The sequence below is a fragment of the Kitasatospora sp. NPDC048407 genome (assembly GCF_043200475.1).
Lineage (GTDB): Bacteria > Actinomycetota > Actinomycetes > Streptomycetales > Streptomycetaceae > Kitasatospora.
In genome coordinates this window covers 1-55,172 of the sequence record NZ_JBICXW010000029.1, presented here as the reverse complement: position 1 = coordinate 55,172, position 55,172 = coordinate 1, and the positions used below count along the sequence as shown (strand labels likewise).

The 55,172-nt window shown below is 72.6% G+C and carries 52 protein-coding genes and 1 tRNA gene (1 of these 53 running past the window's edge); 21 read left to right on the top strand and 32 right to left on the bottom strand.

Annotation, left to right across the window (positions count from 1 at the left end):
• Positions 1 to 678, bottom strand: the 5' portion of a protein-coding gene (locus ACGFWJ_RS33060; protein WP_387642637.1) for a metallophosphoesterase family protein. It extends 195 nt beyond the left edge of the window; only the first 678 of its 873 coding nucleotides appear in the window; its start codon is at positions 676 to 678; its stop codon lies beyond the left edge, outside the window.
• A 300-nt stretch (positions 679 to 978) separates the two neighbouring features.
• Here ACGFWJ_RS33060 and ACGFWJ_RS33055 point away from each other — a divergent pair, with 300 nt between their 5' ends.
• Positions 979 to 1,833: a lysozyme gene (locus ACGFWJ_RS33055; RefSeq protein WP_392956072.1), complete on the top strand. Its 855-nt coding sequence runs from the start codon at positions 979 to 981 to the stop codon at positions 1,831 to 1,833.
• A gap of 67 nt (positions 1,834 to 1,900) precedes the next feature.
• Here ACGFWJ_RS33055 and ACGFWJ_RS33050 read toward each other — a convergent pair whose 3' ends face one another.
• From ACGFWJ_RS33050 to ACGFWJ_RS33040, 3 genes are all read right to left on the bottom strand, one after another.
• On the bottom strand, positions 1,901 to 2,830 hold the full coding sequence (locus ACGFWJ_RS33050) for a GNAT family N-acetyltransferase (protein WP_392956099.1): 930 nt from the start codon (positions 2,828 to 2,830) through the stop codon (positions 1,901 to 1,903).
• Positions 2,831 to 3,010: 180 nt separating this feature from the next.
• The gene (locus ACGFWJ_RS33045) at positions 3,011 to 3,091 is read right to left on the bottom strand and encodes a DUF6342 family protein (protein ID WP_392956096.1); all 81 of its coding nucleotides are present in this window, start codon (positions 3,089 to 3,091) and stop codon (positions 3,011 to 3,013) included.
• A 77-nt stretch (positions 3,092 to 3,168) separates the two neighbouring features.
• Positions 3,169 to 3,726: a TetR/AcrR family transcriptional regulator gene (locus ACGFWJ_RS33040; RefSeq protein ID WP_392956069.1), complete on the bottom strand. Its 558-nt coding sequence runs from the start codon at positions 3,724 to 3,726 to the stop codon at positions 3,169 to 3,171.
• Positions 3,727 to 3,802: 76 nt separating this feature from the next.
• Here ACGFWJ_RS33040 and ACGFWJ_RS33035 point away from each other — a divergent pair, with 76 nt between their 5' ends.
• Positions 3,803 to 4,810 carry a DsbA family protein gene (locus ACGFWJ_RS33035; protein ID WP_392956067.1) on the top strand — a complete coding sequence of 336 codons (1,008 nt, stop codon included), beginning with the start codon at positions 3,803 to 3,805 and terminating at the stop codon, positions 4,808 to 4,810.
• Positions 4,811 to 4,825: 15 nt separating this feature from the next.
• On the opposite strand, the gene ACGFWJ_RS33030 is transcribed toward ACGFWJ_RS33035, so the two are convergent.
• Positions 4,826 to 5,371, bottom strand: coding sequence for a Uma2 family endonuclease (locus ACGFWJ_RS33030; protein ID WP_392956065.1), 546 nt, complete (start codon positions 5,369 to 5,371; stop codon positions 4,826 to 4,828).
• 68 nt (positions 5,372 to 5,439) lie between these two features.
• A complete protein-coding gene (locus tag ACGFWJ_RS33025; RefSeq protein ID WP_392956062.1) occupies positions 5,440 to 6,162 on the bottom strand; it encodes a hypothetical protein in 723 nt (240 codons plus the stop codon).
• A gap of 98 nt (positions 6,163 to 6,260) precedes the next feature.
• Here ACGFWJ_RS33025 and ACGFWJ_RS33020 point away from each other — a divergent pair, with 98 nt between their 5' ends.
• The 3 genes from ACGFWJ_RS33020 to ACGFWJ_RS33010 all read left to right on the top strand — a co-directional run bounded on the left by ACGFWJ_RS33020 (position 6,261) and on the right by ACGFWJ_RS33010 (position 8,668).
• Positions 6,261 to 6,896, top strand: coding sequence for a GNAT family N-acetyltransferase (locus tag ACGFWJ_RS33020; RefSeq protein WP_392956059.1), 636 nt, complete (start codon positions 6,261 to 6,263; stop codon positions 6,894 to 6,896).
• Entirely contained in the window at positions 6,893 to 7,786 is an 894-nt protein-coding gene (locus tag ACGFWJ_RS33015; RefSeq protein WP_392956057.1) for a PaaX family transcriptional regulator C-terminal domain-containing protein, read from the top strand. Before ACGFWJ_RS33020 ends, ACGFWJ_RS33015 begins: the two co-directional genes overlap by 4 nt.
• A 171-nt stretch (positions 7,787 to 7,957) precedes the next feature.
• Complete coding sequence (locus tag ACGFWJ_RS33010; RefSeq protein ID WP_392956054.1) at positions 7,958 to 8,668, top strand: hypothetical protein; 711 nt, start codon at positions 7,958 to 7,960, stop codon at positions 8,666 to 8,668.
• A gap of 17 nt (positions 8,669 to 8,685) precedes the next feature.
• Here ACGFWJ_RS33010 and ACGFWJ_RS33005 read toward each other — a convergent pair whose 3' ends face one another.
• From ACGFWJ_RS33005 to ACGFWJ_RS32990, 4 genes are all read right to left on the bottom strand, one after another.
• Positions 8,686 to 9,672: a sensor histidine kinase gene (locus tag ACGFWJ_RS33005; RefSeq protein ID WP_392956052.1), complete on the bottom strand. Its 987-nt coding sequence runs from the start codon at positions 9,670 to 9,672 to the stop codon at positions 8,686 to 8,688.
• A 183-nt stretch (positions 9,673 to 9,855) separates the two neighbouring features.
• Positions 9,856 to 12,393, bottom strand: a complete 2,538-nt coding sequence (locus ACGFWJ_RS33000) for an FtsX-like permease family protein (protein WP_392956050.1) — start codon at positions 12,391 to 12,393, stop codon at positions 9,856 to 9,858.
• Positions 12,390 to 13,187: an ABC transporter ATP-binding protein gene (locus ACGFWJ_RS32995; protein WP_392956048.1), complete on the bottom strand. Its 798-nt coding sequence runs from the start codon at positions 13,185 to 13,187 to the stop codon at positions 12,390 to 12,392. Before ACGFWJ_RS32995 ends, ACGFWJ_RS33000 begins: the two co-directional genes overlap by 4 nt.
• Positions 13,188 to 13,533: 346 nt before the next feature.
• Positions 13,534 to 13,617: transfer RNA gene (locus tag ACGFWJ_RS32990), tRNA-Leu, on the bottom strand.
• A gap of 133 nt (positions 13,618 to 13,750) precedes the next feature.
• Here ACGFWJ_RS32990 and ACGFWJ_RS32985 point away from each other — a divergent pair.
• Positions 13,751 to 14,839, top strand: coding sequence for a hypothetical protein (locus ACGFWJ_RS32985; RefSeq protein WP_387642647.1), 1,089 nt, complete (start codon positions 13,751 to 13,753; stop codon positions 14,837 to 14,839).
• Positions 14,840 to 14,846: 7 nt separating this feature from the next.
• Here the strand turns inward: ACGFWJ_RS32985 and ACGFWJ_RS32980 are convergent, their stop codons facing one another.
• The 3 genes from ACGFWJ_RS32980 to ACGFWJ_RS32970 form a co-directional block, all read right to left on the bottom strand.
• Positions 14,847 to 15,728 carry a Gfo/Idh/MocA family protein gene (locus ACGFWJ_RS32980; RefSeq protein ID WP_392956044.1) on the bottom strand — a complete coding sequence of 294 codons (882 nt, stop codon included), beginning with the start codon at positions 15,726 to 15,728 and terminating at the stop codon, positions 14,847 to 14,849.
• 5 nt (positions 15,729 to 15,733) lie between these two features.
• A complete protein-coding gene (locus ACGFWJ_RS32975; protein ID WP_392956042.1) occupies positions 15,734 to 16,417 on the bottom strand; it encodes an O-methyltransferase in 684 nt (227 codons plus the stop codon).
• Between the two features lie 154 nt (positions 16,418 to 16,571).
• Positions 16,572 to 17,237 (bottom strand): DedA family protein, encoded by a 666-nt coding sequence (locus tag ACGFWJ_RS32970; RefSeq protein WP_387642650.1) that lies wholly within the window; start codon positions 17,235 to 17,237, stop codon positions 16,572 to 16,574.
• 311 nt (positions 17,238 to 17,548) lie between these two features.
• Between ACGFWJ_RS32970 and ACGFWJ_RS32965 the strand changes: the two genes are divergently transcribed.
• Positions 17,549 to 18,451 (top strand): aldo/keto reductase, encoded by a 903-nt coding sequence (locus ACGFWJ_RS32965; RefSeq protein WP_392956039.1) that lies wholly within the window; start codon positions 17,549 to 17,551, stop codon positions 18,449 to 18,451.
• Positions 18,452 to 18,453: 2 nt separating this feature from the next.
• Here ACGFWJ_RS32965 and ACGFWJ_RS32960 read toward each other — a convergent pair whose 3' ends face one another.
• The 4 genes from ACGFWJ_RS32960 to ACGFWJ_RS32945 form a co-directional block, all read right to left on the bottom strand.
• Positions 18,454 to 19,395, bottom strand: a complete 942-nt coding sequence (locus tag ACGFWJ_RS32960) for an ADP-ribosylglycohydrolase family protein (protein ID WP_392956036.1) — start codon at positions 19,393 to 19,395, stop codon at positions 18,454 to 18,456.
• A gap of 56 nt (positions 19,396 to 19,451) precedes the next feature.
• On the bottom strand, positions 19,452 to 20,279 hold the full coding sequence (locus tag ACGFWJ_RS32955; RefSeq protein ID WP_392956033.1) for an alpha/beta fold hydrolase: 828 nt from the start codon (positions 20,277 to 20,279) through the stop codon (positions 19,452 to 19,454).
• 122 nt (positions 20,280 to 20,401) lie between these two features.
• Positions 20,402 to 22,801 (bottom strand): glycoside hydrolase family 2 protein, encoded by a 2,400-nt coding sequence (locus tag ACGFWJ_RS32950; protein ID WP_392956030.1) that lies wholly within the window; start codon positions 22,799 to 22,801, stop codon positions 20,402 to 20,404.
• A gap of 123 nt (positions 22,802 to 22,924) precedes the next feature.
• Positions 22,925 to 23,362, bottom strand: a complete 438-nt coding sequence (locus ACGFWJ_RS32945) for a hypothetical protein (protein ID WP_392956028.1) — start codon at positions 23,360 to 23,362, stop codon at positions 22,925 to 22,927.
• 151 nt (positions 23,363 to 23,513) lie between these two features.
• Here ACGFWJ_RS32945 and ACGFWJ_RS32940 point away from each other — a divergent pair, with 151 nt between their 5' ends.
• Positions 23,514 to 25,343 (top strand): hypothetical protein, encoded by a 1,830-nt coding sequence (locus ACGFWJ_RS32940; protein WP_392956026.1) that lies wholly within the window; start codon positions 23,514 to 23,516, stop codon positions 25,341 to 25,343.
• Here ACGFWJ_RS32940 and ACGFWJ_RS32935 read toward each other — a convergent pair.
• Both ACGFWJ_RS32935 and ACGFWJ_RS32930 read right to left on the bottom strand, forming a co-directional pair.
• The gene (locus ACGFWJ_RS32935; protein WP_392956024.1) at positions 25,331 to 26,611 is read right to left on the bottom strand and encodes an alpha/beta hydrolase family protein; all 1,281 of its coding nucleotides are present in this window, start codon (positions 26,609 to 26,611) and stop codon (positions 25,331 to 25,333) included. The two genes, ACGFWJ_RS32940 and ACGFWJ_RS32935, sit on opposite strands and share 13 nt — an antisense overlap.
• Positions 26,612 to 26,778: 167 nt before the next feature.
• Positions 26,779 to 27,429: a hypothetical protein gene (locus ACGFWJ_RS32930; RefSeq protein WP_392956022.1), complete on the bottom strand. Its 651-nt coding sequence runs from the start codon at positions 27,427 to 27,429 to the stop codon at positions 26,779 to 26,781.
• A gap of 495 nt (positions 27,430 to 27,924) precedes the next feature.
• On the opposite strand from ACGFWJ_RS32930, the gene ACGFWJ_RS32925 reads away from it, so the two are divergent.
• A complete protein-coding gene (locus ACGFWJ_RS32925; RefSeq protein WP_392956019.1) occupies positions 27,925 to 29,208 on the top strand; it encodes a hypothetical protein in 1,284 nt (427 codons plus the stop codon).
• Positions 29,209 to 29,220: 12 nt separating this feature from the next.
• On the opposite strand, the gene ACGFWJ_RS32920 is transcribed toward ACGFWJ_RS32925, so the two are convergent.
• Positions 29,221 to 31,167 carry a transglycosylase domain-containing protein gene (locus ACGFWJ_RS32920; RefSeq protein ID WP_392956016.1) on the bottom strand — a complete coding sequence of 649 codons (1,947 nt, stop codon included), beginning with the start codon at positions 31,165 to 31,167 and terminating at the stop codon, positions 29,221 to 29,223.
• A gap of 494 nt (positions 31,168 to 31,661) precedes the next feature.
• Positions 31,662 to 32,675, bottom strand: a complete 1,014-nt coding sequence (locus ACGFWJ_RS32915; protein WP_392956013.1) for a LacI family DNA-binding transcriptional regulator — start codon at positions 32,673 to 32,675, stop codon at positions 31,662 to 31,664.
• A gap of 807 nt (positions 32,676 to 33,482) precedes the next feature.
• Between ACGFWJ_RS32915 and ACGFWJ_RS32910 the strand changes: the two genes are divergently transcribed.
• On the top strand, positions 33,483 to 34,460 hold the full coding sequence (locus tag ACGFWJ_RS32910) for an ROK family protein (protein ID WP_392956010.1): 978 nt from the start codon (positions 33,483 to 33,485) through the stop codon (positions 34,458 to 34,460).
• Between the two features lie 698 nt (positions 34,461 to 35,158).
• Positions 35,159 to 36,493, top strand: a complete 1,335-nt coding sequence (locus ACGFWJ_RS32905; RefSeq protein WP_392956008.1) for a condensation domain-containing protein — start codon at positions 35,159 to 35,161, stop codon at positions 36,491 to 36,493.
• Between the two features lie 24 nt (positions 36,494 to 36,517).
• Here the strand turns inward: ACGFWJ_RS32905 and ACGFWJ_RS32900 are convergent, their stop codons facing one another.
• The 5 genes from ACGFWJ_RS32900 to ACGFWJ_RS32880 all read right to left on the bottom strand — a co-directional run bounded on the left by ACGFWJ_RS32900 (position 36,518) and on the right by ACGFWJ_RS32880 (position 40,145).
• Positions 36,518 to 37,177 (bottom strand): NAD(P)H-binding protein, encoded by a 660-nt coding sequence (locus tag ACGFWJ_RS32900; RefSeq protein ID WP_392956005.1) that lies wholly within the window; start codon positions 37,175 to 37,177, stop codon positions 36,518 to 36,520.
• A gap of 135 nt (positions 37,178 to 37,312) precedes the next feature.
• Positions 37,313 to 37,837, bottom strand: coding sequence for a GNAT family N-acetyltransferase (locus tag ACGFWJ_RS32895; RefSeq protein WP_392956002.1), 525 nt, complete (start codon positions 37,835 to 37,837; stop codon positions 37,313 to 37,315).
• A gap of 58 nt (positions 37,838 to 37,895) precedes the next feature.
• Positions 37,896 to 38,807 carry a hypothetical protein gene (locus tag ACGFWJ_RS32890; protein WP_392955999.1) on the bottom strand — a complete coding sequence of 304 codons (912 nt, stop codon included), beginning with the start codon at positions 38,805 to 38,807 and terminating at the stop codon, positions 37,896 to 37,898.
• A 238-nt stretch (positions 38,808 to 39,045) separates the two neighbouring features.
• Positions 39,046 to 39,384, bottom strand: coding sequence for a winged helix-turn-helix domain-containing protein (locus ACGFWJ_RS32885; RefSeq protein ID WP_392955997.1), 339 nt, complete (start codon positions 39,382 to 39,384; stop codon positions 39,046 to 39,048).
• A complete protein-coding gene (locus ACGFWJ_RS32880) occupies positions 39,384 to 40,145 on the bottom strand; it encodes a hypothetical protein (protein ID WP_392955994.1) in 762 nt (253 codons plus the stop codon). The genes ACGFWJ_RS32885 and ACGFWJ_RS32880 overlap by 1 nt, the downstream gene beginning before the upstream one ends.
• Positions 40,146 to 40,282: 137 nt before the next feature.
• Here ACGFWJ_RS32880 and ACGFWJ_RS32875 point away from each other — a divergent pair, with 137 nt between their 5' ends.
• The 3 genes from ACGFWJ_RS32875 (at position 40,283) to ACGFWJ_RS32865 (ending at position 42,889) form a co-directional block, all read left to right on the top strand.
• A complete protein-coding gene (locus tag ACGFWJ_RS32875; RefSeq protein ID WP_392955991.1) occupies positions 40,283 to 40,675 on the top strand; it encodes a DUF1992 domain-containing protein in 393 nt (130 codons plus the stop codon).
• 276 nt (positions 40,676 to 40,951) lie between these two features.
• Positions 40,952 to 42,088 carry a Cmx/CmrA family chloramphenicol efflux MFS transporter gene (locus tag ACGFWJ_RS32870; RefSeq protein ID WP_392955987.1) on the top strand — a complete coding sequence of 379 codons (1,137 nt, stop codon included), beginning with the start codon at positions 40,952 to 40,954 and terminating at the stop codon, positions 42,086 to 42,088.
• Between the two features lie 108 nt (positions 42,089 to 42,196).
• Positions 42,197 to 42,889, top strand: a complete 693-nt coding sequence (locus ACGFWJ_RS32865; RefSeq protein WP_392955984.1) for a hypothetical protein — start codon at positions 42,197 to 42,199, stop codon at positions 42,887 to 42,889.
• Positions 42,890 to 42,902: 13 nt separating this feature from the next.
• On the opposite strand, the gene ACGFWJ_RS32860 is transcribed toward ACGFWJ_RS32865, so the two are convergent.
• From ACGFWJ_RS32860 to ACGFWJ_RS32845, 4 genes are all read right to left on the bottom strand, one after another.
• Positions 42,903 to 43,682 carry an SDR family oxidoreductase gene (locus ACGFWJ_RS32860; protein WP_392955982.1) on the bottom strand — a complete coding sequence of 260 codons (780 nt, stop codon included), beginning with the start codon at positions 43,680 to 43,682 and terminating at the stop codon, positions 42,903 to 42,905.
• Positions 43,683 to 43,714: 32 nt separating this feature from the next.
• Positions 43,715 to 45,076, bottom strand: coding sequence for a cytochrome P450 (locus ACGFWJ_RS32855; RefSeq protein WP_392955979.1), 1,362 nt, complete (start codon positions 45,074 to 45,076; stop codon positions 43,715 to 43,717).
• A 76-nt stretch (positions 45,077 to 45,152) separates the two neighbouring features.
• Complete coding sequence (locus ACGFWJ_RS32850) at positions 45,153 to 46,145, bottom strand: NAD-dependent epimerase/dehydratase family protein (protein ID WP_392955976.1); 993 nt, start codon at positions 46,143 to 46,145, stop codon at positions 45,153 to 45,155.
• A gap of 65 nt (positions 46,146 to 46,210) precedes the next feature.
• Positions 46,211 to 47,698: a hypothetical protein gene (locus ACGFWJ_RS32845; protein ID WP_392955974.1), complete on the bottom strand. Its 1,488-nt coding sequence runs from the start codon at positions 47,696 to 47,698 to the stop codon at positions 46,211 to 46,213.
• A gap of 219 nt (positions 47,699 to 47,917) precedes the next feature.
• Between ACGFWJ_RS32845 and thrS the strand changes: the two genes are divergently transcribed.
• From thrS to ACGFWJ_RS32825, 4 genes are all read left to right on the top strand, one after another.
• Positions 47,918 to 49,135 (top strand): threonine--tRNA ligase, encoded by a 1,218-nt coding sequence (thrS, locus tag ACGFWJ_RS32840; protein WP_392955971.1) that lies wholly within the window; start codon positions 47,918 to 47,920, stop codon positions 49,133 to 49,135.
• Between the two features lie 212 nt (positions 49,136 to 49,347).
• Positions 49,348 to 49,986, top strand: a complete 639-nt coding sequence (locus ACGFWJ_RS32835) for a hypothetical protein (protein WP_392955968.1) — start codon at positions 49,348 to 49,350, stop codon at positions 49,984 to 49,986.
• Between the two features lie 167 nt (positions 49,987 to 50,153).
• On the top strand, positions 50,154 to 50,948 hold the full coding sequence (locus ACGFWJ_RS32830; protein WP_392955965.1) for a DsbA family protein: 795 nt from the start codon (positions 50,154 to 50,156) through the stop codon (positions 50,946 to 50,948).
• A gap of 4 nt (positions 50,949 to 50,952) precedes the next feature.
• Positions 50,953 to 51,570, top strand: a complete 618-nt coding sequence (locus ACGFWJ_RS32825) for a vitamin K epoxide reductase family protein (RefSeq protein WP_387642679.1) — start codon at positions 50,953 to 50,955, stop codon at positions 51,568 to 51,570.
• A gap of 46 nt (positions 51,571 to 51,616) precedes the next feature.
• Here ACGFWJ_RS32825 and ACGFWJ_RS32820 read toward each other — a convergent pair whose 3' ends face one another.
• Both ACGFWJ_RS32820 and ACGFWJ_RS32815 read right to left on the bottom strand, forming a co-directional pair.
• Positions 51,617 to 52,228: a TetR/AcrR family transcriptional regulator gene (locus ACGFWJ_RS32820; RefSeq protein WP_392955962.1), complete on the bottom strand. Its 612-nt coding sequence runs from the start codon at positions 52,226 to 52,228 to the stop codon at positions 51,617 to 51,619.
• Positions 52,229 to 52,255: 27 nt separating this feature from the next.
• Entirely contained in the window at positions 52,256 to 53,089 is an 834-nt protein-coding gene (locus tag ACGFWJ_RS32815) for an alpha/beta fold hydrolase (RefSeq protein WP_392955959.1), read from the bottom strand.
• Positions 53,090 to 53,272: 183 nt separating this feature from the next.
• Between ACGFWJ_RS32815 and ACGFWJ_RS32810 the strand changes: the two genes are divergently transcribed.
• The 3 genes from ACGFWJ_RS32810 to ACGFWJ_RS32800 are packed head-to-tail and all read left to right on the top strand — an operon-like array spanning position 53,273 to position 54,857.
• A complete protein-coding gene (locus ACGFWJ_RS32810) occupies positions 53,273 to 53,773 on the top strand; it encodes an SRPBCC family protein (RefSeq protein WP_392955956.1) in 501 nt (166 codons plus the stop codon).
• On the top strand, positions 53,770 to 54,213 hold the full coding sequence (locus ACGFWJ_RS32805; protein ID WP_392955953.1) for an alpha/beta fold hydrolase: 444 nt from the start codon (positions 53,770 to 53,772) through the stop codon (positions 54,211 to 54,213). The genes ACGFWJ_RS32810 and ACGFWJ_RS32805 overlap by 4 nt, the downstream gene beginning before the upstream one ends.
• 32 nt (positions 54,214 to 54,245) lie before the next feature.
• A complete protein-coding gene (locus ACGFWJ_RS32800) occupies positions 54,246 to 54,857 on the top strand; it encodes a YbhB/YbcL family Raf kinase inhibitor-like protein (protein WP_387642684.1) in 612 nt (203 codons plus the stop codon).
• The last annotated feature ends 315 nt before the right edge of the window (positions 54,858 to 55,172 follow it).

The window sequence follows — 55,172 nt, the reverse complement described above, 5'->3', positions numbered from 1 at the left end:
GAAGCGGCGGTGCCAGTCGGCGGTGAGTTCGGTGCCGCACCACTGGGCGAAGTCGGGGTAGTACAGGACGTCGGTGGGGCGGCGGTCCAGTGGCCAGTGGCTGACGAGTACCAGCGGCAGTTCCGGGTCGTGTGCGGAGAGCGCTTTCTCGGTGGCTTCGACGCGTTCCCGGCACCAGTCCTCGACGCCCGCGTACGGTGCGGGGCTGAGCCGGTACTCGTCGGTGCAGACCACTCCGTTCTCGCGGGCGCGGGCCAGCGACTCGGCCTTGGTGTGCACGCCGGGCACCCGGAAGCTGTAGTCGTAGAGCGTGAACACGGGGGCGATGGCGCAGGGGCCGCCGGGGCCGGTCCAGACGGGGTACGGGTCCTCGGGGGTGACGACACCGATCTCCCGGCAGCGCTCGACGAGTTGGCGGTAGCGCTCGGGGGCGTCGATGGGGACGGGATCGCGGGTGGTGCTCCACAGTTCGTGGTTGCCGGGCGTCCAGATGACCTTGGCGAAACGTCCGGCGAGGAAGCGCAGGGTGCCTTCGACGGCGTCGACCTGTTCGGCGACGTCACCGGCGACAATCAGCCAGTCGTCCGGGCCTGTTGGTCGGAGTGCGTCGAGGACTGGCCGGTTCTCGGCGACGCCGACGTGGAGGTCGCTCACTGCGAGCAGGCGTCCGTCCGCCACCGCTCCCCCAGTTCGTGTCCACCGGCGCACCGGTTCCGCTTCGCCGGCGCATCCCGGCAGTGGAACGCGCGTTGACACGCTACCGCCGGGGGGTCGGCTACGCCAGCAGGAAGGGGTTTCTGTCGTAGTGTCAACATCCAGTGGAACCGCCGGTGTTCAGCAGTGACACCTATGTCTGTCCGCTCTACATACGTTCTGACGATGTGTGGCTTCTACACTCTGTTGACTGACGGGTCCATGACTATATGCTCCGCAGCGGCCGAAAATCGGCCTCCCCCTTCACCCCACTGAGGACTCGTCATGCCCGCTTCCGGCACCAGCCGCACGTTCCGTCGCGCCGCCACCGCGGTCGCGTCCGCCGCCCTTCTGGTCGGCGCGGTCGCCGCCGCCTCCCCGGCCCAGGCCGCCAAGCCGAGCACCCCCGCCAACTTCCACCCCGAGCTCGACTACGCGGGTTCCACCGTCGCCGCCCACGAGGGCAAGGACACTTCCGCCTCCACCGCGAACTCCGTCGCCGCACTGGCCGCCACCCAGACCAAGGGCATGGACGTCTCCAACTGGCAGGGCAGCGTCGCCTGGAGCACCGCGTACGCCAACGGCGGCCGGTTCGCCTACGTCAAGGCCACCGAGGGCACCACCTACACCAACCCCTCGTTCGCCCAGCAGTACAACGGCTCCTACAACGCCGGAATGATCCGCGGCGCCTACCACTTCGCGCTGCCGAACGTCTCCTCCGGCGCCACCCAGGCCGCGTACTTCGTCGCGCACGGCGGCGGCTGGTCCAAGGACGGCAAGACCCTGCCGCCCGCGCTGGACATCGAGTACAACCCGTACGGCGCGACCTGCTACGGCCTGAGCCAGGCCGGCATGGTCAGCTGGATCCGGGACTTCTCCAACACCGTGCACACCAAGACCGGCCGCTACCCGGTGATCTACACCACCACCGACTGGTGGACCACCTGCACCGGCAACAACAGCTCCTTCGGCGCCACCAACCCGCTGTGGGTGGCCCGTTACGCCTCCACCGTCGGCACCCTGCCGGCCGGCTGGTCCTACCAGACCATCTGGCAGTACGCCGACTCCGGCACCCTGCCCGGCGACCAGAACTGGTTCAACGGCGCCCTGGACCGCGTCCAGGCCCTCGCCAACGGCTGACGGTCCGTCACCTCACCTGCCCGCGACCGGACTTCGCCCCGCTCCGGTCGCGGGCAGGGCATTGCCTTTACGTGGTGGGGACGGTCAACTCCCAGGTGTCGACGGCGAAATCGAGCACCATACCGGCGTTGCGGTACAGCGCGGGCGCGCCGGTGGCGTTGTCGGTGTCGACGCCGAGGCCGACCCGGGTGCGGCCGCGGTCGGCGTAGAACGCGAAGTAGTACCGCAGCAGGTAGCTGCCGAGGCCCCGGCCACGCAACTCGGAGCGCACGCCGATCTGGGTGGCCCAGGCCATGTCGGACCGGTCGTCGCGGGTGCGCAGCACGGCGACGTCGCCGTGGCCGTCGAGTTCGGCGATCCACACCAGCGACCAGTCGGCGGTGTCCGCGCCGGTGTCGGCGCACCACTTCTCGTAGCTGCGGGGCCGGAAGTCGAAGTGCTCGGCGAAGGTCTCGTGGATCAGCCGGTGCGCGGTGCGCCGGTCGTCCTCGGTGGCGCAGGCCCGCAGCCGCAGGCCCGCCGGGGCATCCGGGAACGGGTCGGTCTTCGGGTCGACGGTGCGGTTGAGCGCGTGGTGGCGGCGGACGTGCTGCCAGCCGCGACCGGCCAACGCGCCGGTGTCCAGGGTGGGTTGGGAGTTGAGCATCAGGTGCAGGACGGCGCGGTCGGCGCCGTTGCCGCGGGCGAGTTCGGCGCCGCGGGCCTCCATCAGCGCGAACAGGTACAGTCCGGCATCGGTGTACCCGGGCAGCAGGTACTGGTCGAGGTTGATCCGCTCCCCCGCCGAACGGTCCCGGACCAGGCCGTAACCGACCAGCCGGCCGTCGGCGTCGTGCAGCAGCCAGGAGTCGCGCTCCAGGTCCACCGAGGGGTGGCCGAGATCCTCCTCGACCTCGTGCAACTCGGTGAAGGCGCGGCCCACTTCGATCTCGTCCACCTGGTTGAGCAGCGCACACACGGCCTCGGCGTCCTCAACTGCCGCCGGGCGCACCGTCATTCCCTCCGGGAGTGCCACAGTCCCGCTCCTTCGCTCTCGGCTCCGCTGGCAAACCCCGCCTTTCTACCGGCTCCAACAGCCTTGCCCCAAGCGGTTTTTGAGCGCGATACGGGGGCCGGACACGACGACGGGCGGCCCGGTCCGCTGCTCCGGGCCGCCCAGTTGCGCCGTCGGCGGGTGCTACCAGCTCAGGCCCTTCCGGTCGGTGACCACCTTCCCGGCGATGTACAGGTTCCCGCTGGAGTCGAGGATCCCGACGATCTGCTTTCGACCGCAGGCGGCTTGATCTGTACCTGCGCATCCACCGCCACAACCTGACGACTCGTCAAAATGCCCGCTCAGGCGCGGAACAGCCGCCAGAACGCCGCCGCCAACTCGGAGGCGGGAGCGGGGCGTTCACCGGTGATCCAGTGCGTGACGACGCCCAGCAGGGCACCGGCCAGGTAGGCGGCGTGCACGTCCACCGGGACGTCGTCGAACCCGGCCGGGCGCTTGCCCTCGTGGAAGCGTTCCGCCAGGGCGGCGGTCACCTGTTCGCGCATCCGGCCGGCGAAGCCGGCGCTGCCCTGGTCTCCCAGGGCGCACCGGTAGACGGCGGCCCGGGCCGCGATGTGCTCGAACAGCCCGGCCAGGGCCTCGGGGGCCCGGTCGGGCGGCGCGTCGGCCGGGCACACGCGCACCGCCCGGGCGACCTCGGCGATCGGGCCGTCCATCGCGTCCACCACCAGCGCGTGCACGTCCGGGTAGTGCTGGTAGACCGTGGCCCGGTTGATCCCGGCGCGCTTGGCAACGGCGGAGATGGTGATCGCGTCCAGGTCCTGCTCGGCGACCAGCTCCAGGATCGCCTCCCGGAGCCGGGCTCGGGTGCGCTGCACGCGCGGGTCGTCCAGGTTCATGCGGCTCACTGTACGACGTCCGTCGCGTAACCGACGAGTGTTGCTTAAACGACAGACGTCGCTTACTGTCACGAGTATGCGAATCGAGATCTGGGCCGACCCGGTCTGCCCCTGGGCGTACATCGGCAAGCGGCGGCTGGACAAGGCCCTCGCCGACTGGGACGGCGAACCGGTCGAGGTGCTGTGGCAGCCGTTCCGCATCGACCCGACCGCGCCCGTTCCCGCCACGCCGTTCGAGGGCTCGGCGGCGGACGAACTGCTCAGCGACCTGGGCATCCTGGGCCGCCAGGACGACGCCGGAGCCGCTTGCGCCATCGGGCCCGGCCCGGTCACGCAGGCGCCCCCGATCGCCGAGATCGCCGCCGCCGAAGGGCTCGGACCGAACTGGGGCGCCGCCTGGCGCGCCAGCAGCCACGACGCACACCGGCTGCTCGCCCTCGCCCACCGGCACGGCGGCGCCGAACTCCAGCACACCCTCGCCGAAGCCGTCATGAAGGCGCACTTCACCGAGGGCCGCGACATCAGCCACCCCGAGACACTGGCGCAGCTCGCGACCGACGCCGGGTTCCCCGAGGCCGCCGCGCTGCTGACCGACGGCGCCGCCGACCAGCAGGTCAAGGAACTGCTGCTGATCGGCAAGGCCCGCGGCGTCGCCACCTCCCCCACCCTGGTCGTCGCCGGCCAGGCCCTGGCCGGCGCCCAATCGCCGGAGACCATCACCCGCTTCCTCCGCGACGCCGCCGGCCAGCAGCCCCGACAGCTCCCCGCCGAGGTCGAACGCCTCCGCTACGCCGAAGCCCTGATGGACAAGCGCGACCCGCTCGGCGCCCTGACCCTCCTCCGCCCCCTGCTCGACGAGTACGGCGACGAGCCCAGCGTCCGCCTGCTCGCCGCCCGCGCCTACTTCGCCTCCGCCCAACTCGGCCGCGCGGCCGCCATGCTGGAGGAACTCGTCGCCCAGTCCCCCGACGACTCCTACGCCCGCCTCCTGCTCGGCCGCACCCTCACCCGCCAGGGCCGCACGGAGGAGGCCGCCGTGCACCTCGCCCTGGCAGGGGCGATGACCCCCGAGTACGCGAAGTGACCTGCGGCCGACGCGTCAGCTGACGCCCGGCTCCGGCCGGGGCAGCTCGTCCAGGTCGAGCGTGTAAGTCCGCCCGTCGGCCAGTTCGATGGGCAGCTTGCCCGAGCCGTACTTGTGCGTGAACGCCGCGATGTAGCCGGAGCCGGTGGGGCGGGTGTGGACGACGACTTCACCGGCATACGGGTCCACGACCACGTAGACCGGGATGCCGTAGCGGCCGTACTTCGCGGTGCAGTCGTCGTAGTCCTTGCGCGCCGAGGAGACCGACACCACCTCGGCGATCAGCAGCACGTCCTCGAAGCTGTAGCGCTTGCCCTGCCGTTCCGCGTCCTCCCGAAGGATCGCGAAGTCCGGGGCGGAGTTTTCGTCGGCCGGGAAGTCCAGGTACACGTCGGAGGCGGTCTTCGCGCGCCTGCCCAGCGAGAGCGAGTCGATCTGCATCGACTTGATCGTGCTGGAGTGCTCAAAGCTCTGCGGAGTCATAACCACCTTCCCGTCCGTGCCGAAAAAGACCACATGCCCCGGAGGGAACTCGGCGCGCATGACCGCGTCCACGCTCATCAACTGCTCCTTTCCGTCGCTCTCAGGGTATGGCGCCCCAGCCCCGCATGGGGCGCCGCGGGGGCGCGCTACGGGCTGGCGGGCGCCTGGGTGGTGCGCCACCACTGGCGGTCGCCCGCATCGTGGACGACCAGGCCGAGTTTCGCGAGTTCGCGGCGGAGTTCGCCGATCTCCTTCTCCTCGCTCTTCTTCAGCGCCTCGGCCCGGGCCTTGAACAGCACGTTGCCGCCGGGCGGCAGGCCCGGCATGTCGGCGACCCAGCGGCGGTAGGTGTCCTGGTACGGGTCGCCGTCCGGCAGCCACGGGTAGCCGTGGGTGCGGAAGGCCTCCGCGAGGCGTTCGATCGACGGCAGGTCGGCGCCCTCGTTCTTGTACTCGGCGATCAGCTCCTCGCCCTGCGGGCCGAGCACCACCAGCCGCTTGCGGTCGGCGAATACGCCGCTGACCGCCGCCCGGGGGGCGCTCTGGGTGGAGTCGCCGCGATCCGTGGTGATCCGGTCCTTCTCGATGGTGACGGTGACGTAGCCGCGCTCGGCCAGTACCACGACGGCGACGCCGGCCAGGGCGCCGAGCACGAGACTCCCGATGGTGGCGGCCGGTTCGGGCGCCTTGGCGATGAGGTCGACCGGCCCCTTCCACGGGATCCACGGCCAGGTGGACGCCCAGTGCGCCAGGAGTTTCAGCAGGAATCCGGCCCCGGCGCCCAGGACCGGAAATCCGGCCGCCACCAGAACGCGGTCCGAGGTTTTCTGTCGAACCGCGATCGCCGCATCTTGGTCGGTCTTGCTCATACGCCCCTCCCCGAAGTACAAATCTATCGAACGCGAAACGACCGTTCTCAGAACGAGCGTACTACGCCTGTCGTGGACGACGAGCAGCGGAGGAAGCCATGGGCGCACCGAACGAACCGGCGGCACCCGGTCCTGAGCTTCGGCGAGGTGTCCCCGAAGGGGCCGAAGAGCAGGTCGCCGCCCTGTACTGGGAGGCGTTCGGGCGCAAGCTCGGCCCGGCGCTCGGCCCGCCCGAGACTGGCCGGGCGTTCCTCGCCGCCCACCTGCGGCACGACCGCGGCATCGTCGCGCTCGACAGCACGGGCGCGGTGGTCGGTGTCGCCGGCTACCAGCTCACGGGGCGCGGCCTGATCGGCGGCTCGGCGCGCGACGTGCTGTCCGTGTTCGGCCCGTGGGCGGGGCCGCCGCGGCTCGCCCTGCTCGCGCTGCTCTCCCGGAAGCCCGCCGAGGGCGAACTCGTCATGGACGGCATCTGCGTGGCGGCGGTGCAGCGAGGCGCCGGTGTCGGCAGCCTGCTGCTGGAGGAGATCGCGGCCGTCGCGGCCGAGAGCGGCTGCACCCGGATCCGGCTGGACGTCATCGACACCAACCCGCGTGCCCAGGCCCTGTACACGCGTCACGGTTTCCGCGCCCTGCGTACCCAACGGACGCCGTTCCTGCGGACGTTGATGGGGTTCGGGGCCGTCACCACCATGCACCGGGCTGTCGGCCCACTCGGAAGGGCGCACCTGTGAACCTTTCCCGGCCGGAGATCCCCACCCGGCTGCTCGTGCACGCGCTGGTCCGTGAGGACGGGACCGTCGATGCCGGTGAGCTCTACACCGTCGCCGGACTGCTCGGGATGACCGATCAGCAGGTCCGACTGTGTGTCAAACGCCTGGTCAGCGAGGAGAAGTTCCGCCAGGACGGGCGCGGGCGCCGGGCCGTCCTGCGGAGCGTGTCCGACGCGGCGGGCGGCGGACTCGCGCCCGACGCCGACCACATCCGGTACGCGTACCGGCAGGACGCGGGGCTCGCGCCCTGGGACGGCGCCTGGCACCTGTTCGCGTTCGCCGTGCCGGAGGCCCGCCGCGCCGTCCGCGACGCGCTGCGCGAGACCCTCCTGCACCTGGGCGCGGCACCCGTCCAGGGCGGGCTGTACGTCGCGGCCAACCCGATCGGCGAGCTGGTCGAGGCCCGGGCCCGGCAGCTCGACGCGCTCGACTCGGTCACCTTCCTCACCAGCACCGACCTGCGCATCGGGGACGTCACCGACCCCGCCCAACTGGCCGCCCACATCTGGCCGTTGGACACCATCGCCGCCCGCCACGAACACCTCACGGCCTTCGCCACGGCCTGCACCGAGAGGGCCGCCGGTTCGGCCCTGCCCGAAGCCGAACGGCTCACCATGGCCGTGGAACTCGCCTCCGAGTTCAGCGCGGCCATGACCCCGGACCCGCTCCTCCCCCCGGAACTCCTGCCCCCGCACTGGCCGGGCCGCCACGCCCGCCACCTCGCCCGACAGTGCTGGGCGGCCCTGAGCACCCTCCCCCCGGATCCGGGCCCCGCCACGCCACTGCCCCGCCTGTTCCGCCTCTACGCCGACGCATTCACCGTGCCGGAGGAACCCGGCGCCAGCACCTGACCCGCCGCCTAGGCGTCGACGATCAGGGGTGTGGTGGCCGAGCTCGGCCAGGGTCCGGGTGGCGCTCACGCCGCGCATCCCGGGGTGCCGGTGCAGGACGGTGCGCAGCCCGTCGGCGGCGCCGGCCGGGCTACCCTCGGCATCCCGGAAGCCACCGCCGAGGAGCCCGCTGTGACCGACCCCGACGCCGAACTCGCCGCCGCCATCTACGAGTTCGCCGCCCTGCTCGCCGACACCGAAGGCCGCCGCCTCGACCAGGACAGGTACGAACAGGTGGAGACCACCCGCCTGTCCCTCGGCCAGGCGCTGGCAGCCGACCCGGCGCGGACCGCGCGGCTCGCCGACCGCGTACTCCCGCTGCTCGCCATGGAGTCCGGCCGGACCAGCCAACTGGTGTTCCCCCTGGTCGCGGCGGTCGGCCGCCAAGCCGCCCTGACCGACCTGATCTCCCTTGCCAGCGAAGGCAGTTGGCGGCACTGGGCGAACGCCTGCACCGCCGCGTACTGGGTCGACGCGTGGGCCGCCCCCGTACCGCTCGACGACCTGCGCGAGCAGGTCCGCGCCGGTCGGATCAGTGCCGAACAGGCCCAGGAGCGAATCGCCCGGGCCCTGAAGCAGGTTCAGGCGATCCTAGAACTCCTCACCGACCTGTGGCCGCACCTGTGGCTGGCCGCAGCCAAGCGCTTCACCGGCTCCGACGACCCGGACCTGCGCTGCCTCGTACAGGCCGGCTTCCCGCTGGAGCACCCGCACCACCTCCCGGAGGCCGCCCCGTTCCTGGCCGAGGCCCGCCGCATCGCCGAGAACGATCCGTGCGCCCAGGTCGACGCGGGCCGGCGGCACCGCACCGCCATGCTGCGCGGCTGGATCGCCGACAGTTGAGACCGGAGCATCCTCCGTCAGGTGCTGTCCTCCTCGGGCCGGTTGACGGGCGGGAGGGCAGCCACGCGGAAGCCGCCGTCAGGCAGCGGCACGGGGTCCGGCCGGTCGGCCAGCAGGCGGCGCATCTCGGTCAGTGAGCCGCGGGCGGCTGCGGCAATGGTGCCGAACTCCTCGGCGGCCTCGGGCGGCAGCCCGCTGATCCGGTGCGGCGCGCTGTCCGCGTGGACGGCGATCGCCGACAGGTGGTGCGCCACCGCGTCGTGCAGCTCGCGGGCGATCCTGGCGCGCTCCTCCAGCAGCGTGCGCTGTTCGCGTTCGGCCTCGCTGATCTGCTGCTGCTCGGCGAGCAGCCGCCTCGCCTCGCCGTGTCCGCGCAGGCTCCGGCCGAGCAGCAACACCGCACCGCAGAGCGCTATCGGCAGCGGGGCCACCGCAGTCCGCGTGGCGGCGGCCCCCGCGGCGGCCGTCGTCAGCGTGGTGACCAGCCAGACGGCCAGCAGGGTGCGCCAGTTCTCGCGCAGGGCCAGCGTCAGCATCAGCAGCAGGTACCCGAGCAAGGTGGTGACCGGCCAGGGCCAGGGACCGGCACTCGTCGAGGTGCCCGCGGTCAGGACGGCCCCTGCGGCGGAGGCGGGGAGCACCAGCCACCAGGCCGCCAGCGGCCGGCCGAGGGCTCCGAGCAGCGGGACGCACTGGGCGATGACGACTGCCGCCGCGACCGGGGTGCCGACCCCGTAGGCGGTGTGCAGGTGCACGATGCCGAACGGGAGCAGGTACCCGACGAACACGACCACCACCGCATACGGCACCACGCGTACCCAGCGACGGGAGACGCTCGCGAACAACGGGGGATGCCGTTCGGTGGATGGCACCAGGTGCGGGCCGAGTCTGATCAGCGCGCATCCGGCCGAGCGCAGCAGTGCGGCTGTTGTGGCGCCGATCGTGGCCACGGAGCGGAGCGCGGTCGCCAGGAGCGGGGCGAAGGAGGGAGGTCGGATGTTCATCTCTATCGGGGTGGTAGCGCCGAGGGGCTCGCCGTCCTCGAACGGGTGGCTGTCCTACCTGTAGTACTCAGGTATGACGTCACCTCGGTCGAGCACCGGGGCGGGCCCGCCGGGGATGCGGGGCAGGGGTTCGTCGAGGCCGCGGACGGCGCCGGGATCCGGCGCCGTTTCGACAGCGGCTGTCTACTGCCGGTCCGCTGCTGCCCGTACCGGGTGGGTGCGAAGCAGCCCCCGGGTCGGGACGGCGGTTGCGGCGAGGCTGAGGAGGATCGTTCCGGCGGCCAGCGGCAGGACGGTGGTGAGTGGCACGTGGGGTGCGGCACCCGTGACACCCCGGGTGATCGGTACCAGGGTGAGCCAGGCGATGCCGCCACCGACTGTCAGTCCGGTGGCGGCCACCAGCAGCGCCTCCCAGCGCATCATGTCGCGGACCTGGCGGCGGGTGGCGCCGGCGAGCCGCAGCAGTCCGACTTCCCGGCGGCGGTCGAGGACGGTCATCGTCAGGGTGTTGGCGGCGGCGACGGCCGCGAATCCGCCGAGGACGGCGGCCATCACGGTGTTCGCCCAGGAGGTGACCTGCTGGTTGCGGTCCGTCTGCGCGGCGAAGCCGGCGGCGTTCGTGACGGTCAGGCCCGGGGCCGCGAGCTTCGCCAACCGCTCTGCCATCTGGGCGCGTTCGGCACCGGGTGCGTCGCTCACCAGGACGTGGCTGTCGAAGGCGGCGTTCACATGGCCGGCCACGGCGGCCCGGGGCAGGACCACCTGTCCGAAGCCCAGCCCGCGTTCGTAGGTCGCGACGAGCTTCGGCGTCACCTGGGTGCCGTCGCCGAGCCGGAGCGGGACGCGGTCGCCGACCTTGACGTGCAGGCTGTCGGCGAGTGTGGCGGAGAGGGCGACGGTGTCGGCCGATTCGGCGAGGGCGCCCAGCGAGCCACTGCGGGCGCCGAGATCGAGGACCTCGGGGAGGTGCGTCAGATCACCGGATACCCCGAGTGCCGCCGACGAGGCGAGGTCCTGGCCGGAGCCGTGGACCACGCCGGTGCGGATCACACCGACTGCCGTCGCCACTCCGGGGACCCGGGCGGCGTGTTCGACGGTGTCGGCCGGCAGGCCGGCGCCGGCCGAGCCGAGCACCTGGTCGGCAACGATCCCGTCGCGCACCTGCTCGCCGGAGACGTGCCGGACGGTGCCCTGCAGGAGCAGAAGGGTTCCGCAGAACGCGATGACCATGACGATCGGGATGATCGCGGAGGCCAACCGACGAGCATGGGCCCTGGTGTTGTCGGCTGCGAGGGAGCCGGAGGCGCCGGCGCGGCCCGACCGCAGGGGCAGGCCCAGCAAGCCGGTGCAGACCTGCGCGACATACGGGCCGAGCAGGGCGACCGCGAGCAGGAAGCACATGACCATGCCGAGCGCGGTGTTGGCGGCACCGGCACCGTTCAGATCGTTCGCGACCCCGGTCAGCACCAGGCCGCCCGCCAGCGCGACCAGGCCGATGACCGTGCGCGCCTTCCCAGGGCGGGCGCGCTCCACTGCGGCCTCGCCCAGGGCCTGGCTCGGCCGGAGCCGGGCCGGCCGTTGGGCGGCCAGCCCGCCGGCGGCCAGTGCGGCCAGCAGGCTCAGGACGGCCGCGACCAGGACGGGCAGTGGGCCAGTGTCGAGTGCGACTCCCTTCGGCACCGCGCCGCGCGCCACCAGCTGGTCGAACCACCAGCGGGCCAGTGCGATCCCCGGTACCGCGCCCAGGGCCGCAGCGAGCGGAGCGATCAGTAGCGCCTCGGTCGCGATGGTGCGGCGGATCTGGCGCGGGGTCGCGCCGATCGCGCGAAGCAGGGCGAACTCGCGGGCGCGCTGCCCGGTGGCGAGGGCGATCGTGCCCATCACCACGAAGACGGCGGTCAGGGTGGCGGTCCCGCCGAAGGAGCCGCCGAGGCCGATCAGGATCTCCCGGGCCTGGAGCAGTCCGGGCTGTTCCACCGTCGCACGGTCGTCGCCGGTGAACACCTTGGCGGATTCGCCGACCGTCTCCCGCACCTTCGAAGCGAGTTCGCGTACCGGCACGCCCTCGCGCGGAGTGACGGCGATGGCGTCCGCCCGGCCTGGGTGCCCGGCAAGGCGGTCCGCCACCGGGTCGGCGAACCATGCGCTGCCGCGGCCGGCCCGCGCGTCGGCGAGGCCGCAGACGCGGTAGGTGTCGGTGCCCGCCGGCGTGATGAGCTCGACCCGGTCACCGGTACGCAGTTTCGCGGTCCGCGCGGTGGTCTCGTCCAGCACCACCTCGCCAGCACCTGGGGCGCGCCCCTCGACCAGTTCCGCCGCGGCCGGGTCGGTGAGGCCGATCGACGCGTAGCCTCGACCGGTCAGCGTCGGCACCGCCGGGGACTGCACCGGAAAGGCCAGGTCCGGTACCGCGGCGGCAACCCCGGGAAGGGCCGCGATGCGTGCGGCCGATCCGGCGTCCACCCGCGCGCGTTCAGGAAGCGCCGTCTCCTTCTCCTCGGTGCTCCTGTCGTGCTTGACACTGACCCGGACGTACGGGTCACCGGCCACCACCACCGGTGTACGCGCGTAGCGCTCGGGCGCGAGACGCGCCGTGACACCGCTCTGCAGCAAGGTGCCGCAGGCGGTGATGATCGCGGCAGCGAACAGCAACGCGATGAAGCTGCCCGCGAAGGACGCGGGCCTGAAGCGCACCGCGGCACGGGCCAGACCGTTGCTCACGCCGCCGCTCCCGCACAGCTGCCCGCCGCCGTGAGCGAGAGCATCCGGCCGGCCACCGCCCTCGGCTCGGGACGCCACAACTCGTCGACGATCGCGCCGCCGGAGAGGAACAGCACCCGGTCCGCGTACGAGGCGGCCACCGGATCGTGGGTGACCATCACCACCGTCGCCCCCGTCCCGTCCACCGCCTGCCGCAGCAGCGCCAGCACCTCCTGGGCCGACCGCGTGTCCAGCGCCCCGGTCGGCTCGTCCGCGAACACCACCTCGGGTTCGGTGATCAGCGCACGAGCGATCGCCACCCGCTGCTGCTGCCCGCCGGACAGCTGGCCCGGACGACGCCCGCCGAAGCCTCCCAGGCCGACCCGGACCAACAACTCCTCTGCCCTGGGCCGGTCCTGACGCCCACCGGCGAGCCGCTGCGGCAACAGCACGTTCTGGCGCACCGTCAGTGACGGCAGGAGGTTGAACGACTGGAACACGAACCCGATCCGGCTGCGCCGCAGCTCGGTCAGCCGGTCCTCGTCCAGCTCGGTGAGCTCCGTCCCGCCGAGCAGCACCTTGCCCGAACTCGGCCGGTCCAGCCCGGCCGCACACTGCAGGAACGTGCTCTTCCCCGACCCGGACGGCCCCATCACGGCGGTGAAACTCCCGCGCGGCAGGGCCAGATCGACGCCGCGCAGCGCGTGCACGACGGATTCGCCCCGGCCGTGGCTCCGCCACAGGTCGCGCAGCTCGATCGCCGGGTGCGCGGAGTGCGGTCGCTCGACCTGTGTGCGGTCGCGGCGCAGTGCCATGATGTGCCTTTCCTTGCTGTTCAACGACGTGCGACGGGGATTCCGGTGGGTGCCCGTGCTCGGGCGGTGTCGGCCTGACGCGCCGTCCGGAACCGCCGTGCGGGAGGACTGTAGGAAGACGGCATCGGGCCGGGCGTCACTCCCCAGAGCCAATCGGCCCGTCATACCGTGGTACTACCGGGAGAAACGGGGAGCCGACGAAGTAACGGCAAGCGCCGCGGAATGCGAGAACGGAACGCGAGAACGGAACGCGAGCCCACCGACTCACTTCCCGCAAAGCAAAGAGGCCGGTCAACCCGACATGTGTCGAGTCGACCGGCCTCAAAAGGTCAATTGACCTTCGCTGTGCGCGAGGGGGGAGTTGAACCCCCACGCCCTTTCGGGCACTGGAACCTGAATCCAGCGCGTCTGCCTATTCCGCCACCCGCGCAAGGGTGTAGTCGTCGGTGGCTCATTTGCTCCGTTCGACCTGCTGAGAAGCTTACCCCATCTCCGGGGGCCGTTCTGACCGGCCCGGAGCCGTCGCGGACCGGGCGGGGCTGGTGGGGCGTCACAATGGCCGGATGAGAGTGATCTTCACCGTGGCCGGAGTCGCGCTGCTGGTCTGGACGGCGGCCAGCATCCTGCGGACGCTGGTGGTGCCGCGCGGGCTGTACTCGGCGATGGCGATCCGGCTGTGGTCCTCGCTGCGGGTGGTGGTGCGGGTGGTGGCGGCGCCGTTCGGTGGGTACCGGGCGATCGACCGGGCGCAGACCTGGCTGGCGCCGCTGACCCTGCTCGGGATGCTGGGCTGCTGGCTGCTGTTCACGTTGACCGCGTACACCCTGCTGTTGATAGGGACGTCCGAACTGCCGTGGCACGTGGCGTTCCGGGAGGCCGGGTCGAGCCTGTTCACGCTCGGCTTCGCCAGCGGCGACCGGCTGCACCTGTCGGTGCTCGACTTCCTCGCGGCGGCCAACGGCCCGCTGATCATCGCGCTGCTGATCGCCTACCTGCCGACGCTGTACTCGGCGTACAACCGGCGGGAGTTGGAGGTCACGCTGCTCCAGTCGCGGGCGGGCGAGCCGGCCTGGGGGCCGGAACTGCTGGCCCGGCAGACGCTGGTGGGGACGGAGGCCGGGCTGCCGGAGCTGTACCGGGACTGGGAGCGGCTGGCGGCGGATCTCGGCGAGGGGCACTCCAACTACCCGGTGCTGATCGCGTTCCGCTCCCCGCAGCCGTACCGCAGCTGGATCGTGGGCCTGATCGCGGTGATGGACGCGGCCGCGATGCAGTTGGCGCTGAACCCGCGCTCGGCCCCGCCGGAGGCCCGGCTGATGCTGCGGGCCGGGTTCACGGCGCTGCGCGACATCGCGACCGCGCTGCGGATCCCGTTCGAACCGGACCCGGAGCCGGAGGAGCCGATCCGGCTGACCTTCGCGGAGTTCGACGCGGCGGTGGCGATGGTGACGGCCGCCGGGGTGCGGCTGGAGCGGCCGATCGTGGACGCCTGGCCGCACTTCCGCGGCTGGCGGGTCAACTACGAGTCGATCGCCTACGAGTTGGCCCGCCGCGCGGACGCGGTGCCGGCGCTGTGGACGGGGCCGCGGGACTTCCCCGCCACCCCGATCCCACCGCGCCGCCCGGCGGACCGCCGACCGGCCAACCCCTGAATCGGTTCTACTTGACCAGCAGTTCCTCGGCCTGTGCCAGCACCTCCACCACCCGCCGCCCGAACCGGACGTCGCACGGGTGCGGGGTGCCGGTCGCGGCGGACGCCAGCAGCGCGTCCAGGGCGCGGCCGTACGCGGTGGTGGGCGGGCCGTCCCGGTCGGGGAGGCGGGTGACGCCGGAGGCGCCGCGCAGTTCGGCGCCCGCGCCGAGCGCGGAGGCCTCGGGCGGGGCGGTCAGGCTGAGCGTGACGGTGCTGGACGCGCCGCCCTCGTGCCGCAGGATCAGGTGCGCGGTGTCGCCGGGGCCGGGCGCGGCGGTGACGTGTTCGACGTCGCCGAGGGCGGGCATCAGCACCGACAGGGCGTGCGGGCCGACGTCCCACAGCGCGCCCTTCTGCTGCCGCCACGGGGAGACCGCGTAGGGGCTGTCGGTGGTGAACACCGAGCCGATCCAGTGGCAGTGCGCAGTGAACCAGCCGCCCCGCTCGGCCTGTTCGTCGATCCAGGGGCCCTGCGCACCGTCGAACCGGACGGTGAAGAACACCACCGAGGCGACGCCGGCCGCGGCGGCCGCGTCCTCGACGGCGCGGGCGGCGTCCACCGTCGCGGCGACCGGCTTGTCGAGCAGCAGGTGCTTGCCGGCCGCGGCGGCGCGCACCGCGTACTCGGCCTGCACGTCCGGCGGCAGCGCGATGGCGACGGCGTCCACCGCCGCCAGCAGGTCGTCCACCGCCGCGTACCCGGGCACGCCGTGCGCGGCGGCGAGTTCGGCGGCGGCCTCGGGGCGGCGGCCCCACACGCCGGCGAACTCGACGTCGGGGTGGGCGGCCAGCGCCGGGGCGTGCACCAGGCCCGCCCAGGGGCCGGTGCCGAGCAGTCCGATCCGCACGGTGCTCAGCCCTCCACCCGGATCAGGGTGAAACCGTCGTAGCCCTTGCGGCCGACGGTCTGCACGGTGGTGGCGTCCAACCGCTTGTCCCCGGCGAGCAGTTCGTGCAGCTGCTGGACGCCGCGCACGGCCTCGTCGCTGCTCTCCTCGTCGGCGAGCCTGCCGCCGCGCACCACGTTGTCGACCACGATCACCGAGCCGGGCCGGGTGAGCGCCAGCGACGCCTCCAGGTAGTGCGGGATGTTCGGCTTGTCGGCGTCCACGAACACCAGGTCGTAGGGCTCGACGCCCTCCTCGGTGAGCTGCCGCAGGGTGTCGCGGGCCGCGCCGAGCCGGACCTCGACGCGGTCGGCGAGGCCGGCCCGGCGCAGGTTGGCGGTGGCGACCTCGGCGTGCGCCGGGTCGATCTCCAGCGTGGTCAGGGTGCCGCCGGCGGGCAGCGCGCGGGCCAGCCAGATCGCGCTGTAGCCGGCCAGCGTGCCGATCTCCAGGATCCGCCGGGCGCCCTGCATCCGGGCCAGCAGGTGCAGCAGCTTGCCCTGGTTGGCGGCCACCGCGATCTGCGGCAGCCCGGCCCGGTCGGCGGCCTCGAGCGCCGCGTCCAGCACCTCGTCCTCACCGATCAGCCGGGCGGCGGCCCAGTCGTCCACCGCCGTCCAGAGCTGCTGCGGGTTGTCCTGCGGGCTCATTCCCCACCTCCGTGATCGCTTCGCGGTGCGACCCTACTCCCTGCCCTTTGGGTCGCGACGCCGGACGCGACGAGGCCACCACCGCTTTGGGCCCGGACGCGACGAGGCCGCCGCGTCCGGTGCGGACGGGGCGGCCTCGGTGCAGCGGAAAAGATCAGTCGACGAGCGTCTCGGAGAGCGGCTCGCCGCTCTTGCCGCCGGACTGCTCGGGGTGCGCGGCCCGGGACTTCTTCGCCCGCCACTTGAGCACCAGCGCCGAGCCGACGCCGAACACCGCGGCGGCGGCGAGGCCGATGTACGAGGCGCCCTTCAGGTACTGCTCGGCGACCTTGCCGACCTGGTAGACCAGCAGCGTGGTGCCGCCCGCCCAGACCACGCCGCCCAGCACGTTGGCGATCAGGAACTTCCAGTACGGCATCCGCAGGGTGCCGGCCAGCGGGCCCGCGAAGATGCGCAGCAGAGCGATGAAACGGCCGAAGAAGACCGCCCACATGCCCCAGCGGTGGAACGCGCGCTCGGCGGTGGCGAGATGATCGGGCCCGAAGTGCTTGGGGAACCTGCGGCCGAGTTTCTCGAACAGCGGCCGGCCGCCCTTGTGGCCGATCGCGTAGCCGATCGAGTCACCGATGATCGCGCCGGCGATCGCGCAGCCCGCGACGCCCCACGGGCTGACGATGCCCTTGGCGGCGAGGAGGGCGGAGGAGACCAGGGCGATCTCTCCGGGCAGCGGAATGCCCAGACTCTCCAGTCCGATGATCAGGCCGATGATCACGTACACCGAGGTCGGTGGAACGCTCTCGATCCACTGGTCGAGGTGCAAGGCGGAGTACCTCCGTCGGGGCAGGGACAGGCGGCCGACACGCGGCGGCACACGGGAAAAGCTTCGGTAAAGGCCCGAACCGGGCCAGCCTAGCCGCTCCCGGGCCGCAGGCCGAGCGGCTGCCTGCACCGCACGTCAGCGACCGTCCCGGGTGCTCCCCACCCGCTCACCCACACCCGGTCCAACTCCCGGCCCCGGCCGATTCGTTCCCGCTCGGCGGGTGACGTTCCGCGCACCCGCCGGGCCTGTTCCCGGCTCCTCCCAGCGCCCCATACTCCGTCTCCGAACAGCAGCAATCCCGGGGAGGACGCATGACGATGGCAGCGGCGGCAGGCACCTGGCAGCTCGGCGATCTGGAGGTGAACCGGATCGGCTACGGCGCGATGCGGCTGACCGGCAACGGCATGATGGGCAACTCCGACGGCGCCCCGATCGACCGCGGGCACGCCGTCCGGCTCCTGCACACCGCGTTCGAGCAGGGCGTCAACCACGTCGACACGGCCTCCTTCTACTTCTCGCCGCTGCGCTCCGCCAACGAGTTGATCAACCGGGCGCTCGGCTCCTGGCGGGGCCACGAGGTGGTGGTGGTCACCAAGGTCGGGCCCGGGCGCACCCCGTCCGGCGAGTGGCAGACCATGGCGCGGCCGGACGAGCTGCGCGGCCAGGTCGAGGAGAACCTGCGCCAGCTCGGCCGCGACCACCTGGATGTCGTCAACCTGCGCCGCAACGGCCCCGACTGCGCCTCGGTCGCCGAGCACTGGGGCGCGCTGGCCGAACTGCGCGAGGCCGGGCTGATCCGGCACCTCGGGCTGTCCAACGTCCGCCCCGAGCACATCCGGGAGGCACGGACGATCGCCCCCGTGGTGTGCGTGCAGAACTCCTTCGGACTGGACTGGCGGCGGGCCGAGGACACCGGCGTACTCGGGCTCTGCGCCGAACTGGGCATCGCCTTCGTCCCGTTCTTCGCCATCGCCGGCCTGCACCGGGAGGCCGCCGCGGCCGCCGAACAGGACCGCCGGGTCGCCGCCGTCGCCACCGAACTCGACGCCACCCCCGCCCAGGTCCGCCTCGCCTGGACCCTGCACCGCGGCCCCCACGTCCTCGCCATCCCGGGCACCACCAACCCCGCCCACCTCGCCGAGAACCTCGCCGCCGCGACGCTTCGCCTGACCCCCGCCCAACTCGCCGCGCTGGACGCCGACCCGACCGCCTGAGCTCAGCCTTCCGCCACCCAGGCCGGCAGGCCCTCGCGGCGCTGGAGCCACGCGGGCGGGACGTCGGCCAGGCCGGTGCGGGCGGCGACCACGCCGCCGGTGATGGCGCAGGTGGTGTCGACGTCGCCGAGGCCCTCCGCGGTGGTCCAGAGTGCGTCGGGGAGGCTGTCGAGGTGGTGGGCGGCGGACCAGAGGGCGAACGGGACGGTGTCGGAGGCGCGGATCCGCTGTCCGTTGCCGAGCAGGTCGGCCGCCCGCCAGGGCTCGGTGGCGGCGGGCAGTGCGGCGGCGGCCGCGACGCCGTCGCGGATCAGCCCGTCGGGGGTGCGGGCGGCGACCTCGTGCAGCAGGTCCGCCCCGGCCGGACCGTCGCCCAGCACCCGGCCGCGGGCGGCGAACGCGGCGGCCAGGGCGACGGCGACGGCCCCGGCGATGCCCTCGGGGTGGGCGTGGGTGACCTCGGCGGAGTACTCGGCCTGCTCAACGACCTCGTCGAGGTCCTCGGCGAACCAGGCGCCGAGCGGGGCGACCCGCATCGCCGCGCCGTTGCCGAGGCTGCCCTGCCCGTCGAACAGTTCGCGGGCCTCCGTCACCCACCGCTCGGGGTGTTCGGCGAGGACGGGCAGCAGCCGCTTCATGCCGTAGCCGTAGCCGCGGCCCGGGTCGGCGAGGAAGGTGGCGCCGAACATCGCGGCGAGCTGGGTGCGGTTGACGCCGTCCTGGTCGATCAGCGCGCGGTGGACGGCCAGCGCCATCGCGGTGTCGTCCGTCCAGTGCCAGGGCGACTCCTCGGGCGTCCGGCGGGCCCGAATCTGCTCGATCGCCTCGGCGGGCGCGCGGAACAGCTTGAACCAGCGCTCGCCGAACGCGTCGCCGAGGGCCACCCCCTCCAGGGCGTCGCGCGCAGCCTGCCGGGCGGTGATGGTGGTGGTGGTGGTCGTCATGGCGGTCATCCTGGCAGCCGCTCCCCCGCCGGCCCACCGCATTTCCCGCCCGCCCGTCAGGACTTCAGGAACTCGAGCAGGTCCTGGTTGAAGCGCTCCTTGTCGCCGGTCACCATCGCCAGGCCGTGCGACCCGCCCTCGTACACCTTGAGCACCGCGCCGCGGACGAGGGCGGCGGTCTTGCGGCCGGTCGCGTCGATCGGGACGACCTGGTCGTCGTCGCCGTGCACCACCAGCAGCGGGATGTCGAACTTCTTCAGGTCGGCGTGGAAGTCCGTGTAGCCGAACGCGTCCACGCATTCGACGGCGCCCTTGATGGTCTCCGCCATCCCCATGAACCAGAACGCGTCCAGGTTGCCCTGGGTGGCCTTGGTGTGGACGCGGTTGGCGCCGAAGAAGGGGACGGCGGTGTCCTTCCAGAACTGGGCGCGGTCGCGCAGGATGCCGGCCTTGAGCGAGTCGAGGACGCCGGCGGGCACGCCTTCGGGGTTGTCCGGTCCCTGCGCCAGAAGTGGGGTGACGGCGGAGAGCAGGACGGCGGACTTCACCCGGGAGGTGCCGTGCCGGCCGATGTAGCGGGCGAGTTCGCCGCCGCCCATGGAGTGCGCGACCAGGGTGACGTCCCGCAGGTCGAGGCTGGTGAGCAGGTCGTTGAGGTCGTCGGCGAAGGTGTCGAAGTCGTAGCCGTCCCAGACGGGGGTGGAGCGGCCGTGGCCGCGGCGGTCGTGGGCGATGCCGCGGAATCCGGCCTCGGCGACGGCCTTCAGCTGGTCCTGCCAGGCGTCGCCGTTGAGCGGCCAGCCGTGCAGGAAGACGACGGGGCGGCCGTGGCCCCAGTCCTTGTAGAAGAGCTCCACACCGTCGCGGGTCGTGCAGTGGGGCATGTGCGTTCTCCGATCCTGGGCCGGTGCCCGCTCCCGTACGGAACGGCGGGCACCTCGCCCATTCAAGGCAGAACCGGGCCGGGCCCGCACGGCGGCTCAGCTCAACGGCCGCACCCGCGCGGTCACGACGGCTCGACGCAGAACACCGCCTGCCGCACCTCCTCGGCGCTCGGGGTGCCCGCGCCGTGCACCCGGATGGTCACCTGCTCGCCGGGGAGCAGCGTGGTCAGGCCCCGGTCGGCGGTGGCGGCGGGGTGCAGGCGGTCGGGCTGGAGCAGCAGGTCGCGGAGCAGCGTGCGGGCGGTGATCCGGACGTCCACCGCGCCGTCCCCGGCGTCCGTCACGTCGAGGTCGAACTCGGGCTGCGGGTAGGCGAATTGCTTGTCGGGGACGGGGATGTGCACGGCGCGCAGGCCGTCCGCGTCCGCCACCAGGTACTCCTTGGTCGCCCCTTCGTCCGTCAACATGCCTTCCGGCAGCGGAAGTTCGTGGACGGCGCTGGGCGCGACGGTGACCTGTTCGGTGTGCTCGGTGAGCAGCCGGCCGGCGGTGTCGAGGCGGCGCAGGTGGAGGGTGGTGGTCCACGGCTCGGCGGACTGGTTGACCAGGGCGGTGCGGGGTGCGCCGTCGCGGTCGGCGGGCTGGAGGGTGAGCAGCCGGTCGGCGTACAGGCGGCGCAGTTCGTGGTGCAGGGGCTTGAGCCGGCCGTCGCCGTCGATGGCGGCCCAGGAGGAGACCGGCCAGCAGTCGTTGAGCTGCCAGACGATGGTGCCGGCGCAGTGCGGCCAGTGGGAGCGCCAGTGTTCGATGCCGGTGGCGATGGCGCGGGCCTGGGTCACCTGGGTGAGGTAGTGCCAGCGGTCGAAGTCGGTGGGGACGTCGAAGTGCCGTTCCAGGCCGCGGCGGAGTTTGCCGTTGCCGTCGCCGGCCTTCTGGTGGTGCAGCATGCCGGGCGAGTCGGCGGCGAGGGTTTCGCCGGGCAGGGCGCGGCGGAGGGTGGCGTGGGCGGGTGGGGCCTGCCAGCCGAATTCGGCGACGAACCGGGGGACGGTGGCGCGGTATTCGGCGTAGTCCTCGCGGTTCCAGACGTCCCAGGAGTGGTGGGTGCCGTGGTCGACGTCGTTGGGGTGGTGGTCCCAACTGCCGGACCAGGGGCTGCCGGCGGAGTAGGGGCGGGTGGGGTCGAGTTCGGCGACGATCCGGGGCAGCAGGCCGAGGTAGTAGCCCTCGCCCCAGGAGTCGCCGTTCAGCTTCTCCTCCCAGCCCCAGTCGCGGAAGCCCCACTGGTTCTCGTTGTTGCCGTTCCACAGCACCAGCGAGGGGTGCGGCATCAGGCGGACCACGTTGTCGCGGGCCTCGGCCTCGATCTCGCCGCGCAGGGGCTGCTCCTCGGGGTAGGCGGCGCAGGCGAACGGGAAGTCCTGCCAGACCAGCAGGCCGAGTTCGTCGCAGAGGTCGTAGAACGCGTCCTGCTCGTAGATGCCGCCGCCCCAGACCCGGATCAGGTCGACGTTGGCATCGACGGCCTGCAGCAGGCGGGTGCGGTAGCGGGCGGGGGTGACGCGGGTGATCAGGGTGTCGTCGGGGATCCAGTTGGCGCCCCGGACGAACAGCGGCTCACCGTTGACGGCCAGCGTGAAGGGGGTGCCGGCGGCGTCGGGGGTTCGGTGCAGCTCGACGGTGCGGAAGCCGATCTGCCGCTGCCAGGTGTCGAGTTGGTTCTCGCCGTCGCTGAGGGTGAGGGCGAGTTCGTAGCGGGGCTGGTCGCCGTAGCCGCGCGGCCACCACCGTTCGACGTCGGCGGCTTCCAGCACGAGCACGGCGGTGTCGCCGTCGAAGGTCGCCTCTGCCTGCGCACCCGCGACGGTGGCGCGGGCGGTGAGCGGACGGCCGGCGCCGGTCGCCGTGCGCTCGACGGTGAGGTGCAGTTCGACCCGGCCGGTGGTGCCGTCGGCGGTGATCAGCGGGCGGACGGTCGCGATCCGGGCGGTGGACCACCGCTCGAACCGGACGGGCTTCCAGATGCCGGCGGTGGGCAGCGTCGGGCCCCAGTCCCAGCCGAAGCTGCTGGCCATCTTGCGGATGTACTGGAACGGCTCCGGGTACTCGTTGGGCCGCTCCCCGACCAGTCCGCGGACCCGCTCGGCCTCCGTGTAGGCGCTGGTGAAACGCACCGTCAACTCGCCTGCCAGGCCGGTGGCGTCGAAGCGGTGGCTGCGGTGCATGTTGCGGGTGGTGCCGAGTTCGACGCCGCCGAGGGTGACGGTGGCGACGGTGTCCAGGCCCTCGAAGACCAGGTCGGTGCGCTCGTGGGCGCCGCCGTCGGCGGGCACGTCGAGGCTGTACGTCCAGTCGCGGCGGCCGACCCAGGCCACGGCCAGCTCGTTGTCGCCCAGGTACGGGTCGGGGATCAGCCCCGCCGCCAGCAGGTCGGTGTGGACGCAGCCGGGTACCGCTGCGGGCAGCAACTCCCCTTCGTGGTGCAGGTTCCAGCCCTGGTCGAGCGGGGTGGTGTCCATCATCGGGGCGGCTCCTCGATCGCAGATGTGCAGCGCGAGCAGCACGGTAACCCCGCCCCGTCAGGCCTGTCCACGAACCGGTCGGGCCGTCGAGCGCGGCCGGGCCGCGACGCCGTCCCGGTCTCGCTACGGCGAGACCTCCGGGTCGTCCGGGAGCGGCCACGGCCACTTCAGGTCCCGGGGAACGGCCAGTTCGCACGGGTAGCACAGCGTGAGCGTGCTCCGCCTCCCCTCGCGCCTGAGGCCGACCGCGCCGCACCGCTCGCAGATCGACGCGCTGCGGGCGGCGAAGGTCTCGACGATTCTCCGGAGGCGATCGGACTCGGCGCTGCTCCGGTTGCCGCCCTGCTTCCACGGCCTCGGCGAGGCCTGAAAGGCCAGCACGGCGAACTTCTGCTTCACGGCGCCGAGTTCGTAGTCGGGGAACTCCGCGACAACCGCCCGATGACAGTCGATCACCAGCTGCCGCCAGCCGGGCCCGATCTCGGGGCGGGCCAACGGCGTCGAGAAGTGCGGCCCGAGCAGCTCCAGAACAGCTTGCTCCGCCGGTACGGTCCCAGTCATTGTGCGCCCCCCTTGTTGATCACCTGGCCCAACACTCCACGATGGCGATCCACTTGCGCACCCGAATTCGATCCGTCGGTGTTGTCTGCGCCGCTGTCCTGACCCTCGGATAGGGTCCGGCCGTACCCGATCCACCCGAGGAGCGCGCAGCATGAGGTCGCCGGACGAACTCGACCAGGTCGACTGGGCGGAACTCTCGCACGCGTACGGCTCGGCCGAGGACGTCCCCGAGTTGATCCGAGGCCTGTACGCGTCGGAGCCGGCGGCGCTCGACGAGGCGGTGTACGAGCTGTTCGGCACGGTCTATCACCAGGGCGACGTCTACGCGGCGTCCGGCCCCGCCGTCCCGTTCCTCGCGCACGCCGCGCGGCACGGAGCGGGCCGCCGGGTCGATGTGCTGTTGCTGCTCGCGATGATGGCCGATCACGAGCCTGGCCAGGTCGGTTCGGCCCGCTGGGGGCGCAGCCCGGTGTCCGGGGTCTGCGCGGAGCTGTGCCGGGTGCTGCCCGACCTGCTGCCCTGCCTGACCGACGCCGATTCGGAGCTCCGGCAGGCCGCCCTGCGGGTGGTCGCCGCCGTCGCCGACCTCCTGCCGCCGGACCTCGCCGCCGACGTCACGGCCCGGATCGGCGAGCTGTTCGAGAACGACCCCGTGCCCGAGGTGCGCGCCGACGCGCTGCTGACCCTCGGCGCGCCGGGGCGGCCGACGTCCGCCTCCGACGTGCCCGAAGTGCGGCTGGCCGCCGCCGTGTTGGCGGCCGAGCTCGACGGCCCGCCGTACCCGCCCGAGCTGGTCGAGACCTTCGCCGTCGACGGTGCGCGCCCGCCGTGGGACATGCCGTGGGCGAACGGCCGGACCCTGGACAACCGGCTGACCCGCCTGCTCGCCCGCGACCCGGACGCGGCACTGGCGGTCGCGGCCCGCTGGATCGCCGCCGGCGACCAGGGCACCCGGGGCACCTGGCTGGCCGAACGCATCGTCGAGACCTGGCGCGACCGCGAACTCGAGGTGCTGGACCTGCTGTTGGCCGCCCTCCCCCACCAGCGAGACGGCGTCTCCGCCCACCTGCGCACCATCGCCCACTGGATCGAGCGCCTGCCCGCCCCGCACGCCACCCTCCGCGACACCCTGTTCGCTCACGCGGCCACCGACCCGTCCGCCCTGCTCGGCCTGGTCCGCGCCCGCGACCCGCGCGCCCTCGATCTGCTGTCGCCCCACTCCGATCCCCAACTGCTGGCGGAGGCAGCCCGGTTGATGCCAACGGACCGGATCGTTCCACTGATCCGCCGCCGGCTCGCCACCGCCCCCGACCTGCACCTGATCGCCGCTCTCCCGGCGCTCGGCAAGCCTGCCCGCGCGGCCGTGCCCGAACTGCTCGACTGCCTGCGCAAGGGCGCCAGCTACCTCGCCGTCGCCGCGGCCCGGGCTCTCGGCCAACTCGGCACCGTCGGGCCGGAGTTGCTCGACCACCTCGCCACCGCCGCCCGCAGCGAGGACTCCTCGCTCCGGATCGCCGCCACCGTCGCCCGCCACCGTCTGACGGGCGACGCCGCACCCGCGCTCGCCGCGTTCCGCGAGCTGCTCAGCTCATCTCCCCAACCCCGTTGGTGCGCCGACGAGTTGTCCTCCCTCGGCCCGGCCGCCGCACCGCTCCTGTCGTTGCTCGAACCGCTGCTGACCGCCCGCGACTACATCCGGTTCGCCGCCGCCGACGCCCACCACCGCCTGTCCGGCTCACCCACCCTGGCAACTCCCGTCCTGGCCTACCTGGTTGCCCCCACCGACCTGGGTCTCTCCGCCCTCCGTTCCCTCGCCACCACCGGCCACCTCCCCGACTCCCTCCGTCCCACCCTCCGCGCCCTCGCCTTCTCCCCGCACCGTCTGGCCGCCGACGGCCCTCTCGCCTCCACCGGCGGCGGCCACGCCGACCACCAACTCCGCACGCTGGCACTGAACTTGCTGGCCGGTCAGGGCTCGTAGACCATCTCCGGGAAGCTCCCCGAGGGCCCGTCCAGCAGGTGGTCGTCGTGGCCGCGCAGCCAGCGGTCGAAGAAGCTGCCGACGTACGTCCGGGTCGCGAGCACCGCCCGCTCAGGTCGGATGTCCCCGATGTCGCCGCGCAGCGCCTCGGTGGAGATCGCACCCTGGCGGGCGAGTTGCGGCAGCAGGGATTCGGCGTCGGTGTACGAGCCGTGGCGGGAGCCGTCGAGGGTGAAGTCGGCGTGCCAGCCGGTGCTGTGCTGCCACAGGGCGTCCCAGCCGGGCTGCTTCTGGTAGGGGCCGGAGTCGTCGTTCCGGGTGCCGAGCAGCAGGAACGGGCGGTCCAGGCCCTTCTCGGCCACGTCGGTCAGATAGACGCCGGTGTTCCCGTCCGGGCCGGGGAAGTGCAGCTGCCCGTCCATGTTGACGGCCGCCTTGATCCGGGGGTCGTCGTGCATGGCCTGAAGGGCGGTGGAGCCGCCGCCGGAGTGGCCGACCATGCCGACCCGGTCGAGGTCGAGCGCGGCGCCGACGCCGGGCGGCAACGTGCCGGAGTTCTTCAGCCGCGCCAGCTCGTCCAGAACGAACTTGGTGTCGTCCACCCGAGTGCCGATCATTTTGCGCAGCAGCGCACCGAAGTCCAGGCCCGGCTGACCGAACATCCCCGCGACTATCGAGGTGGCCAACTCACCGTTCGGGAGCGACACTTCGGACGCCTCCCAGGTGTGGTCGACCGTCACCACGACGTAGCCGCGCGATGCCAGATCCTCCACCAGCCCGGTACCCCAGGTCCGCGGGTCCCCCAGCCCCGCCGAGTACAACACCACCGGCCGGGCCTTGCCCGGCACCGCCGGCACATCGACCCGAGCGTGCGTGCGCACACCCGACCAGTCGGTGCGGTCGGCCTCGAAGCCCTGGTTCATCTGCCCGGCACTCCCGGCACTGCCGAAGTGCGCCCCCGCGTCGGGCGTCATGTACGCCGCCCGCTCACCGCCCGGCGCGGCCCGCCCGGTCGGGTACCAGATGCTGATCATCAACTCCCGGGCCCGCCCGGCCTTCCACGGATCCTCCCGCCCCTGATCCACCAGGTGCACGCTGGTCGTCCCCACCGCGAACGGCCCCGTCGGCACCGGCAACGCCGCCGTCGCCAACCGCCCGCCCGACCCCGGCGCCTGCGCCACCGCCACCCCGCCGGAAGCCCCGACCACACCCAGCGCCACCGTCGCCGCCAGCACCGCCGCCGCCATCGCCCGTCCCCGCCTGCGCATCGCCCGTCCCCTTGCTCTCGTTCCCCGTGCGCTCTTCGGCACGGGTGAGAAGGTACGGGTGGGACGGGTACGAAGCCGTCATACTGCGGAGCCAACTCGCATGGGGCTACTCCGGTATGACACTCCTGCGGCACCGGTCTTCACCGAAGCTCCCGGCGTGCTCACAGCTACCCCTCGAACCACCGCCATTGCAGGCCGAGTTCGAGCAGCGGACGCAGTGCGCTGCGGTGGCGGGCGCCGACCCAGACGTCGACCTCGTCCTCGTTGAAATAGCTCGGCGAGACGCCGGCAACGATGCCCGGTCCGACCAGGAAGTCGGTCGGCGCGACGGGAGCCATGAACGTCCGTAGCGGCACGCCCTGCAGGCAGGGCCCCAGCATGGGCAGCAGGTGCTCGGGGAAGTTCCGCAAGGCAGCACTGTACGGGGCGGTCGAGGCCGCCTCGTAGAGCGAGAACTGCAGCAGGTACCTGCTCAGCGGCTCCTGCTCCAGAACGGTGGCCCCGCCCAACTCGCCGACCCACACCGCCGGGTCGCTGTTCGTGGCATCGACCTCCCACGGGATCGACCAGTCCCACCCGCCCTGGTTCTCGTCGGCGAAGACCAGGAAGCCCGCGCTGCTGTCGGGACGCACCGCGCCGACCGACCTGATCCGGTTCTGGCCCCCCAGGATGTCCGGGTACCTCTCCGCGAGCCGGTAGAAGTCGGCCAGTGCGGGCGGAATGGAGCGGGGTATCTCGCCGACCGCCCGCGGTTCAACCGCCTCCGGGTGCCAGCCCGTGACGAAGAGCTCCAGCGCCCTTCCCGGCTCCGAGTCCACATGGTCGAGCCAACCGAGCCCCGGCAGGCCGGGTGGTGCGACGGTCGGCCGGACGATGGAGAATCTCGCGGCTCAACGGCGGGTCGATTGCCAACTCGCAGCTGTCGAGCTCGCCGCCGGTCCACGCACTCCCCGTGGCCCCGCCGACGGCGAACACCTGCGGCTCCGCACCCACGAGGTCGAACGCCGCTCCCACATCGACCAGGTCCGAACGCTTCAGAGGCACCCGCGGAGCATATCGACGACAATGTGCCCGCCGCGTCCCCCGCCGCGGGCAGGACTTGCCAGTCCGACACCACACATCAACACATGCCCACCTCAAACACACCCACCGCCACCACAGGAAGCGCACAACTCCCGACCACCACAAGCAACATGACGAGCCATCAGTCACCTAAATCGGCCGGATCAGTAAACGTTTCGATCTTCCAGAACGTCATACCGATCGGACGGCCCGCCAGCCGGGCGGCCGTACGGCGGAGGGGACGGCGAGCGATGACGGACGGCAAGCGGGCGGGCAGCAGGGGGCGGGTCAGATCGGCTCAGGTCGCGGCGGGTGTGGTCGCGGTCGGGGCGGTCACGGCGCTCGCGGTGGGGCTGACCACGGGTGGCAGTAGCGCCCCGGTGCAGCAGTCGCTCTCCGCGACCAACCCGGAGACCACGGCGCCGGGCACCGCCTCGCCCCCGGCGAGCCCGTCCCCGTCCCCGTCCTGGGACGGCAAGGTGAGGGTGCTGGGCGACGGGTCCACCTCCGACGCGGGGCCGCAGCCCAACCAGTTGAAGATCGAGAAGCTCAAACCCGGGGAGAAGCCACCGCAGTTCGTGGTGTTCTCGTGGGACGGCGCACTGGAGAACGACGACCACCTGTTCTCCCGGTTCCGGAAGCTGGCGAAGGAGAACAACGCGACCATGACCTTCTTCCTCTCCGGGATCTACCTGCTCCCGGAGAAGAAGCACGGGCTCTACCGGCCGCCGCAGCACGACGCGGGCAGCGCGGCCATCTCCTTCCCGACCGAGCAGCACGTGAAGGACACGCTCAATCAGCTGCGGCTGGCCTGGCAGGACGGCAACGAGATCGGTACCCACTTCAACGGCCATTTCTGCGGCCCGAAGGGCGGCGGCGACTGGAGCACCGACGAATGGCGCAGCGAGATCGACCAGGCCGTCTCGTTCGTCACCGACTGGAAGACCAACACCGGGTTCGCGGGCGAGGCGCCGCTGCCGTTCGACTACCGGAAGGATCTCGCGGGGGGCCGCGCGCCGTGCCTGGAGGGGCAGAAGAACCTGATACCGGCCGAGAAGGAGCTGGGTTGGCGGTACGACGCGAGTTCTCCGGGCGAGTTCCAGGTGTGGCCGTCGAAGAACAGCGGGGTGTGGAACTTTCCGCTCCAGCTGCTGCCGTTCGGTGACACCCAGGTGCTGTCGATGGACTTCAACTTCCTGGCCAATCAGTCCGGCGACAGCACCCACGGCGATCCGAAGAAGTACAACGCCTGGGAGAAGCAGACCCGCGACGGTTACCTGGACGGGTTCGCGCGGGTCTACAACGGCAGCCGGGCGCCGCTGTTCATCGGGAACCACTTCGAGACCTGGAACGGCGGCATCTACATGCAGGCGATCGAGGACGTGATGAAGTCCGTCTGCAAGAAGCAGGACGTGCGCTGTGTGTCGTTCAAGGAGCTCGCCGACTGGCTGGATGCCCAGGACCCGAAGGTCCTGGACCAGCTCCGCCGGCTCGATCCGGCCCAGGCGCCGGACTGGCCGACCTACCTCAAGTAGCCCGCGGCGGCATCATCCTGTCGCTTTCATGTAGGCGGCCCAGATCCCGGCGGGGGTGGTGTAGTCGGGGGTGGTCGGGGCGGCTCCGGCCACCCCGGCCAGGGGGAGGAGTTCGAGCGTCTTGGTGTCCATCCGGAACAGTGAGACGGCGGTGGTGACGGCGCCCCGGTAGCCGACGAACCAACCTGCTGTCCGGGCCTGGTTGACGCCGGTCTTTCCGGCGGCGCCGGGGACGGCCTGGCCGACCTCCTTGCCGGTGCCGTCCTTGACCGCCCCGCGCAGCGCGTTGTCGACTTCGGTGGCGACGCGTGCGGGCGCGGCCCGGACGGCGGTGGGGCGTTCGACGGCGAGGCCGTCGCCGTTGCGGCTGATCCGGTCGACGGAGTAGGGGTCGGTGCGCATGCCCTGTCCGCCGAAGGCGGTGTAGGCGTCGGCCAGCCGGATCGCGCTGGGCGTGGAGTTGCCGAGCGAGAAGCCGGGGGTGAGGTCGCCCAGGCTGTCGGGGAGGAGCCCGAAGCCGAGGGCGCTCTTGCGGACGTTGTCGAGGCCGATGTCCATGCCGAGTTGCTGCATCGGGCCGTTGACGGACTGTTCGACGGCGGTCCGCAGGCTGATGGGGCCCCAGTTGCGGTCGCCGTCGTTGGCGGACTTGGCCTTCTTCCCGTCGCGTGCCCAGTAGGGGCCTTCGGGGGTCTGGAGGTCAACGCCGTTGTCGCCGTTGTAGCTGGTGGTGGGTTGCACGGGCGCCCTGGGTCCTTGCCGTTCGCGCTGGACGCCCTGGTCGAGGCCGGCGGCGTACACCAGCGGGGTGAAGGCCGAACCGGCGGGCACGTTCACGGTGTTGGCGTTGTTGAAGCCCTGTTTCAGGTAGTCGGGTCCGCCGTAGACGGCCAGGATGCGCCCGTCCGCGTTGACGGAGGCCGCGCCGAGGTGGACGTTCTGGTCGGCGGGGCGGTGCTCGGGGTCGAGGTTCTTCGCGGCGTCCTGGACGGCCTGGGTGAGCGCGGTCTGCCGGGGCTTCTCGAAGGTGGTGTAGATCTGGTAGCCGCCGAGGTCGAACTGGGCCGGGGAGATCTCGGCGTGGCTCTGCGCGTAGCTCTTCGCCAGGTCGACCAGGTAGCCGGTCTGCCCGCTCAGGCCGGCCTGTTGCGGCGGGGCCTGCGGTTCGGGGAAGACGGTGTAGCGGGCGCGTTCCTCGGCGGACAGCTTCCCGATCTTGACCATCCGGTCCAGGATCCAGCCCCACCGTTCCACCGCCCGGGCCCGGTTCTCGCCGCCGAGCGCGGGGTCGTACAGCGACGCGCCCTTCAGCACGGCGGCCAGGAACGCGCCTTCGCTGGCGTTGAGTTGGTCCACGTCCTTGCCGTAGTAGGCCTGCGCGGCCCGCTCGATGCCGTAGCTGCCGCGGCCGAACCAGCTGATGTTCAGGTAGCCGCTGAGGATGTCCTGCTTCTCGACCTGCTGGTCGAGCTTGAGGGCGATGAACGCCTCGTCGAGTTTGCGGGAGAAGTCCTGGCGCTGGTTCAGGTAGGCGTTCTTCACGTACTGCTGGGTGATGGTCGAACCGCCCTGGGTGTCACCGCCCGACCCCATCCGGTAGAACGCCCGGGCGATGCCCTTGAACGAGACTCCGGGGTCGGAGTAGAAGTCCTCGTTCTCTGCCGCGAGCACCGCCCACTGCACCTGCTCGGGCACCTGCTCCAGCGGCACGTCCTGCCGGTTGACCAGGCCGATGCGGGCCATCTCGGTGCCGTCCGCCCAGTAGAAGACGTTGTTCTGCTGGGTGGCGAACGCGTTGAGGTCCTTGGGAATGTCCGTCCGGATGTACATCACCACGGCCGCGACGGTCAGCACGCCGACGCTTCCCGTTGCCAGCAGCAGCAGTTGACGCCACGACGGGAGCCAGCGCCGCAAGCCGCTGCGGCCGGTGCGCGGGTAGTCCGGGCGCAGCTTCGACAACCGACGCCGGGCGCCCTGTTCGGCACCCTCGTGTCCCGCGTCCCGACGCGGTCTCGACTTCGGTGTCCGGACGGGCCATCGCCTGGCGCGTACCGCCGACCCGTCCGTTTCCGTTCCCTCTGCCCCGACCGCTTCGTTCGGCTCGCCGGACACCATGCGTTCCCCGATCTGCTCGACTGGCAAATCTCTCCCTCACTGTGGACGCGCCCAGCACCCCGCAGGTGTCAACCCGTCCGGTGTGATCATCACCACGCCCACCCGTCAGGCTCCGGCCCTCACGGCCCGCCCGCCGCCTCTGGTACCGTCGCGCTCTTCGCCGCTCGCGCTCTTCGCCGCTCGCGCCAGGCGACGGGCGTGCTGAAGGTCCTGGAGACGGCGGCCACGACGACCCGGCACCCTCATCCCCGTGGCTACTCGACCTGCCGGCGGGCCGGATCCGCGCGGATCAGCGGCACTTGCTCGACCCGGTCATCTCCCGTGCCGGACAGGACAGATCAGGGGCGGATCTCGCCCGAACCCCGGGGAATCAGCGTGGTGGGGAGCTCCAGCCGTGTGGGCGCACCGGCGTCCCCGGCCAGGCGGGCGAACAGGCGGCGGGCGGCGAGGGTGCCGAGGGCGGCCGGGTCCTGGGCGACCACGGTGAGGCCGGGGGTGAGCAGGTCGGCGAGCTCCAGGTCGTCGAAGCCGACCACGGCCGGGCGGTGATCGGCGGGGAGGTTGTGCAGAGCGGCCAGGGTGACGCGGTTGTTGGCGGTGAACAGCGCGGTGACGGCGTCCGGTCCGGTGGTGAGACGGCGCACCGCCTCGCCGACCCGGGCGCGGTCGGTGGGGCCGCAGTCCACCCAGCGTTCGTCCACCGGAAGCCCGGCCCCGGCCATCGCGGCACGGTATCCGCGTTCGCGTTCGGCGGCGGTGTGGATGGCCCGCTGGTCGCCGATGTAGCCGATCCGGCGGTGGCCGTGGGCGATCAGGTGCTCGGTGCCGCAGCGGGCGCCGCCCGCGTTGTCGCTGAGCACCGCGTCCGCGTCGATGCCGCCGGCGGGGCGGTCGAGGAACACCACGGGCGTGCCGGACTCGATCTCCGGCAGCAGGTACCGGTGGTCGTCCCCGGCCGGCACGACGATCAGCCCGTCCACCCGGCGCGCGCAGAACGCGAGCGCCAACTCCCGCTCCCGGTCGGCCTGTTCGTCGCTGGAACCGGTGAACAGCAGGCACCCCTCCGCCGCCGCGACCTGCTCGACGGCCCGGGACAGCGCGGAGGAGAACGGGTCGCTGATGTCCTCCAGCAGCAGCGCGACGCTCGCGGTGCGCCCGGTCCGCAGCAGCCTCGCACTGTCGTTGCGCCGGAACCCGAGCGCCTCGATCGCCTCCCGCACCCGCCCCGCCGTCCCGGCCGTCACCCCGGGCTCCCCGTTGACCACCCGGGAGACGGTCTTCAGCCCGACCCCGGCCGCCGCGGCAACGTCCTTCATGGTCGGTCGGACACCGGTGCGGAGGCTGCTCGTCATGCCACGGAGAATAGTGCGGGTACCTCCGGCCCGCTCCGATCGGGCCTCAGCCCGCTGCAACCGAGCCTGCCCGGCGTGCTTCGCTTCGGCGCGCTCCGGCGAGGACGGCGTCGAGCAGGCCGGGGAACAGCCCGTCTCTGCCTCGCCCCAACTCGGCCACCCCGCCACCACCCTGACCTGGCACCCGACCGCCACCCGCCGCCGACAGCGCGCCCCGAGCACACGACCACAGGCTGACCCGCACCGCCGCCAACGCCCGCCCACGCGCCTGCCCCCGCAACACCGCCCCCACTCCGGCCTCACCCCAACTCGCCCGCCCCGCCACCACCCTGACCTGGCAGCTGGCCGCTCGACCGTGGGCTGACGCGTCCGCCACCGCCGACCGTCCATGCACCCGGCCCCGGCCCCAGCCCCGGCCTCGGCCCGCGACACCGGCCCCGCTCCGGCCTCACCCCACCCCAACTCGCCCACCCGCCACCCACCCTGACCTGGCACCCTGGCCCATCACCCGACCGCCACCCGCCGCCGACAGCGCGCCCCGACAACACCGCCCCCACTCCGGCCTCACCCCACCCCAACTCGCCCACCCCGCCACCACCCTGACCTGGCAGCTGGCCGCTCGACCGTGGGCTGACGCGTCCGCCACCGCCGACCGTCCATGCACCCGGTCCCGGCCCCGGCCCCGGCCCGCGGCAGCCGACTCGCGCTGGACAACGTTGTCAGAGGCGGTCAGAATCGCAGGACCCGATCCGACGGCGCCCTGCCACGCACCACGGCGCTCCCCGTCCCACCTGTGGAGACGTCACCATGAGCCACCCCCCGGCCGGCACCGCGACCCCCGACGAACCGCTGCTCGCGGCGCTGGACATCGGCGGCACGAAGATCGCCGGCGGCCTGGTCGACACCCGGGGCACCCTGCTGCACCGTCTCCAGGTGCCGACCCCGGCAACCGGCGACCGGCACCAGCTGATGGCCGCCGTCACACGCGTCCTGGACGACCTGGCCGGGCGGCCCGAGTGGGGCCGGGTGCGGGCGCTCGGCATCGGAAGCGCGGGGCCGGTCGACATCGCCGAAGGCACCGTCAGCCCCGTCAACCTGCCGGGCTGGCGCGGCTTTCCGCTGCGCGCGGAGGCCGCCGCGCACCCTGCCGTCGGCGACCTGCCGGTGGTTCTCGGCGGGGACGGGGTCGCGATGACCGCCGCCGAACACTGGCGCGGCGCGGCCCGTCCGTACCGCAACGCGCTCTGCCTGGTGGTCTCCACCGGCGTCGGCGCCGGACTCGTCCTGGACGGACGGTTGCACACCGGCACCACCGGCAACGCCGGCCATCTCGGCCACATCAGCGTCGACTTCGAGGGCCGCCCCTGCCCGTGCGGCTCGCGCGGCTGCCTCGAAGGGCTCGCCTCCGGCACGGCCATCGCCCGCACCGCCACCGAGAGCGGCTGGCGCCCCGGCCCGGACGGCGACACCACCGCCACCGGCGTCGCCCGCGCCGCCGAGTCCGGCGACCCGCTCGCCCTGGCCGCCTTCGACCGCGCCGCCCGCGCCCTCGCCGCCGGCATCGCCGCCACCGCCACCCTGGTCGAACTCGACGTCGCCGTGATCGGCGGCGGCGTCGCCAACGCGGGCGACGTCCTCTTCGCACCCCTCGCCCGCCACCTCTCCTCCTACGCGACCCTCCCCTTCACCCGCCACCTCACCCTCGCCCCCGCCCACCTCGGCACCGACGCCGGCCTCATCGGCGCCGCGGCCCTGGCCCGCCCGAGCCTGCCGACCGGCATCTGACCCCAACGACGCCCCACCGCAACCTCCTGCCGCACCGACCAGCCACGCGCCCCACCCATCCCCCTCACCCCACCCGCCCCGACGCCGCCGCCCACCTCGGCGCCACAACCCTGGCCCGCCCGAGCCTGCCGATCGGCATCTGACCCCGACGACACCCGACCGCAACCTCCTGCCGCACCAACCAGCCACGCGCCCCACCCATCCCCCTCACCCCACCCGCCCCGGCACCGCCGGCCATCTCGGCGCCGCAGCCCTGGCCCGCCCGAGCCTGCCGATCGGCATCTGACCCCGACGACACCCGACCGCAACCTCCTGCCGCACCGACCAGCCACGCGCCCCACCCATCCCCCTCGCCCCATCCCCCTCGCCCCACCCGCCTCGGCGCCGCCGGCCATCTCGGCGCCGCAGCCCTGGCCCGCCCGAGCCTGCCGCACTTCCCCTGACACTCCCCCACCCAAACCCAACGGCGCCAATCGACCGCATTTTCGTGCCGCGCCGATCAGACACTTCCCGAATGCACGGTGTTACGTTCTGTATTGAATCGGCCGATTCAGCCCCTTTGCGTGGGCGCTTCCGCCTTGCCGATTCACAGAACCGCCCCTCCGGCTAGGGAGAACACCAGCATGCGCCAAGCACCCTTGGAAGCGGCCGATATTGCGCCGGGGCAGATTGTCCAGTGGAATATCAGGTCCTCGGGAGTGGCGTACGCGGACCGCCACGGCGAAGAAATCGACAAGAACGCGTCGTTCAATCAGGACAAGCACCACTCACTCATCGACGAGACCCGCAACAGCCGCGAGCCCCTCGCCTCCTGGCTCGCCGTCACGTTCGAGATCGAGGGCCCGCTCGACCGCCCGGCCCTGGAGTCGGCACTGCGGCACCTCGTGCAGCGGCACCACGTCCTGCGCTGCGAGTTCCAGCGGCTCCTGGGTGACCTGTCCTGTGCGGTGCACCGGCCCGAGGACATCGAACTGGAATCCGTTCACCTGGGCGAATTCGACACCTCGCAGGAGGTCCGCGACTTCCTGAACGACAGCTTTCAGAAGCAGATCGACACACTGGAGTGGCCGCCGTACACGGTGGGAGCCGTTCTCCGGAACAGCGGCCCCACCACGGTCTACCTCGCGTTCGACCACATCGTCTCCGACGGTATGTCAATGCCGAATGTCGTCCGCGACGTACAAATGGCATATGCCGCCTACTCCGCCGGAAAGGACCCCGCGCTCCCGCCCGCCGGAAGTTACGTGGATTTCGCCCGCGAGCAGCGCCACCGCTACGCATCCATCGACGCCGACGACGACCGCCTCGCGTACTGGAAATCGTTCATCGAACGAAATGACGGTATCTTCCCGCATTTCCCGCTGGACCTCGGCACCGAGCCCGGCCGCCTGTACCCGGCGGTCAACGAATCCGCGACGCTGCTCGACGACCGGCAGACCGCGGCGCTGGAGGCCCGCTGCCAGGACGCGGGCGGCAAACTGTTCATGGGACTCTTCGCCGCCGTCGGAACCGCCCTGCACACGGAGGGCGGCCCGGACCTCTACCGCGCCCTGCTCCCACTCAGCGAACGCGGCCGCGGCACCTGGCGGGACTCCCTCGGCTGGTTCGTGAACACCCTGCCGATCGAGTTCTCCGTCGCCAGGGAGCTCGACTTCCCGCAACTCCTCGCCGGAGTCCGGGACGGGTTCACCACCATGATGGAGAACATCGACGTGCCCTTCGTCCGCGCCTGGGAACTCCTGGCACCCGAGCACTTCACCGGCCGCTGCTGGCCGTTCCCGGTGAACTTCCTCTCCTACATCGACATGCGCAAGTGCCCGGGCGCCGAAAACCACGCGCGCTGGCGCCCCATGGCCCACGTGTGGGTCTCGCGCGTGAACGGCACCACCTCATGGTTCCAACGGGACGCCGACGGCCTGCACATCAACTCGATCTACGTCGACCTCCCGCAGGCCCACCGCACCATGGCCGGCCTCCACCGCACCCTGCGCGAGACCCTGCTGACGATGTCCGCCGGCACCGACCGCAACTAACCGAACGCAGCTAACCGACCGCAGCTAACCGACCAGCGCCGAAACCGCCTCGTCCACGGGCGAGTTGCCGCCGATCAGCTCCAACGTCAGCCCGGCCGTCCGCGGTTCGGCCAGCAGCGCGGCGAGGACGGCCGCCACGTCGTCGCGCGAGACCGACCCGCGCCCCGTGTGCTCGGCCAGCTCGACCGTTCCGCCGCCCGGCTCGTCGGTCAGCCGGCCCGGCCGCAGGACGGTCCAGTCGAGGCCGGGGCGGGACCGCACGTCGTCGTCGGCCGCCGCCTTGGCCCGCAGGTACGCGGCGAACACCGGATCGGTCCCCGCCGCCGGCTCCCGGTCCGCCCCCATCGAGGACACCACCAGAAAGCGCCGCACGCCTGCTGCCTCCGCCGCATCAGCGAACAGCACGCAGGCCCCACGATCGACCGTGTCCTTCCGCGCCGCCCCGCTACCCGGCCCCGCGCCGGCGGCGAACACCACCGCGTCGGCACCCTCCAGGTGCCCGGCCACCTCGGCGACCGAGGCCGACTCCAAGTCGCACACCACGGGTTCGGCACCCGCCGCCAGCAACTCCCCCGCCTGCTCCGGCCGTCGGATGATCCCCGCGACCTCGTCTCCCCGCGCGCCGAGCAGCCGTTCGAGCCGAAGCGCGATCTGACCATGACCACCAGCAATGACAATCCGCATGCGCCCGACCGTACGCCCCGCCGATCACTTCCCGTCGGAGCCCAGCCGATCCGCCATGCATACGGGTGAGTTCGGCCCGCACCCGATGCGACGTCAACTCCTCCTGAGCCCGCGCGAGAATGTCGAGGACGCCTGTCACTCGAGGATCCGCTCCCAGAGCAGCGAGTCGTGCCACCGCCCGTCGAGGAGGATCGACGAATGCGCGACGCCGTACGAGCTGAACCCGTTACGGCGCAGCACGTGTTGGGACGCCAGGTTGTCCAGATTGGTGGACGCCTCGACCCGGTGCAGCCCGAGTTCGTCCGCCATCACCTTCAGCGCCAGGCCGACGGCGCGCCCGGCGTGGCCCTGGTTCTGGGCGGTGGTGGCGATCCAGTAGCCGAGGGAGGCGCGGCGCAGGTGCGGCTGCGGAAGGATGCCACTGACGCTGACCTGCCCGATCACCTCGCCGTCGGCGAGCACCACGCCCGGCCAGACCGTCCCGGCGCGGTGGGCGGTCAGCAGTCGGTCGATCCGCTCGGCCTGGCCCTCCGGGGTGAAGAACGCGGCGGGTTGGGCCGGCTCCCACCGCCGGAAGGCTTCGACGTCCCGCGCGCGGTGCGCGGCTATCGGTGCGGCGTCGGCGGGCTCGATCAGGCGAACGGTGGTGCGGCTGCTCATGGTTGAGTCCTCGTCGCAGAAGGTCGGACGGGACGGCAGCCTACGCGCGACGGAAGCGTTAGCGGACGGAGGCGTCGGGGGTCCGGCCCTGTTCGGCCTGTTGGACCCGGGCGACGAACATCCGGGCGAGGGACAGCATGGTGCTCTTGTCCCAACTACCGCCGGAGTTCCCGATGTCGGACGTGATCGAGAGGAACTCCGTGCCGACCTCGACCCCGATGTCCATCGAACTCGAGTCGCCCACGGCCATCGAGGCGTCCCCCATGGCCGGTACCGGGACCATCTTCTTGTTGGCGCCCGCTGCCGCCTTGGCAGCGGCTTCGGACCGCCGGTAGGCCTTCTCGCCCCAAGTGCGGTCCTCCATCGTGATCAGCATGAAGACGACGACGACCCCGTCGCGGCTGGTGAAGGCGACTGTCGCGACGGACCGGACATGCTCGCAGATGTCGGGCGGTTCGCCGGTCACGCACTCCCGGAGCGGCGGTCCGACCTCGGCGTCCGCGACCGTCCGCCACCCCGCCGGGAGGGCACCCAGGTCGGGCAGTGCCGCTTTGGCCTGGGCGAAGGTGAGCACCGCGGGCTGATCCCCGAGGTACACGCTCAGCCCGGCAGCGAGGCTCGCCAGCGCGAGCACCGCGGCCATGACAGCACCGGCGCCGAACCGGCGCTTCCTGGCGGCCGCGCTTCCGCCAGCCGGCCGGAAGGCCGCCAGCGCATCACCCAACTCACCGTTCGACCGCAGCAGTTCGGTGACCACGACCGTCGCCTCGGCCTGCACCCAACCGTCCTCGGGCGCGGCAGCCGCCCGCCGAACCGCCTCCTCCCCACCAGGAATCCGCGCCAGCTCCTGCCACACTCTCCTCAACTCCGGCTGGATGTCAGCGAGTTCCGCTCCCTCTCCCCGGCCGACCGACTGGATCAGCGCGCCCAGCACGGCCGCGACCAGCCCCGACTCCCCACTTGTCGCCATGCCCATTCCCCCCATGGAACGAGAAACAGCGAGCCCCCCGACCCTGTCGGCCGCGACTCGGCCCGCCCAGCAGCACGTTTCGTGACAGACAACGACAGGGCCGGTCCGACAATCGCCCCCGCGAGCCCAACCACCAAGGTAGCCAAGGGCATTCGCGGCCGTCATCAACCAGTTCGGCAACGGAACGAGCACGATAGGGCCGCGCCGCATCGCCAACTGCCCACCGCCCGAACGGAAATCAGAACGCCGATCCCGAACTACCGCTCTCGATCTGCTGGATGAGCCGCTTGAGCTGGGCAACCTCGTCCTGCAGCGCCCGGTCACCGGCGGGAGTGAGGGTGAGCCAGGTGCGGGCGCGGCGACCCTCGTAGCCCTTCTCGACGGCGATCAGTCCGGCCTTCTCCAGCACCGTCAGATGCTGGCTGAGGTTGCCGGCGGTGAGGCCGAGTGCCGTGCGCAGGAAGCCGAATTCGACCCGGCGCGCCTGGTGGGCGACGGTGAGGATGCCCAGGCGGACACGCTGGTGGACGACGTCGTCCAGGCCGATTGCGGGGTGCTGTTCGGGCTGTTCGGTCATCACGCGGCGCGCCCATCGGAACGCCCACCGAACTGCCCCCCGGACCGCTCCGCCAGCGCAAAACCGACCGCGCCGAGCAGCAGGAGCGCGCCGGGGACGGCGTACTGCGGCAGGAAGGCCCAGGGCGAGGTCATCGGGATGCCCGCCCAGCCGGGCGTGAGCGGTACCAGCTCGACGGCCAGGTACAGCGTGGCGAGCAGCAGCAGGGTGCGGCTGCGTTCCACCCGGGCCAGCACCAGCAGCGGCAGCCCGACGGCCAGGGCGTCGCCCGTCAGCCGGGAGAGGAACCTGGCCGCCGGGGACGAGGGGGCGAGGTGCAGGCCCCAGAAGTCGAGCGGCGCGCCGGGCTGCGGTATCCCGTTCCGGGTGACCCAGAGCGAGGTGGCGGCCACCACGGCGAGCAGCGCGAGTCCGGTGAGGACGTAGGGCCGGACGGCCGTGCCGACGCCCCGGCGACGGGCGCGGCGGACGTAGAAGATCGCGGTTGCGAGGTAGGCGAGGGCGAGGCCGATCGGCCAGTAGAGCGGCGAGCCCTGCCGGACGAGGGTGCAGTCGGCGCCCGCGGCGGGTTCGGGGCAGGGGACGGACAGGATCTGGTAGGTGAGGCGGCTGACCAGGATCCCGCCGAGCGTGAGCCCGCCGAGCAGCAGCAGCGGGAACCAGGTGCCGCGCTGGGCGGCACGCACCTTGCGGGTCAACTCGCCCAGGCCGGCGAGGACTTCGTGCGGCGTGCCGTTCGAGGGCACCGTAGCGTCTGTCATGCCATCAGGTTTGCATGACAAACCAGTTGCGACAAGAGACCGTGCGCATCATTTCCCGTCCCCAGTCGCCGAGTTGGGCGAGGACGTAGGCTGGTGGGTGCAGCCATCCGCACACGGAAGAACGGAAGGAGCCGGCCATGACCGACCGCAAGCCCCCTGGCGTCACCTTCGAGAGCTGGGTCGATCGGCAGATCCGGGAGGCCACCGAGCGCGGCGAGTTCGACAACCTGCCGGGCGCAGGCAAACCGCTCGCCCACGAGAACCGGCCGTACCACGAGATGTGGTGGCTCCGGGAGAAGCTGGAACGCGAGGGCCTGAGTTCTCTGCCCCCGTCCCTCGTCCTGCGCAACGAGCTGCACGAGGCACTCGACGCCGCCCGCCTCGCACCCACCGAGGCGCTGCTGCGCAAGCGTCTCGCCGAGCTCAACTCCCGTATCGACGCAGCCCTCCGCCGCCCCGTCGAAGGCCCACCGCTCGGCGTCGCGCCGGTGGACATCGAGGCCGAGGTCTCCAACTGGCGCCGCACCTGAACCGGGAGCCGGAAACCCGTTACCGCTGACGCACGTTGGCGGCCGCAGGTGACCGCACGGTCGGCGTTCGGTAGTGTGCGCAGCGTGGTGAGCCCCGAGTCGGACGAGGTGGGGGTCTTCGGCCCCGCCGTCGGCCCCTGAGCACCTGAGTCCGCCCTGCCGGGCCGCGCCTGCCCCGCCGAGGGGCCGCGCGGCGCTGAAACGCGACCACGGTTCCTGGACTCCTGGTGACGAGACGGCTGTCCGTTTCCGCTCCTCACCCCGGAGTTCTGCGCGATGCCTCTTGCCCTGTACCTGCTCGCCCTGGCCGTGTTCGCCATGGGCACCTCGGAGTTCATGCTGTCCGGCCTGCTGCCGGATCTCGCCGCCGAGCTCGGCGTCCCGGTCGGCACGGCCGGCCTGTTGACCTCGGCGTTCGCGGTCGGCATGGTCGCGGGCGCCCCGCCGATGGCAGCGCTGGCCCGCCGTTGGCCGCGCCGGGCCGGGCTGTTCACCTTCCTCGTGCTGTTCGCGGCGGCCCACGTCCTCGGCGCCACGGCCGCATCGTTCCCGGTGCTGTGTGTCAGCCGGGTGGTGGCGGCGTTCGCGAACGCCGGGTTCCTCGCTCTGGCGGTGACGGCGGCGGCCGACCTGGTCGGGCCCGAGCGGCGGGGGCGGGCGGTGGGTGTGCTGCTGTCGGGGACGACGGTGGCCACCGTCGTCGGGGTCCCGGCGGGCGCGTTGCTCGGTCAACTGCTGGGCTGGCGGGCCTCGTTCTGGGCGGTGGCGGTGCTCTGCGTGCCGGCCGCTGTCGGGGTGCTGCGGGGCGTCCCGGGCGGTGGCGGATCCGGGCGTTCGGCCCTGCGCGCGGAACTCGCCGAGCTCGCCCGCCCCCGCCTCCTTCGGGTGCTGCTGCTGGGCGCGCTGGTGAACGCCGGGACGTTCGCCGCGTTCACCTTCCTCGCCCCGGTGGTGACCGGCCCGGCCGGGTTCGGGCGGCGCTGGGTGCCGGTGGTGCTGGTGCTGTTCGGTCTCGGCACGGTCCTGGGCGTGACCGTCGCGGGGCGGCTCGCCGACCGGCATCCGCTGCGACTGCTCGCGGTGGCGGGCCCGCTACTGCCGCTCGGCTGGGCGGCGTTGGCCGCTTTCCCGACCGCACTGCCGGTCCTCGTACCCGTGCTCGGCGCGCTCTCCTTCGCCGTCGGCGGCACCTTGATCACCTGTGCCCTGGCCACCGCCACCGGCGCACCCACCATGGCCGGGGCCTACGCGACGGCCGCCCTCAACCTCGGCGCCACCGCCGGCCCTCTCCTCGCCGCCGCCACTCTCCGCACTCCGACCGGCCCGCTGTACACCGCCGCAGCCCTCACCGCGGCCGCCCTCCTGCTCACTCCGACGCTCCGCAACCACGCCCCGGCCCGTGCCAACACCTGACCATCCACCAACGCTCCCAGCGCCCGCGTCGCCCCTGGTCAGCGTGCTTGTAAAGTGCTCGCCATCGTTCGATCGGACGATCTGATTTCAGTTCAGTCGGGGGAGCCAGTGACCGGTACGGTGCAGCATCCGCAGTCGGGGTTCGACAGCCCGCAGGCGCTCTGGGCGGCGGACGAGGAGCCGCAGCCGCCGGTGCCGTGGTACCGGCAGCTGACGGCAAAGCAGTTCGACGTCGGCGTGGGGGCGGCGGCAGCTCTCGCGCTCGCCGTACTGGCCGCCGGGGCGATGGACTCGGGGGTGGAGCGGCGCAAGGTCGCGCTGCCGGCCGAGTTCGCGGGCCTGTCACGGGTGACGGAGGATCGGGACCTGGCCCAGCTGCGGGCCGCGTACGAGTCGGACGACGCCAAGCGCTTCGTGCCCCGCAGCATCCAGGTGGTGGCGTACGGGCCGCCAGGGGCGGCCGGCTTCGCGCAGGCGGAGTTGCTGGCGGTGGTGATGAGCGGTTCGGTGCCGGACTCCGACCAGGCGGCCGCCTGGATGCTCCGCGGCTACTCCCACACCGACACCACCACCCTCCGCGACAGCACGGCCGTCACGGGCCTGCGCATGTTCGAGCCCGGCCCGCTCGGCGGCGCGATCGCCTGCGCGGCGGTCTGGGACGACAAGCGCGAACTCCCGGTCTGCGCCTGGGCGGACGGCTCCTCCCTGGGCAGCCTGACGGACGGCACCGCCGGCCTCTCCCTGGCCGAACTCGCCTCCCGCACCCGCGAGTTGCGCGAACGCTCCGAGCGGAAAGCCTGAACACCGCCCACCGTCACACCCCGCGAAATCCCCCGTCGCTCTGCAGCAGTTGACCGTTGACCCACTGCCCTGACGGCGAGCAGAGGAAGTCGATCAGCCGGGCCGCGTCCTGCGGCGTACCGAGTCGGGCCAACGGCGTGTGGGCGAGGACGTCGGCGCGGAGGGTGTCGTTCATCCAACCGGTGTCGGTGGGGCCGGGGTTGACGGCGTTGGCGGTGATGCCGAGGTGGGCGAGTTCGTGGGCGGCGGCCAGCGTGATCCGGTCGAGTGCGCCCTTGCTGGCGCCGTAGGGGAGGTTGCCGACGGTGTGGTCGCTGGTGAGGGCGACGATCCGGCCGGTGCCGAACGGGCCGGTGAAGCGCCGCCCGAACTCGCGGATCAGCAGCCAGCTCGCCCGCGTGTTGACGGCGAAGTGCCGGTCGAAGCTCTCCACGCTGGTGTCGAGCAGCCCGGAGTCGACGGATTCGGCGTGGCTCATCACCAGCGCGGTGACGGGGCCGAGTTCGGCCTCCACCTGGTCGAACAGCCGGGCGGGCGTCCCGGGGTCGGTGAGGTCGGCGGGCACCGCGAGCTGCCGGGCGCCGTGCGCGCGGATCGCCGCGCCGACGGCCTCGACGGCGTCCTTCTCCACACCCCAGGGCATCCGGGTGTCGTACGGCGTCCAGTGGGTGTGCGCGATGTCCCAGCCGGAGGCGGCGAGTTGCTCGGCCACGGCGGCGCCGATGCCGACCGTCCGGCCGACTCCCGTCACCAGCGCGACGGGATGGGACAGGGCATCCGAATCAGTCTTCATCAGCGCCGATCCTGACGAACCCGCCGCCCCGCTCACAAACGGTTTTCGTCCCGGTCCCCCGCAGCCCGATCCCCCACAGCCCGATCCCCCGCAGCCGGGTCCCCCACCGCCCAGTCCCCCGCATCCCGGCGCAGCACCGCCCGGATCGGCCCGTCCGGGTGGACGGTCAGCCGGTACCCGGCCCCACCGGGCCGCTCGCGGATCTCCGGCCGGACGGCGGGCAGCAGCTCCTCCAGCAGCAGCGTCATCTCCCGCACCGCGAACTGCGCGCCGATGCAGGCGCGCGGCCCGAGGCCGAACGGGAAGTACGTGCCGGGCGCGGGGCGCCGTTCGGCGGCCAGGAAGCGCTGCGGCCGGAACGTCTCCGGGTCGGGCCACAGCGCCGGGTCGCGGTGGGTCAGGTAGGGGCACAGCAGGACGGTCGCGCCGGCGGGGACGGTCCGGCCGCCGACGGTGCCGGTCTCGGCGGCGTGCCGGGGCATCAGCCAGGCGACGGGGTACAGCCGCAGCGTCTCGTCGATCAGCGCCCGGATCGCGGCCGCCCGTTCCGCGGAGCCGGCCGGGCCGGCGGACAGCGCCCAGTCGCGTTGCTCGGGGTGGGTGTCGAGCAGCAGGAACAGCCAGCCGAGGGTGGTGGCGGTGGTCTCGTAGCCGGCCACCATCAGGGTGAGCAGTTCGTCGCGCACCAACTGCTCGTCGTAGCCGGGCAGTTCGCCGACGGCACGGAGCAGCACGGCGATCAGGGTGGGTTCGTCGGCCTTCCGGGCGAGCGCGATGGCGTGCTCGGCGGCCCGGTCGGCGTCGGCGACGGCCTGGCTGAAGTCGGCGGCGGTCTCGCCGGTGGCGGGGGCGAACGCGGGGATCGCGGCGAGGCTGTCCCCGGCGGCGACCAGTTGCCGGTAGGTGGGTTCGTCCAGCGCCTGCGCGGTGAGCGAGCGCCAGATCACGTCGAGCGAGAAGTACCGCAGGTCGGCGTCGAGTTCGCGCTCCTCGCCGCTGTCGGCGGCGGCCCGCCACCGGTCTGCGAGCGCCGCCACCGCAGCGCGCAACTGCGGCTCGTAGGTGCGAATGCCGCGGACGGTGAACTGCGGTTGCAGCAGCTTGCGTTGGCGCCGCCACGGCTCGCCGGCGGCGCACAGCAGGCCGTCGCCGAGCAGCACCTTCGCGCGGTGCCCGTGCTTGACGTACGTGTCGGGGTTGCGGGCCAGCACGTGCTGGACCTCCTCGGGCCCGGTCACCAGCACCACCTGCCGGTCGCCGATCCTGAACCCGGCGACCGGGCCGAGCCGTTGAGCGGCCGTCAGCAGATCGACCAGCCGCCCGCCGCCGGCCCGCCAGCGGACGAGTTCCTCGGCGTCGAGCTCCGGAAGGGTGCTGTCCGCTGCCGTCACCATCACGTCTCTCCCCTGCTGGCCCGCCCGGTCGAGCAACCACCCTAACGGAGCGTGGGCACCGCGCGCCGGTCCGCAATCATCCGGCGTTCAGCAGCCGTTCCTCCTCCGCCGCGCTGAGGCCCTCCTTGTCGGGGGCCGGTCCGCCGCGGGCGGTGTCCCAGGCCAGGGTGTCGGCGAGGGTCTCGGCCAGCGGGCGGAACGTCAGCCCGGCAGCCAGCGCACGGGAGATGTCGGACCGGTTGGCCGCCGCGTAGTCCGGGTCGCCGTTCCACAGCGGGACGCCCATCCACGGCGCGACGCCGGCCTTCAGCAGGGTCTCGGTGCCGATCCAGACCGTCTCCACGTCGGAGCCCGCCACAGCCTGGCAGGCGGTGAAGAACTCGCCGATGGGCATGCTGTGGCCGGTGACCAGGTGGATTCCGCCGCGCTGCTCGGTGGCGCAGCCGAGGATCCACGCCGCGAGGTCGCGGACGTCGATGAACTGGGTCGGGTCGGCCGGGTCGCCGGGCAGCAGCACCCGGCCGCCGCGCCGGAACCGCCGCGGCCAGTACGCGAACCGGTCGGTCGTGTCGTACGGGCCGACGATCAGCCCGGGTCGGACGATGCTCGCGCGCTCGCCGTACGCGTCCAGCACGATCCGCTCGCAGGCGGCCTTGTTGGCGCCGTACAGCTGGATCGGCGGCAGGCCCTCGACGAGCTCCAGCACCTCGCCGTCCTCGTCCTGCACGGTGGACAGGTCGGCGAGCACCGAGATCGTCGAGATGAAGACGTACCGGCCGACGCGATCCCCGAGGGCGGTGACCGAACGCTGCACCACCTCGGGCAGATACCCCGCGACGTCGATCACGGCGTCCCAGCGGCGCCCCTCCAGCGCGGACAGGTCCGCGGTGCGGTCGCCGATCAGCGTCTCGGCGCCCGCCTCGGCGAACAGCCCGGGGTCACTGAGACCGCGGTTGAACATCGTGACCTGGTGGCCCGCGGCCAGCGCGGCCTCGACCACGGCCCGGCCCACGAACCGCGTGCCACCCAGCACGAGCAGGCTGAGCCGGTCGGCGGAAGTGTTCTGCATGGTGAACAACACCCTCTCGGTGACGCGTCATTGGCACTCACACAAATAGCACCGCGCTCACCCGGTCAGCGGGGAATTTCCAACCGGTCCAGCAGTTCGCCCATCTGACGCTCCGTCAGATGCACACTGGCGGCGGCCCCTTCCCGCAACTCGGGCGCGGCGTCCGAATCGGCGAGCAGCGCGGTGACGGTGCCGACCGGCGTCCGGGGGTTCGCGGCGGCGGCGCGGCGGACGCTCGGGTCGGGGTCGGCCAGCAGCGCGGCCAGGTCGCCGTCGAACTCCTGGTCGGCGGCGGCGAGTTCGCGTACCCCGGGATCGTCGTGCCGGGCGAGTTCGGCGGGCACGCCCTGGCTCGGAAACGTGTCCCGCAGGCGCAGCCGGAGGCGGTGCTCCGGGATGGCGAGGTAGGCGTCCAACAGCAGGGCGGGCGGCGCGTCGGGGTGGAGCAGGGCGAGCAGCAGGCGCACCTCGCGGTCGGGGTCGGCGGCGAGCAACTGGACCGTCGGGGCGTCGAGTTCGGGGCAGGTGGCGGCGGCGCGGCGCAGCAGCGGATGGGGGGAGCGGGCGCAGGCGTGGTACCAGTCGAGGGCGGGACGATGGAGGGAGTTACGGAAGATCCAGCGATTGGCGCTCGGGTAGGAGCAGTCGACCCCGTTGACGGCCAGGGTCTCGGCGCGCCTGCGCGGGGCGGGTTCGACCTCGGCGCGCAGGCGGACGTCCGGGTCTGGGTCGGCAGCGAGCAGGGCGATCAACTCGGGGGTGAGGTCGTCGCGTTCGGCGACGCGGTGGCGCACGTGCGGGTCGGGGTGGGCGGCCAGGCGGTGGATCTCTTCGGGGGTGAGGTGCGGATTTCCGGCGAGGTTGTAGGCGTAGCCGTCGGCGAGGCCCGCTTCGAACAGCTCGGGCGGGACGAGGCGGGTGGCGTACCAGTAGGCGCGGTTGCGGTCGGCGCCGGCGTGGGCGAGGTCCTCGGCGGTCAGCGCCATGGGGGCGTGGTGGCGCCGGGCGGCGGCGCGGACCTCCGGATCGGGGTCGTCCAGCAGGGCCGCGCGCTGCTCTTCGTCGAGCGCGTCGAGGAAGTAGGTTGCCTGGAGGCGCAGTTGGGGTGACGGGTGGGTGGCCGTCCGGCGGCGGAATGTGGCGGTGACGGCGCCGCAGCGGTCCAGTTCGCCGACGATCTCGTTGAGGGTGAGGTGCGACGTGGTCCGCTCGAAGGTGGCGAGGTGGATCCGTTCGAGCACCGCGTCGGACAGCGGGCGGGGTCGCCGTTCGGCGTACTTGCCGGAGAAGAGCCTGACCGCCACCAGATCGTTCGGGTCGCCCGCCAGCCTCAGGCACTGCTCGTCGCTGAGCCACGGGTTCCCGGCGGTCGCCCTCCGCACGCCCGCGTCGGGGCTGCGCAGCGCCGCCTCGACGAACTCGTCCGGCAGCCGGCGCTGCGCGAACACCGGCCAGGCGGCCTTGGCCTCGGGCGCGAGCAGGCGCAGCAGGACGGCGGTGGGCGCGCCGGGGTTGGCGGCGATGCCGCGCAGCAGGGGCTCGTTGTCGATCACCGGCCCATCCTGGCACGCCCGTTGGCGTACAAACGCCGTGCGTCCCGCAGCCCGTCCTGCTACCGTTCCGGCCATGAAGCGCGCTGCGATGCTGACGACGACGCCGGAGAGTGTCCCGGCGCGCTGACTGCTGTTCTGATCAAGCCCCGGGGCCGAGCGCCCGGGGCTTTCGCATGTGCGGCCGTGGCGGCTCGTCCCCCTTCCGGTGAGGAGACCGCCGTGTTCGACCATCGCAAACTGGGCCGCGAGCTGGACCTGTTCGACACCGATCCGCTGATCGGTTCGGGTCTGCCGTTCTGGCTGCCGGACGGCGCCGTGGTGCGGCAGAGCCTGGAGGATTTCATCCGCACCCTGGAGCGGCGCGCGGGCTACCGGCACGTGTACTCGCCGGTGCTGGGCAAGCGTGAGCTGTACGAGCGTTCGGGGCACTGGGCGCACTACCGGGACGACATGTTCCCGCCGATGTCCATGGGCGACGGCGACGATCAGCTCGTCCTCCGCCCCAGTCTCTGCCCGCACCACGCCGTGATGTTCCGTTCCCGTTCCCGCAGCTACCGTGAACTACCACTACGCATGGCCGAGTTGGGCGGCATGTACCGCTCGGAGCGGTCGGGGGTGCTGGGCGGGCTGACCAGGGTGCGGGCGATCCAGCTGAACGACGGGCACATCTTCTGCACCCTGGACCAGGTCGCGGAGGAGGCGCGCGGCGCACTGGAGCTGATCGCGGTGGCGTACCGGGCGATGGGCATCACCGCGTCCCGTTACCGGCTGTCGCTGCCGGGGGGCGGCGGGAAGTACGTGGCCCGGCCGGAGTTGTGGGAGCGGGCGACCGCGCTGCTGGTGGGGGTGCTGGACGAGCTCGGTGTGCCGTACGAGGAGGGCGTCGGCGAGGCCGCGTTCTACGGGCCGAAGATCGACGTGCAGGTGGTGGACGGTGCGGGCCGCGAGTCGACCCTGTCCACCGTGCAGGTCGACTTCCATCAGCCCGAGCAGTTCGACCTGCACTACATCGGCCCGGACGGGGCGAAGCACCGGCCGGTGATGGTGCACCGGGCGATCCTCGGCAGTGTGGAGCGGGCGGCGGCGCAGCTGATCGAGCAGCACGGCGGGGCGTTCCCGGCGTGGCTGGCGCCGGTGCAGCTGGCGGTGCTGCCGCTCGGCGAGGAGCAGGAGGGTGCGGCGCGCGAGCTGGCCGCCCGCTGCCTGGAGCTCGATCTGCGGGGCGAGGTGCTGGGTGCGGACCGCGGTTCACTGGGCGCCCGGGTCCGGGAGGCCCGGCTCGCGCCGTACCAGGTGGTGCTCGGTCCGCGCGAGGTCGCCGACGGCACCCTCGCGGTGCGGCTGCGCGACGGCCGCCGGCTCGACCCGCTGCCCGCCGAGGAGCTGCTGGCGCGGATCGACGCGAGGGTGCGGGCGCACAGCGTCGATCTCTGGTGAACCGACCGGCCGAAAGTGTGGCGCAGACCACAGCAGGAGCGTGACAAGACCCACGCCGCACCCCCGGCCGACCAGGCACCAATCGTCCCGGCCGCAGCCCCAGCACGCGCCCAAGTCCCCTTTATCCAGGGCTTATCCGCAGGTCGGACGGCCATCGCCGGGGCCGAAGGGCCCTCGTGCCCGGGACCTTCGGCGTGGCATACTCCGGAGCCATGACCGGCATTCACGCGACCAGAGCCCTGCGGGGCGCGGTGTTCACCGCGCTCGCCGTGCCGCTGGCCGCGTTCGGCCAGGTGGTGATCACCGGCCGTGCCCTGCCGCTCACCCTGGTCGCAGTCGCCTGCGTCGCGGTCTTCCTGCTCGCGGTCCTGCTGGACGGCGCACGCCGCCACTTCCTGCTGCTGTCCGCGGTGCTGGTACCGGTCGAACTGCTGCTCAACACCGTCTTCAACCTCGGCCAGGACGCCTGTTCCCGGCCCATGCACGGCGTGGACCTGCTGGTCTGTGGCGGCGACCGGGTCAGCGGCTCCGAACTGTTCGCGGAGTGGACGCACAACTCGGCGGGCATGCTGCGCCTGCTGGTCCTCGGCGTGCACCTGGTGGTCGCACTGGCCGCCGCGGCCTGGCTGCGGCTGGCCGACGCCGCCCTCGACGGGGTCGGCGAGGCCCTGCGCACGGTGGCCCGGCTGCTGCCCGGCCACTGGCGCGCGCTGCTCCTGGCGGCCCGCCCGGCCTGCCCGGCCGAGCTGCTGCCCCCGGCCGGCGTCGAGCCCGCCCCGCGCCGTCCGCAGGACGCCGTCCACACCCCCGCCCCGCGTCGCGGACCGCCGCAGCTGGCCCTCGCCTGCTGACGGCCCCGCCACTTCGCACGACGCGGCCGTCTCCGGGCATCCCGCTGCCCCTTTACTTTTCATGACCCGCACCCCGCCGGGCCGCCGCCCGCCCCTGCTCCCGTCCAGGTGAGACCACCTGGGAGCCGGGCCGCGCCGCCCGCCGGGTGCAGAGGAGACGGATCACCATGCCCAGCACCCACAAGTCCGCCAAGACGGTCTCGGCCCGCGAGCGCCTGAAGCAGGCCCAGCAGGCGGAGGCGCTGCGCGCCAAGCGCCGCCGCGCCCTCACCATCGGCATCTCGGTCGTCGCGGCCGTCGCCGTGATCGCGGGCGGCACCACCCTCGCCGTGAACGCCTCCAAGAACTCCGACTCCGCGAGCGGCCCGATCGCCGTCCCGGCCAACGCCACGGGCCCCGACAGCACCGTGGTCGTCTACGGCAACCCGGACGCCCCGCACACCCTGGCCGTGTACGAGGACTTCCGCTGCCCGGTCTGCGAGGCCTTCGAGACCTCGTCCGGACCGGCCGCGAAGGAACTCGCCGACCAGGGCCAGTACAAGATCGAGTACCACCTGGCCGCGTTCCTCGACAACAACCTCGGCGGCAAGGGCTCGAAGACCGCGCTGGCCGCGGCCGGCGCCGCGCTGAACGAGGGCGTCGACAAGTTCAAGCAGTTCCACGACGTGCTCTACGCCAACCAGCCCGCCGAGACCTCGGACGCCTTCGGCGACGTCAACCACATCCTCGACCTCGCCGGCCAGGTCCCCGGCCTGAAGACCGAGGCCTTCACCAAGGCCGTCACCGAGGGCACCTACAAGAACTGGGCCACCAAGGTCGCCGCCGCGTTCAACAAGAGCGGCGTCACCGGCACCCCGACCGTCAAGCTCGACGGCAAGACCCTCGACGTGATCGGCAAGGACGGCAAGGCGCTGAGCGGCGAGCAGTTCACCGCCTTGGTCAAGCAGACCCTGGGCGGGTGACGCGATGACCACGGCCCGGGACACCACCCCAGCAATCAAGGGCGCAGCGAGCCGCCGCTTCTCCTGGCTGATCCTGCTGAGCGGACTGCTCGGCCTGGCCGCCTCGGCGCAGCTCACCCTGGACAAGATCCGGCTGATCGAGAACCCGGCCTTCCAGCCGAACTGCAACATCAACCCGATCATCAGCTGCGGCTCGGTCATGCGCACCGAACAGGCCGAAGTCTTCGGCTTCCCCAACCCGATCCTCGGCCTGGCCGCCTTCGGCGCCCTCGCCGCCATCGGCGCGGGCCTGCTCGCGGGCGCATCCTACCGCCGCTGGTTCTGGCTCGCCCTCCAGGGCGGCAGCCTCGTCGGCCTCGCCTTCGTCGCCTGGCTCATCCGTCAGGCCCTGTACGAGATCGGCGCCCTGTGCCCCTACTGCATGGTGGTCTGGGCCGTGGTCATCACCCTCTTCTGGTCCACCACCATCCACAACATCCGCACCGGCATCCTCCCCACCCCACCCACCGTCCGCCGCCTGGCCACCCTCAACCACCAGTGGCTGGTCCCGGCCGCCGGCTTCCTGCTGATAGGCCTGCTCATCCTGACCCGCTTCTGGTACTACTGGTCGACGCTGCTCTGAGGTCCTGAAAAGGGCCGGCCCTCCCCGGGCCGGCCCTTTCGGCGTTTCACGACACCCTTGGCGGGGAGGCCAGCGCGGCCGACACCAGGGCCTGGACGCCCCGCTCGTCGAGGTCGCCGTCGAGGACGATGCCGCGGAAGAGCATCAGGCCGGCCCACATGTCGAGCAGGGTGAGGACGTCGGTGTCGGCGGGGAGGACGCCCCGGGTGACGGCGCGGCGCAGGACGGTGGCGGAGCGGTCGCGGCGGGGCTCGATGAGCTCGGTGCGCAGGCGGCGGGCGAGTTCGGGGTCGGTGGCGGCGTCCGAGATCAGCGCGGGCAGAATGGCCCGGACCTGTGGGGCGCCGTAGAGGCCGGCCAGCGCCTGGGCCACGGCGAGGATTTCGCGCGGGCTGTCGCCGAGGTCGTCCACCGGGATGTCCGGCAGCCGGGTGCGTACGGCGTCCAGGGTGAGTGCGGCCTTGTGCGGCCAGGACCGGTAGACGGTGGCCTTGCCGACGCCGGCCTCCTGCGCGATGCCGCCGACCGTCGCCCTCGCGTAGCCGACCCGGGACAGCACCCGCAGCGTGGTCTCCAGGATCCGCTCCCGGGCCGCCAAGTCCCTTACGGGCGCGCCCTGTTCCTCGGACAGCGGGAGCAGATTCCGCTTCTCCCCCATGAGTGTCCTTGCCTCCGTCTGTTCTCGTCAGCGCCCGGCCAGCCAGCCGGTGATCAGTTCGGCGATCCCGCCGCCGGAGCGGGCCCAGCGGACGTGGTCGGCGGATTCGCCGTTCGCGGGCGTGTGGTGGCGGCGCTCCACCTGGGCGGCGGGGAGCTTGGCGACCAGGCGGTCGACCGCGCTCGCGGGGGCGAGGTGGTCACCCGGGAGCGAGACGGCGAGGACGGGCAGGGAGACCGCCGCCAGGGCCTGTTCGTAGTCGAGGTCGGCGCCGGCGGGCGCGAAGCGGCCGGTGCGGCCGAGGCGGGCCCAGTCGCGCATCAGCCGGGCGGGCTGGCGGCCGCCGAAGCCGAGCCGGTGGCCGGGCCAGTAGCCCCACAACGTGGCGATCAGCGCGAGGAGTTGGGTGCTGGCCAGTACCCGCAGGCGGGCGATGCCGGTGAAGCCCCGGAAGTCCACGGTGCCGGAGGCGACGAGCACCAGGCCGTCCACCGCCTTGGGTTCGCGCGCGGCGGCCAGCACGGCGGCCTGCCCGCCGATGCTGTGGCCGAGCAGGAACAGCGGCACGTCCGGCCCGAACCTGGCCCGGGCCGCCGCCGTCACCGCCGGGAAGTCCCGGGCGGCCAGCGCGTGGTAGCCGTGCGTCGAGCGACGGTCGGCGGGCGGCCCGCTCTCGCCCTGCCCTCGCAGGTCCACCGCCACCGTGGCGACGCCGCGCGCGGCCAACTCGGCGCAGAACGGCGCGTAGTAGCCGGCCGGCACCCCGAGCGCGGGCCACAGCACCAGCACCGCCGCGGGTACACCGTCCGGCACCGTCACCGCCGCGGCCAGCGCCTCGGCGCCCGGCACCGGTATCCGCACGATCCACCCTCCCGTCTCACTCGCCCCACAGGTCGGAACGAGTCGTCTCGTTCCAAGCTAGCGAGCACTCTCCCGAACCGTCAAGTACCTTCCCCACCAGCACTTTTGGCGACACCCGCCGCTCTTGCGCCGCTCTCCGCGCACCGATTACAGTCCGGACCTCCATCCACATCGGAGGTACGCATGACCCGCCAATGGACCGTTCGGGAGAGCGTGACGGTGCACGCCTCCGCCGAGTCGGTGTACGCCGCGCTCCGCGACATCCGGAACCTGGCCCGCTGGAGCCCGGAGTGCTTCGCGATCCGGACGCTGGGCCGCGGACCGGTCACCGAGGGCACCCGTTTCCTGGGCTTCAACCGCAAGGGCCCGTTCGTGTGGTTCACCGACTGCCGGGTCAGCACCGCCAGGGCGCCGCAGGAGTTCGCCTTCCGGGTGGCCATCTTCGGCCTCCCGGTGGCCAGTTGGGGCTACCTGATCGAGCCGGACGGGCCGGACGCCGTCCGCGTCACCGAGTACTGGGAGGACCTGCGCACCGGCCGGGGCTCCCGCCTGACCGAGTTCCTCGGCCGCGCCTTCACCGGCACCCGACCCACCGACCGCGCGGAGATCAACCGCGCCGGCATGCGCGCCACCCTCGAACGCCTCCGCGCCGCCGTCGAGTCGACGCACCCCGCCCACCCGTGACCACCCCGATCGTGCTGGTCCACGGCATCCGCCTGTCCGCCACCATGTGGCGCCCGCACGTCCGCCGCCTCACCCCCGACTTCCGCGTCAGCGCCCCGGACCTCCCCGGCCACGGCACCCTCGCCGCCCGCCCGTTCACCCTCGACGCCGCGGGCGCCGCCGCGCACGACGCCGTCCTCGAGACCCGCGAGGCGACCGGCCGCCGCCCACTGCTGCTCGGTATGTCCACGCCGCCACCCGCCACTCCCGCCTGTTCCGCACCCCGGCGGCCACCTGCTCTCCCTCCCCCACCCGGACCGCTTCGCCACCTTGATCCGCCGCGCCCACCGCACCCTCCACCCGTCCGACAGTTGACGCGTCACGAGATCCTCAGTGCGCAAACTCTTGACCGCCCGCCGAATGGCCGGTTAGCTGACGGCCGCCGCACAGCCCATACCTGATGCTGCGTCAAATCAACGACACGGGGGTAAAGTTGATCATCTCTCGCCTGCCCGCGCTGCGCACGGCCGCCATCGCCGCTGCCGCGCTGACCATCAGCTGCACACTCACCGCCGCCGCCCCGGCGTCGGACACCTCCTCGACGGCCCGCCTCACGCCGTTCACCCTCACCAGCCCGGACTTCCGCGACGGCGGCAAGCTCCCGGCGTGGACGGAGTTCGGCTGGCCGGGCATCGAGGACTCGCCCTGCCACGGCAAGAACCTCGCGCCCCGACTGGACTGGCGCAACTCCCCTGCCGGCACACAGGGCTACGCGCTGCTGGTGAACGACCCGGACGCGCCGCGGGCCGGCGGCTGGCACCACTGGGTGCTCTACGACATCCCCGGCTCCGCCCGCCGCATCGACGGCCACGGCACTGCCCAGTTCACCCCAGGCGCCAACAGCTTCGGCGACCCGATAGTCGGTTGGGGCGGCCCCTGCCCGCCTGCCACGGGCCAGCCCCACCACTACGTCTTCACGCTCTACGCGCTCTCCACCCCCACCCTCCCGACCGCGGGGCTGACGTACGAGGAGGTCACCGCCGCGATCCAGCCGTACGTCCTCGGGGCCACCACCATCGTCGGCACCTTCACCCGGACCCCCTGACGCCCGCACAACACCGCTGAGCGCCAACGCCGTTCCCCGGTGTGGCGCTCCGGCGGCCGCGGGGGCCCCCCCCCCCCCCGGGGGGGGGCCGCCCCCCCCCCCCCCCCCCCGGGGGCCCCCCACCCCCCCCCCCCCCCGCCCGCGGGCCCCCCGGCCCCACCCGCCCCCCCCCCCGGGGGGGCGGGGGGGGGGCGCGGCCGCCCCCCCCCCCCCCCCCCCCCCCGGGGGCGCCCCCCCCACCAGTCCCGCCGCCGGAGGTGCCCCATGACCAACGCACGGGAACTGTACGAGCGCACCGTCGCCGAACTCGCCCCG

Excerpts from the sequence above, each read along its gene's own strand:
- ACGFWJ_RS32975 (WP_392956042.1), bottom strand. The coding sequence starts at position 16,417 with ATGAGCCCGCAGGACAACCCGCAGCAGCTCTGGACGGCGGTGGACGAC.
- ACGFWJ_RS32955 (WP_392956033.1), bottom strand. The coding sequence starts at position 20,279 with ATGCCCCACTGCACGACCCGCGACGGTGTGGAGCTCTTCTACAAGGAC.
- ACGFWJ_RS33035 (WP_392956067.1), top strand. The coding sequence starts at position 3,803 with ATGCGAATCGAGATCTGGGCCGACCCGGTCTGCCCCTGGGCGTACATC.
- ACGFWJ_RS32935 (WP_392956024.1), bottom strand. The coding sequence starts at position 26,611 with ATGCGCAGGCGGGGACGGGCGATGGCGGCGGCGGTGCTGGCGGCGACG.
- ACGFWJ_RS32825 (WP_387642679.1), top strand. The coding sequence starts at position 50,953 with ATGACCACGGCCCGGGACACCACCCCAGCAATCAAGGGCGCAGCGAGC.
- ACGFWJ_RS32880 (WP_392955994.1), bottom strand. The coding sequence starts at position 40,145 with ATGACAGACGCTACGGTGCCCTCGAACGGCACGCCGCACGAAGTCCTC.
- ACGFWJ_RS32985 (WP_387642647.1), top strand. The coding sequence starts at position 13,751 with ATGAGAGTGATCTTCACCGTGGCCGGAGTCGCGCTGCTGGTCTGGACG.
- ACGFWJ_RS32890 (WP_392955999.1), bottom strand. The coding sequence starts at position 38,807 with ATGGCGACAAGTGGGGAGTCGGGGCTGGTCGCGGCCGTGCTGGGCGCG.
- ACGFWJ_RS32945 (WP_392956028.1), bottom strand. The coding sequence starts at position 23,362 with ATGACTGGGACCGTACCGGCGGAGCAAGCTGTTCTGGAGCTGCTCGGG.
- ACGFWJ_RS32855 (WP_392955979.1), bottom strand. The coding sequence starts at position 45,076 with ATGGTGACGGCAGCGGACAGCACCCTTCCGGAGCTCGACGCCGAGGAA.
- ACGFWJ_RS32960 (WP_392956036.1), bottom strand. The coding sequence starts at position 19,395 with ATGACGACCACCACCACCACCATCACCGCCCGGCAGGCTGCGCGCGAC.
- ACGFWJ_RS33025 (WP_392956062.1), bottom strand. The coding sequence starts at position 6,162 with ATGAGCAAGACCGACCAAGATGCGGCGATCGCGGTTCGACAGAAAACC.
- ACGFWJ_RS32885 (WP_392955997.1), bottom strand. The coding sequence starts at position 39,384 with ATGACCGAACAGCCCGAACAGCACCCCGCAATCGGCCTGGACGACGTC.
- ACGFWJ_RS32895 (WP_392956002.1), bottom strand. The coding sequence starts at position 37,837 with ATGAGCAGCCGCACCACCGTTCGCCTGATCGAGCCCGCCGACGCCGCA.
- ACGFWJ_RS32915 (WP_392956013.1), bottom strand. The coding sequence starts at position 32,675 with ATGACGAGCAGCCTCCGCACCGGTGTCCGACCGACCATGAAGGACGTT.
- ACGFWJ_RS32850 (WP_392955976.1), bottom strand. The coding sequence starts at position 46,145 with ATGCAGAACACTTCCGCCGACCGGCTCAGCCTGCTCGTGCTGGGTGGC.
- ACGFWJ_RS32950 (WP_392956030.1), bottom strand. The coding sequence starts at position 22,801 with ATGATGGACACCACCCCGCTCGACCAGGGCTGGAACCTGCACCACGAA.
- ACGFWJ_RS32830 (WP_392955965.1), top strand. The coding sequence starts at position 50,154 with ATGCCCAGCACCCACAAGTCCGCCAAGACGGTCTCGGCCCGCGAGCGC.
- ACGFWJ_RS32940 (WP_392956026.1), top strand. The coding sequence starts at position 23,514 with ATGAGGTCGCCGGACGAACTCGACCAGGTCGACTGGGCGGAACTCTCG.
- ACGFWJ_RS32925 (WP_392956019.1), top strand. The coding sequence starts at position 27,925 with ATGACGGACGGCAAGCGGGCGGGCAGCAGGGGGCGGGTCAGATCGGCT.
- ACGFWJ_RS33055 (WP_392956072.1), top strand. The coding sequence starts at position 979 with ATGCCCGCTTCCGGCACCAGCCGCACGTTCCGTCGCGCCGCCACCGCG.
- ACGFWJ_RS32860 (WP_392955982.1), bottom strand. The coding sequence starts at position 43,682 with ATGAAGACTGATTCGGATGCCCTGTCCCATCCCGTCGCGCTGGTGACG.
- ACGFWJ_RS32820 (WP_392955962.1), bottom strand. The coding sequence starts at position 52,228 with ATGGGGGAGAAGCGGAATCTGCTCCCGCTGTCCGAGGAACAGGGCGCG.
- ACGFWJ_RS33005 (WP_392956052.1), bottom strand. The coding sequence starts at position 9,672 with ATGAACATCCGACCTCCCTCCTTCGCCCCGCTCCTGGCGACCGCGCTC.
- ACGFWJ_RS32995 (WP_392956048.1), bottom strand. The coding sequence starts at position 13,187 with ATGGCACTGCGCCGCGACCGCACACAGGTCGAGCGACCGCACTCCGCG.
- ACGFWJ_RS32835 (WP_392955968.1), top strand. The coding sequence starts at position 49,348 with ATGACCGGCATTCACGCGACCAGAGCCCTGCGGGGCGCGGTGTTCACC.
- ACGFWJ_RS33030 (WP_392956065.1), bottom strand. The coding sequence starts at position 5,371 with ATGAGCGTGGACGCGGTCATGCGCGCCGAGTTCCCTCCGGGGCATGTG.
- ACGFWJ_RS32870 (WP_392955987.1), top strand. The coding sequence starts at position 40,952 with ATGCCTCTTGCCCTGTACCTGCTCGCCCTGGCCGTGTTCGCCATGGGC.
- ACGFWJ_RS32965 (WP_392956039.1), top strand. The coding sequence starts at position 17,549 with ATGACGATGGCAGCGGCGGCAGGCACCTGGCAGCTCGGCGATCTGGAG.
- ACGFWJ_RS33050 (WP_392956099.1), bottom strand. The coding sequence starts at position 2,830 with ATGACGGTGCGCCCGGCGGCAGTTGAGGACGCCGAGGCCGTGTGTGCG.
- ACGFWJ_RS32900 (WP_392956005.1), bottom strand. The coding sequence starts at position 37,177 with ATGCGGATTGTCATTGCTGGTGGTCATGGTCAGATCGCGCTTCGGCTC.
- ACGFWJ_RS32810 (WP_392955956.1), top strand. The coding sequence starts at position 53,273 with ATGACCCGCCAATGGACCGTTCGGGAGAGCGTGACGGTGCACGCCTCC.
- ACGFWJ_RS32910 (WP_392956010.1), top strand. The coding sequence starts at position 33,483 with ATGAGCCACCCCCCGGCCGGCACCGCGACCCCCGACGAACCGCTGCTC.
- ACGFWJ_RS33020 (WP_392956059.1), top strand. The coding sequence starts at position 6,261 with ATGGGCGCACCGAACGAACCGGCGGCACCCGGTCCTGAGCTTCGGCGA.
- ACGFWJ_RS32875 (WP_392955991.1), top strand. The coding sequence starts at position 40,283 with ATGACCGACCGCAAGCCCCCTGGCGTCACCTTCGAGAGCTGGGTCGAT.
- ACGFWJ_RS33040 (WP_392956069.1), bottom strand. The coding sequence starts at position 3,726 with ATGAACCTGGACGACCCGCGCGTGCAGCGCACCCGAGCCCGGCTCCGG.